General features: G+C 60.1%; 51 protein-coding genes (1 of these 51 running past the window's edge). 4 read left to right on the top strand and 47 right to left on the bottom strand.

All coding sequences use genetic code 11. The annotated features are described in order from the left end of the window. The 3 genes in view from HY26_RS17445 to HY26_RS17435 are tightly spaced (at most 60 nt apart) and all read left to right on the top strand, a layout consistent with a single transcriptional unit that may run on beyond the window. Positions 1 to 1271 carry the 3' portion of a M28 family metallopeptidase gene (locus tag HY26_RS17445; RefSeq protein WP_034765021.1) on the top strand. The gene continues 478 nt to the left of window position 1, outside the view, so only the last 1271 of its 1749 coding nucleotides appear in the window; the start codon falls outside the window, past its left edge; its stop codon occupies positions 1269 to 1271. A gap of 60 nt (positions 1272 to 1331) precedes the next feature. Continuing rightward, entirely contained in the window at positions 1332 to 2114 is a 783-nt protein-coding gene (gene rlmJ, locus HY26_RS17440) for a 23S rRNA (adenine(2030)-N(6))-methyltransferase RlmJ (RefSeq protein ID WP_051599809.1), read from the top strand. After that, positions 2099 to 3247, top strand: a complete 1149-nt coding sequence (locus HY26_RS17435; protein WP_112074224.1) for an FAD-dependent oxidoreductase — start codon at positions 2099 to 2101, stop codon at positions 3245 to 3247. Before rlmJ ends, HY26_RS17435 begins: the two co-directional genes overlap by 16 nt. Here the strand turns inward: HY26_RS17435 and lpxB are convergent. The 39 genes from lpxB to HY26_RS17240 all read right to left on the bottom strand — a co-directional run bounded on the left by lpxB (position 3209) and on the right by HY26_RS17240 (position 44543). Then, positions 3209 to 4387: a lipid-A-disaccharide synthase gene (lpxB, locus tag HY26_RS17430; protein ID WP_233348698.1), complete on the bottom strand. Its 1179-nt coding sequence runs from the start codon at positions 4385 to 4387 to the stop codon at positions 3209 to 3211. The genes HY26_RS17435 and lpxB overlap by 39 nt on opposite strands. Continuing rightward, positions 4384 to 5229: an LpxI family protein gene (locus HY26_RS17425; RefSeq protein ID WP_034765030.1), complete on the bottom strand. Its 846-nt coding sequence runs from the start codon at positions 5227 to 5229 to the stop codon at positions 4384 to 4386. The genes lpxB and HY26_RS17425 overlap by 4 nt, the downstream gene beginning before the upstream one ends. 3 nt (positions 5230 to 5232) lie before the next feature. Next, a complete protein-coding gene (gene lpxA, locus HY26_RS17420) occupies positions 5233 to 6024 on the bottom strand; it encodes an acyl-ACP--UDP-N-acetylglucosamine O-acyltransferase (protein WP_034765032.1) in 792 nt (263 codons plus the stop codon). A gap of 38 nt (positions 6025 to 6062) precedes the next feature. After that, a complete protein-coding gene (lpxD, locus tag HY26_RS17415; RefSeq protein WP_034765035.1) occupies positions 6063 to 7079 on the bottom strand; it encodes a UDP-3-O-(3-hydroxymyristoyl)glucosamine N-acyltransferase in 1017 nt (338 codons plus the stop codon). An 11-nt stretch (positions 7080 to 7090) separates the two neighbouring features. Beyond that, entirely contained in the window at positions 7091 to 7687 is a 597-nt protein-coding gene (locus HY26_RS17410) for an OmpH family outer membrane protein (protein ID WP_034765038.1), read from the bottom strand. A 27-nt stretch (positions 7688 to 7714) separates the two neighbouring features. Beyond that, on the bottom strand, positions 7715 to 10276 hold the full coding sequence (bamA, locus tag HY26_RS17405) for an outer membrane protein assembly factor BamA (protein WP_112074223.1): 2562 nt from the start codon (positions 10274 to 10276) through the stop codon (positions 7715 to 7717). Between the two features lie 40 nt (positions 10277 to 10316). Beyond that, positions 10317 to 11486, bottom strand: coding sequence for an RIP metalloprotease (locus HY26_RS17400; RefSeq protein ID WP_139068985.1), 1170 nt, complete (start codon positions 11484 to 11486; stop codon positions 10317 to 10319). Next, entirely contained in the window at positions 11479 to 12663 is a 1185-nt protein-coding gene (gene dxr / locus HY26_RS17395) for a 1-deoxy-D-xylulose-5-phosphate reductoisomerase (RefSeq protein WP_233351677.1), read from the bottom strand. Before dxr ends, HY26_RS17400 begins: the two co-directional genes overlap by 8 nt. Positions 12664 to 12686: 23 nt before the next feature. Beyond that, on the bottom strand, positions 12687 to 13511 hold the full coding sequence (locus tag HY26_RS17390; RefSeq protein WP_051599812.1) for a phosphatidate cytidylyltransferase: 825 nt from the start codon (positions 13509 to 13511) through the stop codon (positions 12687 to 12689). Then, the gene (locus HY26_RS17385; protein ID WP_034765043.1) at positions 13511 to 14272 is read right to left on the bottom strand and encodes an isoprenyl transferase; all 762 of its coding nucleotides are present in this window, start codon (positions 14270 to 14272) and stop codon (positions 13511 to 13513) included. The genes HY26_RS17390 and HY26_RS17385 overlap by 1 nt, the downstream gene beginning before the upstream one ends. Continuing rightward, positions 14272 to 14826 carry a ribosome recycling factor gene (gene frr / locus HY26_RS17380; protein ID WP_034765046.1) on the bottom strand — a complete coding sequence of 185 codons (555 nt, stop codon included), beginning with the start codon at positions 14824 to 14826 and terminating at the stop codon, positions 14272 to 14274. Before frr ends, HY26_RS17385 begins: the two co-directional genes overlap by 1 nt. Further along, positions 14823 to 15578, bottom strand: coding sequence for a UMP kinase (gene pyrH / locus HY26_RS17375; protein ID WP_034765049.1), 756 nt, complete (start codon positions 15576 to 15578; stop codon positions 14823 to 14825). The genes frr and pyrH overlap by 4 nt, the downstream gene beginning before the upstream one ends. A gap of 110 nt (positions 15579 to 15688) precedes the next feature. Next, positions 15689 to 16594, bottom strand: a complete 906-nt coding sequence (tsf, locus tag HY26_RS17370; RefSeq protein ID WP_034765052.1) for a translation elongation factor Ts — start codon at positions 16592 to 16594, stop codon at positions 15689 to 15691. Positions 16595 to 16631: 37 nt separating this feature from the next. Further along, positions 16632 to 17426, bottom strand: a complete 795-nt coding sequence (gene rpsB, locus HY26_RS17365) for a 30S ribosomal protein S2 (protein ID WP_034765054.1) — start codon at positions 17424 to 17426, stop codon at positions 16632 to 16634. Between the two features lie 217 nt (positions 17427 to 17643). Continuing rightward, positions 17644 to 21066 carry a DNA polymerase III subunit alpha gene (gene dnaE, locus HY26_RS17360; protein WP_112074222.1) on the bottom strand — a complete coding sequence of 1141 codons (3423 nt, stop codon included), beginning with the start codon at positions 21064 to 21066 and terminating at the stop codon, positions 17644 to 17646. A 78-nt stretch (positions 21067 to 21144) separates the two neighbouring features. Next, positions 21145 to 21834, bottom strand: a complete 690-nt coding sequence (locus HY26_RS17355) for an ABC transporter ATP-binding protein (protein ID WP_034765059.1) — start codon at positions 21832 to 21834, stop codon at positions 21145 to 21147. Then, the gene (locus HY26_RS17350; protein WP_034765062.1) at positions 21834 to 23120 is read right to left on the bottom strand and encodes an ABC transporter permease; all 1287 of its coding nucleotides are present in this window, start codon (positions 23118 to 23120) and stop codon (positions 21834 to 21836) included. Before HY26_RS17350 ends, HY26_RS17355 begins: the two co-directional genes overlap by 1 nt. After that, the gene (gene proS / locus HY26_RS17345; protein WP_034765065.1) at positions 23117 to 24436 is read right to left on the bottom strand and encodes a proline--tRNA ligase; all 1320 of its coding nucleotides are present in this window, start codon (positions 24434 to 24436) and stop codon (positions 23117 to 23119) included. The genes HY26_RS17350 and proS overlap by 4 nt, the downstream gene beginning before the upstream one ends. A gap of 52 nt (positions 24437 to 24488) precedes the next feature. Next, positions 24489 to 24722 (bottom strand): DUF1467 family protein, encoded by a 234-nt coding sequence (locus HY26_RS17340; RefSeq protein ID WP_034765068.1) that lies wholly within the window; start codon positions 24720 to 24722, stop codon positions 24489 to 24491. After that, a complete protein-coding gene (mce, locus tag HY26_RS17335; RefSeq protein ID WP_034765070.1) occupies positions 24722 to 25150 on the bottom strand; it encodes a methylmalonyl-CoA epimerase in 429 nt (142 codons plus the stop codon). The genes HY26_RS17340 and mce overlap by 1 nt, the downstream gene beginning before the upstream one ends. A 5-nt stretch (positions 25151 to 25155) precedes the next feature. Next, the gene (locus HY26_RS17330; RefSeq protein ID WP_034765073.1) at positions 25156 to 26844 is read right to left on the bottom strand and encodes a ribonuclease J; all 1689 of its coding nucleotides are present in this window, start codon (positions 26842 to 26844) and stop codon (positions 25156 to 25158) included. A 6-nt stretch (positions 26845 to 26850) separates the two neighbouring features. Beyond that, entirely contained in the window at positions 26851 to 27618 is a 768-nt protein-coding gene (locus tag HY26_RS17325; RefSeq protein ID WP_034765075.1) for a type III pantothenate kinase, read from the bottom strand. A gap of 5 nt (positions 27619 to 27623) precedes the next feature. Then, complete coding sequence (locus HY26_RS17320; RefSeq protein ID WP_034765078.1) at positions 27624 to 28361, bottom strand: biotin--[acetyl-CoA-carboxylase] ligase; 738 nt, start codon at positions 28359 to 28361, stop codon at positions 27624 to 27626. Continuing rightward, the gene (gene nuoN, locus HY26_RS17315; protein ID WP_034765080.1) at positions 28358 to 29782 is read right to left on the bottom strand and encodes an NADH-quinone oxidoreductase subunit NuoN; all 1425 of its coding nucleotides are present in this window, start codon (positions 29780 to 29782) and stop codon (positions 28358 to 28360) included. Before nuoN ends, HY26_RS17320 begins: the two co-directional genes overlap by 4 nt. A gap of 6 nt (positions 29783 to 29788) precedes the next feature. Beyond that, positions 29789 to 31285: an NADH-quinone oxidoreductase subunit M gene (locus HY26_RS17310; protein WP_034765083.1), complete on the bottom strand. Its 1497-nt coding sequence runs from the start codon at positions 31283 to 31285 to the stop codon at positions 29789 to 29791. Beyond that, positions 31285 to 33420: an NADH-quinone oxidoreductase subunit L gene (nuoL, locus tag HY26_RS17305; RefSeq protein WP_034765085.1), complete on the bottom strand. Its 2136-nt coding sequence runs from the start codon at positions 33418 to 33420 to the stop codon at positions 31285 to 31287. Before nuoL ends, HY26_RS17310 begins: the two co-directional genes overlap by 1 nt. A 6-nt stretch (positions 33421 to 33426) precedes the next feature. After that, positions 33427 to 33735: an NADH-quinone oxidoreductase subunit NuoK gene (gene nuoK / locus HY26_RS17300; protein WP_034765088.1), complete on the bottom strand. Its 309-nt coding sequence runs from the start codon at positions 33733 to 33735 to the stop codon at positions 33427 to 33429. Positions 33736 to 33740: 5 nt separating this feature from the next. After that, the gene (locus tag HY26_RS17295) at positions 33741 to 34334 is read right to left on the bottom strand and encodes an NADH-quinone oxidoreductase subunit J (protein ID WP_081813031.1); all 594 of its coding nucleotides are present in this window, start codon (positions 34332 to 34334) and stop codon (positions 33741 to 33743) included. A 64-nt stretch (positions 34335 to 34398) separates the two neighbouring features. Then, positions 34399 to 34884 (bottom strand): NADH-quinone oxidoreductase subunit NuoI, encoded by a 486-nt coding sequence (nuoI, locus tag HY26_RS17290; protein ID WP_034765091.1) that lies wholly within the window; start codon positions 34882 to 34884, stop codon positions 34399 to 34401. Next, a complete protein-coding gene (nuoH, locus tag HY26_RS17285; RefSeq protein WP_034765093.1) occupies positions 34881 to 35972 on the bottom strand; it encodes an NADH-quinone oxidoreductase subunit NuoH in 1092 nt (363 codons plus the stop codon). Before nuoH ends, nuoI begins: the two co-directional genes overlap by 4 nt. 10 nt (positions 35973 to 35982) lie before the next feature. Further along, entirely contained in the window at positions 35983 to 38049 is a 2067-nt protein-coding gene (gene nuoG, locus HY26_RS17280; RefSeq protein ID WP_034765226.1) for an NADH-quinone oxidoreductase subunit NuoG, read from the bottom strand. Between the two features lie 15 nt (positions 38050 to 38064). Further along, positions 38065 to 39369, bottom strand: coding sequence for an NADH-quinone oxidoreductase subunit NuoF (nuoF, locus tag HY26_RS17275; RefSeq protein WP_065383100.1), 1305 nt, complete (start codon positions 39367 to 39369; stop codon positions 38065 to 38067). A gap of 3 nt (positions 39370 to 39372) precedes the next feature. Then, positions 39373 to 40152, bottom strand: a complete 780-nt coding sequence (gene nuoE / locus HY26_RS17270; protein WP_051599813.1) for an NADH-quinone oxidoreductase subunit NuoE — start codon at positions 40150 to 40152, stop codon at positions 39373 to 39375. 99 nt (positions 40153 to 40251) lie between these two features. After that, on the bottom strand, positions 40252 to 40596 hold the full coding sequence (locus tag HY26_RS17265; RefSeq protein ID WP_065383099.1) for an SgcJ/EcaC family oxidoreductase: 345 nt from the start codon (positions 40594 to 40596) through the stop codon (positions 40252 to 40254). Further along, positions 40593 to 41798 carry an NADH-quinone oxidoreductase subunit D gene (locus HY26_RS17260; RefSeq protein ID WP_034765100.1) on the bottom strand — a complete coding sequence of 402 codons (1206 nt, stop codon included), beginning with the start codon at positions 41796 to 41798 and terminating at the stop codon, positions 40593 to 40595. Before HY26_RS17260 ends, HY26_RS17265 begins: the two co-directional genes overlap by 4 nt. Before the next feature lie 4 nt (positions 41799 to 41802). Then, positions 41803 to 42435 carry an NADH-quinone oxidoreductase subunit C gene (locus tag HY26_RS17255; RefSeq protein ID WP_034765104.1) on the bottom strand — a complete coding sequence of 211 codons (633 nt, stop codon included), beginning with the start codon at positions 42433 to 42435 and terminating at the stop codon, positions 41803 to 41805. Positions 42436 to 42444: 9 nt separating this feature from the next. Next, positions 42445 to 43044, bottom strand: a complete 600-nt coding sequence (locus HY26_RS17250; RefSeq protein ID WP_369807886.1) for an NADH-quinone oxidoreductase subunit B family protein — start codon at positions 43042 to 43044, stop codon at positions 42445 to 42447. After that, positions 43014 to 43388, bottom strand: a complete 375-nt coding sequence (locus tag HY26_RS17245) for an NADH-quinone oxidoreductase subunit A (RefSeq protein WP_034765112.1) — start codon at positions 43386 to 43388, stop codon at positions 43014 to 43016. Before HY26_RS17245 ends, HY26_RS17250 begins: the two co-directional genes overlap by 31 nt. 198 nt (positions 43389 to 43586) lie before the next feature. Next, a complete protein-coding gene (locus HY26_RS17240; protein WP_034765116.1) occupies positions 43587 to 44543 on the bottom strand; it encodes a peptidoglycan-binding domain-containing protein in 957 nt (318 codons plus the stop codon). A gap of 231 nt (positions 44544 to 44774) precedes the next feature. Here HY26_RS17240 and purB point away from each other — a divergent pair, with 231 nt between their 5' ends. Next, positions 44775 to 46073, top strand: coding sequence for an adenylosuccinate lyase (gene purB / locus HY26_RS17235; protein WP_034765119.1), 1299 nt, complete (start codon positions 44775 to 44777; stop codon positions 46071 to 46073). Between the two features lie 52 nt (positions 46074 to 46125). Here purB and eda read toward each other — a convergent pair whose 3' ends face one another. The 8 genes from eda to HY26_RS17195 all read right to left on the bottom strand — a co-directional run bounded on the left by eda (position 46126) and on the right by HY26_RS17195 (position 57458). Continuing rightward, the gene (eda, locus tag HY26_RS17230; protein ID WP_112074220.1) at positions 46126 to 46767 is read right to left on the bottom strand and encodes a bifunctional 4-hydroxy-2-oxoglutarate aldolase/2-dehydro-3-deoxy-phosphogluconate aldolase; all 642 of its coding nucleotides are present in this window, start codon (positions 46765 to 46767) and stop codon (positions 46126 to 46128) included. After that, a complete protein-coding gene (locus tag HY26_RS17225; protein WP_065383170.1) occupies positions 46764 to 47726 on the bottom strand; it encodes a glucokinase in 963 nt (320 codons plus the stop codon). The genes eda and HY26_RS17225 overlap by 4 nt, the downstream gene beginning before the upstream one ends. A 3-nt stretch (positions 47727 to 47729) precedes the next feature. After that, positions 47730 to 49562 carry a phosphogluconate dehydratase gene (gene edd, locus HY26_RS17220; protein ID WP_065383169.1) on the bottom strand — a complete coding sequence of 611 codons (1833 nt, stop codon included), beginning with the start codon at positions 49560 to 49562 and terminating at the stop codon, positions 47730 to 47732. After that, positions 49563 to 50273 (bottom strand): 6-phosphogluconolactonase, encoded by a 711-nt coding sequence (gene pgl, locus HY26_RS17215; protein WP_034765131.1) that lies wholly within the window; start codon positions 50271 to 50273, stop codon positions 49563 to 49565. Positions 50274 to 50277: 4 nt separating this feature from the next. Continuing rightward, positions 50278 to 51747, bottom strand: a complete 1470-nt coding sequence (zwf, locus tag HY26_RS17210; protein ID WP_034765136.1) for a glucose-6-phosphate dehydrogenase — start codon at positions 51745 to 51747, stop codon at positions 50278 to 50280. Positions 51748 to 51905: 158 nt separating this feature from the next. Further along, complete coding sequence (locus tag HY26_RS17205) at positions 51906 to 53510, bottom strand: alpha-amylase family glycosyl hydrolase (RefSeq protein WP_065383168.1); 1605 nt, start codon at positions 53508 to 53510, stop codon at positions 51906 to 51908. Further along, on the bottom strand, positions 53507 to 55123 hold the full coding sequence (locus HY26_RS17200; RefSeq protein ID WP_233350929.1) for a GMC family oxidoreductase: 1617 nt from the start codon (positions 55121 to 55123) through the stop codon (positions 53507 to 53509). Before HY26_RS17200 ends, HY26_RS17205 begins: the two co-directional genes overlap by 4 nt. Positions 55124 to 55178: 55 nt before the next feature. Next, positions 55179 to 57458, bottom strand: coding sequence for a Tex family protein (locus HY26_RS17195; RefSeq protein ID WP_065383167.1), 2280 nt, complete (start codon positions 57456 to 57458; stop codon positions 55179 to 55181). Positions 57459 to 57671 lie beyond the last annotated feature (213 nt).

Genomic DNA, 57671 nt, shown 5'->3' with positions numbered 1-57671 from the left:
TTTTTGTCGGTTATGGCGCGGTCGCTCCGGAATATGAGTGGAACGATTACGACGATCAGGATTTCACCGGCAAGACGGTCATCATCCTGGTCAATGATCCGGGCTTTGCAACACAGGACCCAGACCTCTTCAAAGGCAAGGCCATGACCTATTATGGCCGCTGGACCTACAAGTATGAAGAAGCGGCCCGCCAGAACGCTGCTGCTGCGATCGTCGTCCACGAAACAGCGCCTGCTGCTTATGGCTGGGACGTGGTCGCGAACTCCTGGTCAGGCGCTCAATCGGATCTCGTGCGCGCAAATGGTGGTGAGGACCGCACCACGATGGAAGCGTGGATCACCCGCGATAAAGCCGAAGAACTCTTCAAGGCTGCCGGGCTCGACTACGAGACGCTGAAGGATGCCGCCAAGGAACGCGGCTTCAAACCGGTGCCGCTCACCGGACTGAAGGCTCAGGGTGCGATCACCCAGAAGATTGAACCCCTGACCAGCCACAATGTCATCGGTGTACTCCCAGGCCAGACCACACCGGACGAGTATGTTCTGTACACGGCTCACTGGGATCACCTCGGCAAGAAGTCCGGCGAAAAGACCGGAGCTCCTGGCGAGGACTTCTACCAGGACCAGATCTTCAACGGTGCCGTAGACAACGCAACCGGCGCTGCCGCCTTGCTGGAAATTGCTGAAGCTATGGCGGCGCAATCGGTCGACCGCTCTGTCATGTTCCTGTCTGTCACACTGGAAGAGTCCGGACTGCTCGGTTCCGAGTATTTCGCGCAACATCCGACTGTGCCGCTGAACAAGATTGTTGCCGGCATCAACATGGACGGCTCCCTGCCGGTTGGGCGCACACATGACATGGTGGTGGTCGGTTATGGCGCTTCGGAACTGGAAGACATGCTGACAGAATACCTCGCCAAGCAAGACCGGGTCGTGAAGCCGGATCCCAAACCGGAAGCCGGATCGTTCTATCGCTCGGACCATATCTCGCTCGCCAAGCGCGGCGTACCGATGCTGTATGCCGATGGCGGTGAGGACAAGGTGGATGGCGGCATCGCTGCAGGCAAGGCAATCGCTCAGGCCTACAATGAGCAGCGCTACCACAAGCCCATGGACGAATACACTGACGATTGGGACCTTTCCGGCAATGTGGAAGACGTCACCGCGCTCTTCGAAGTCGGCAAGTCCATCGCCCAATCCGATGCCTGGCCGACTTGGTATCCTGGCAACGAGTTTGAAGCAGCCCGCAAGGCCAGCCTCGGCGAAAACTGATCGATCGCCCTCCGCCGGATCATACCGGCGGAGGGCAATTTACTTTGGAACCATTCAAGCATGCTTTCGTACCAGCACGGCTTTCACGCAGGCAATCGCGCGGACGTGCTGAAACATGCCGTACTTCATGCAATATTGAGCGCTACCGCCAAGCAATCGACCAACATCCTTTATGTTGAAACGCATTCCGGACGCGGACGGTATGATTTAAATAGCGCACAATCGACAAAAGGCGGAGAAGCACTCGACGGCATCCTGTCGCTCCTCGACGAAGGCTCACCCAAACCTGTCCGTCCATGGCTAGACCTCGTCAGAGAACGTGGCGTGAATGATTATCCGGGTTCTCCAGCGCTTGCGCAGCAATTGCTGCCCGCATCGACCCGCATGATCTTGTTTGAAAAACATCCAACCGAGTACAAGGAACTCGTCAAAGCCCTGGGCGAGGACGACCGGCTGCAAATCAAGCATGCCGATGGCTATTCGGGCGCACTCAAGCTTTCCCCCCGCAGCAATGAACAGATCGTCTGTTTCGTCGACCCGAGCTACGAAACCAGCCGTGACATCGACGCTCTGGCCCTGTGGACCCCGCGCGCCCTCAAGCGCTGGCCGAAGGGCATCCTTATTCTGTGGCTGCCACTCTTCAAAGACGGACGGGAAATCGAGTTCGGAGAGTACCTGACAGAGCTAGACGATTGTTTCGTGGCGGGTGCCCGCTGGCCGATGGATCCGTTGGATGAAGGCGCCCTGGAAGGCTCTGCCATTGTCGCCTATCGCTCGCCGGGGGCAGCGCGCGAAACCTCGCTTAACATAGCCAGTGCATTGCAGTCATGGTGGGCACGCTGAGCGGCGAGCCACGCCATATCCTGCTGGCGGGTGGCGGTCACGCGCACGCCGTCGCGCTGCATCAATTGGCGAACAACCCGCCGCAGCCGGAGACCCGGCTGACTCTCGTTTCACCATCTACACACAATCTGTACAGCGGCGCCCTACCTGGCGTGATCGCCGGACACTGGCAAGCTGACGACATTGGCGTTCCACTTCAGCCGCTTTGCGAAGCCATTGGCGCCCAGTTCATTCAGGACAGAATAGCTGCGATCAATCCAGAATCCCGGACAGCTATCCTGGGATCAGGCGAGTCAATTTCATTCGACGTGATGAGCCTGGATATCGGGTCCGGAATTCGCCCACTGGACGTCCCCGGCAGTGATGGCGCGATTATTCCGGTCCGGCCAATCGCACCCTTTCTGCAGAAATGGGAATCTGCACTGGAACAGATCAAGGCCAGATCCACTCCTTCCACAATCATCGTCACCGGGGCCGGACTGGCAGGCATCGAAGTCGCGCTCGCCATCCACTATCGTCTTCTGCAGGAAGGCATCACCACACCCGCGATTCACTTGATCGATCCAGGTGATGAAATTGCCGCATCCAGTGCAGCCGCACTACGTCGGAAACTTTACCGTGCGTTGGGCCGCTACGGCATAAACCTGATGCTGCAAACGAGCATTCGAGCCATTGAGAATGGTTGTGTCACGGTCTCGACAGGCGCCAAAATCGCGACCGCTTTCATCGTGAACTGCGCAGGGTCTGCCCCACACGACTGGGTGGCCCACACCGGTCTGAAAACTGCCAACGGACGTATCGAGGTGGATGCCTGCCTGCGTTCCATCAGTCACTCCCATATCTGGGCGGCTGGCGACACCTCGTATTTCCAGCCCAAATCTCTACCGCCCGCTGGCGTGTTCGCAGTTCGGGCCGGCCCTGTGATTGCGGAGAACATCCGCCGATTTTCGCAGGATAAAGATCTCGCTGAATACCATCCGCAAACCGATTATCTGAAGCTGGTAAGCTTGGGACAAAAGCGGGCCGTGGCAGAAAAGTTTGGGCTTACTCTCGAAGGCGGCTGGGTGTGGCACCTCAAGAAATCTATAGATTTCTCATTCCTGCGGGATCACAGCCCGCCGTCGAGCCACTGACAAAATAGCGTCGGCGGCAATTTCGGCAGATGAGTGACCGCCACCTTGCATTCGCGCAAGGGCTTCCTTCTGTGCCTGCCTCTGCGTGTCCAGAAGTTCCGGATACTTCAGCCATTTGATCGCGGTATCCGCGATCAGCTCAGGCTTCTGCCGAGTCTGGACGAATTCCGGCACGATTTCCTGATCGTCTGATACGATGTTCAGCAACGTGATATGCTGCTTCTTGTAGAGCAGTCCGCGCGCAAGCGCCCAGGTTAGCCAACCCGTCCGGTACGCCACGATCATCGGCGTACCCTGCATTGCCAGTTCGCTGGTCACGGTACCTGAACACGCCAAAGCCAAGTCTGCTGCAGCCATGGCATCATAACGTTCTTCTGGCGTGCGCAGCACTTCAGCCCAGCCAGACACATCCGGAAACGCCTCGTCAAACGCCTCAGCCATATTTGCAGCTGGTGAAACGATAATACGGACGCCCGGCACAGCTGCAGCAACCTGTTTCGCAGCCTCAAGCAGCGCTGGGGCGACTTTGGCCAGTTCGCTCCGCCGGCTACCCGGCAGAACGAGGCAGATTTTTTCGTCCTTTCCAAGGCCACGCGCGGCGCGGAATTTCTGCCCATCTCCCGGGGTGTTCCGCGACAAGGCAGGATTTCCGATAACGGTCGTCGGCAAGCCAAACGGCTCATAATAGGGCGCTTCCATGTCATGCATGCAAAGCAGATGGTCCACTGTCGCCGACAGCGTCTTCGCCCGGCCGGGCCGAGTTGCCCAAACCTGGGGTCCAATGAGTTTGATCAGCTTTATGTCTGGTGCTCGCGCACGAACCCGCTGTGCGACCCGCAACATGAATCCCCACGAATCCACAAGCACAACAACATCTGGTTGAAACGCAATAATGGCATCAGCCGCGGCATCCGCCAGCTTTACGACGGTACCATAGGCCCGAATGCCTTCAGCAAAACCAAGAATGGAAAGGGGTGAAATATCAAAAGGCGAGTGAATGCCAACGGATGCGAGTTCCCTGCCGCCAATTCCCGCGAGCTCCACATCGTACGTCTTCCGACGGATCTCTTCGACCACTTCGCGGGCCAGCAAATCGCCGGAGGCTTCTCCCGCGACCATGAATATGCGCAAAGGCTTCACGAAACTTCGTCCGGTTTAAAACCATAGATGAAAACGCCCAACCGGTCGGCCGCAGCTTCCATGTCGGCGCGCCGCAGCAGCAAAGCCCCGCCTGCCTCAACCGCCAATCCAGCGAGCCCGGCGGCAGCAACAAGCTCCACTGTAGAAACGCCAGTAGTCGGCAGATCTATTCGGCGCTCCTGATCTGGTTTCGGGCGCTTTGCGAGCACACCACGGCGAGCGTCCGGTTTTCCCCGAATGGCTTCCGGAAGCGCGGCGCAACGCTTCAGCATTTCGTCAGTGCCCTCCTGCGCTTCGACGGCGAGGACAAGCCCATCGCAGACCACGCACCCCTGCCCGATGTCGAGCGCACCTGTCGCAGACGCAACCTTCGCTGCGGCCCTGATATCCGCCAGATTCTCTTCATTTGGCTCAGGGCCAGCAATCAGCCCCACCGGTGCGAGCAGCGCTTTATTGGCCTCTTCGCTGCCAATCACATTGAAGCCATGCTTCTCGAATTCCCTGACGAGCACTTTGAGCAAGGCGTCGTCCCCCTTGCGGGCTTCTGAGACCACTTTGGGCAGCAGCATGGCGCCCCGCATGTCCAGCTTGAGGTCCTTGAAGTTCGGGCGTTTCACAATCCCCGCAAAGACGACATCCTTGCAGCCAGCGGACTTCAGCCGTTCGATCACGCCTCCGATTTCTCCGAGACCGACTACCGCACCCGGATATTCGGCGAGGGCTGGCTCTTCGAAGCCCTTCAGACGGAGAACATAGACTCCCTGCCCGCTTGCGACAGCGTTACTGGCAATGGCGACCGGAAGTTCGCCCAGCCCTGCAATCAGTCCCAGCGGCGCGGTCATCGATCAGGCCGGCTTGCAGATCGGCCGGTCTCCGCCTGCCTGAATAAAGGAGATAAGTTCCATGGCGAGCGGCTGGTCTGCAAAATCCAGCGCAGCCTTGGCAAGGCGGTCCTTGAACAGACCTTCGCCGAAAAAGACTGCCTTGTAAGCACCGCGGATCTGCATCAGCTGGCCTTTGTCGAAACCGCGCCGCTTGAGGCCTACCATGTTCAGGCCGGAAAGCTTGGCATGATTTCCCACGACAGACCCAAAAGGTATCACGTCTTCGACAACAATTGCGCCGCCACCGATGAATGCATTCCGTCCAATGCGGGAGAACTGGTGTACCGCCGCGAGTCCGCCAAACCAGACATGGTCACCCACCTCGATGTGTCCGGCCAGTGATACATTGTTCGCCATGACAACGTGATTGCCGATCTGGTTATCATGAGCGATGTGCGCACCAATCATGATGTAGCAATGATCACCGACTTTCGTCAGGCCACCGAACTTTGGCATGCCCGCGTGGGCAGTGGCATATTCGCGGAAGGTGCAGTTCTCGCCCACCTCAAGACGGGACTCCGGCGTGTCTTCGAACCCGATCACCTGTGGACTGCAGCCCAGCGTCGCGTGAGGGAAAAGCACGCTGTTGCGGCCAAGACGAGTATGACCTGCCACCACTGCATGAGAGTGCAGCTTGCACCCATCGCCGATCTTCGCATTTGCACTGACATGGCAAAACGGACCGATCGCGACATCCGTGCCCAGCTGGGCGCCGTCTTCAACAAACGCGGTAGGATGAATCTGTGTCGGCATGGCTGCTTCTCTGAATTTCAGCGCGAAGGAAGCGCCGATCAGCTATTTTTCTTCGGGTTTGCCTGTTTCTGCAACCATGCGACTTCACGCATCCACTGGCGAATAGGTTTCGCCGGCGTGCCGCCCCAGGTTTCACCGTCTTCAATATTGCGGAAAAGGCCCGAAGACGCAGCGAGACTGACACCTTCGCCGACCTCAACGTGGTCTGCGATACCGACACGTCCTCCCAGCATGGACTGGCTGCCGACCCGGACCGAACCCGAGATGCCGCCAAAGGCGGCCATGACGACGGACCGACCGAAAACGACATTGTGCGCGATCTGGCAAAGATTATCGATCTTGGTGCGCTCACCGAGGATCGTGTCTTCGAAGACGCCTCTGTCAATACATGTATTGGCGCCGATGGAGACATGATCCTGAAGGATGACCCGGCCAAAATGGGGAGCATCACGCTGGCCGTCAGGAGAAGCAAGCACGCCGAAACCGGTTTCTCCGATACGGGCCCCCGCCAGCAGCGTCACATGATCGCCAACCAGTGCGCAGAACACGCTGGCATTTGCTCCGATCTGACAGTGCCGGCCTATCTGAACGCCCGGACCGATCGAGACATTGGGGCCGATCCAAGTGCCTTCGCCTATGACGGCGCCGGGCCCGACAACCGCCCCTGGAGAAACACGCGCATCCTCATGCACCTGGGCATCAGGCGAGATACGGGCATCACCCGTCCAGTCCAGATGACGCGGCCGGTACATCGCCAACGCTGCGACGGCATGGGCGTAGCGGGGCAATGGCACGACCAGTTTTGCCGCGCCTTCCGGCACATATTTCAGGTTGGCTTCGTTCGTCATGAAGATCCCGGCATTTACCGAAATCTCGGGAGCAGACTTTCCATCGCCATCCAGGAAGGCAAGATCGCCCGCTTGGGCATTTGCGGCAGAGGCGATACCCGTCACACGCAGGTCGCCATCCCCATCAAGCGCCGCGCCGGTCAATTCCGCTACTTGGCCAAGCGTCAAAGCCCCCAATGGCGCATAGAACCGCGGATCGACCGTCACGATATGCTCCGTTACTGCGGATTAGCCGGCTGATCCGGAATCTTCTGACGCGTAACCGTCAGGGTCGGCGTCGCAGCGTCGAGTTTCTGGATCACCAGAGCCGTCGCATCGATGGAGTCGGCAGTGTAGACTACAGAGCTCTTGGAAACGACCATTTGAGCGTTCTTTTCCTGAATGACCTGAAGCAGAACCGGCTCAAGCGCCTTGTTGAAATTCGCCAGAGCGACGCGTTCCGTCAGGGAGAATTCCTGGGATGCGCGCTGAGCCTTGGCGGCAAATGCGTTTGCCTTCGCCTGATAGCCATTCAGTTCGGATACCAGAGCCGCATCGGCATTGACTTGCTCACGCGTCTTTCCAGACAGCTTCGCGTCCAGGGCCTTACCCTGCGTTTGAAGCGTGTTCCGTTCCGGCGTCAGTTCGCCGTTCATTTGCGTTTCGATATTGTTGAGCTTGGTCGCCATATCCTTGCCAGCTTTGCTGTCGCGAAGGATCTTCACTTCATCGATGGCGATAACATTGCTGCCTTGCGCGACAGCCGCAGGCGCCGTGAAAGCGGCGCTGCCGATAAGCAATGCGAAGGCAAACAGGAGTTTCTTGAGGTGGGACATGCTAGTCTCCATTCTGGGGGCTTGCGATTAGAAGCGTGTTGAAGTCGAGAACCGGAACGTCTCTGTCCGGTCATAATCCTCGCTGCGGAGGATCTGAGAGAAGTCGAAGCGGATCGGGCCGAACGGCGAATTCCAGAATACGCTGAGGCCCGCTGAAGCTCGCAGCGATGCCGCATCCTTGGTAAGCCGCGCAGCGGGCAAACCCGTGTTCGGGTCGATCGTGAAAATGGTCGGAGCTTTGTCCGGACCACGAAGCGTGCCCAGCGAACCGGCATCCATGAAGAGTGCGCTCTTGATGCCATACTCTTCCGGGAACACATTTGGCAGACTCAGTTCGAACGTACCCTGATAATAGGCATTCCCGCCCTGCGCGTTCAGGCGCCGGGTGGCAACGACCTCACCAGTTGCCGGATCGACCACTCGGAGAATCTCCCGCGGGCCGAGGCCAGCGACATCAAATCCGCGGAACGTCGAACCGCCCCGGAAGAAGCGATTGTTAATCCGAATGCCTTCCCCATTCTCCAGCGGGAAGACATAGCCGCCAGACAGGCGTGCACTGGCCACAACGCCCTTCCAGATACCGCGATAGAAAGATGCCCGCGTTTCTGTACGTAGATAGTGCACGTCACCACCAACACCTGCCAGATCCTGACTCAGGGAGAAATCAAATCCGCGGGTTGGTGTAATCGGATCGTTGGTGCGATCCCAATAAAGCTGATACCCGAGAATACTGGAGAGATCAGATCGCTCGGACCGGCAGATCGTTTCCCGGAAAAGATAAGACGGGTCGCACCGGTCAAGAACAACTTCCTGACCCTCTATGGCATCATCAGGACCCGCTGTCCGGTAACGGTCGTCGCTGGTATCGTCCGGAGTGTCCTGACCGGCAGTCTGGATAACACGGGTCGACGGTAGCCCCGTCGCGATATCGATCAGATATGGCACATCCGTCACGTCGATATCGTCATACTGCAGACGATAGCTGAGCCCCAGCTGCATGCGTTCGGTCAGCGGGAAACCCAGGCGAACGCCTGCACCATAAGTGTCGCTGGTGAAGTAGGAGATGTCGCCGAAGTCCTTTCGGGTCGCAAACATGTCTATGCCGGCAGACAGATTGCGGTCCAGGAAGCGTGGCTCAGTGAAGCGAAGATCCAGAACCTGCTGTCGGCTGGACGCAGAAACACGCGCAACAACCGACTGCCCGCGTCCACGCAAATTCCGCTGGCTGGCAGACAGGTCAATCAGGTAGGAGTCGACTGAAGAGAAACCCGCGGCGAACGAAAGTTCGCCGGTGGGCTGCTCCTGAACCGTCACATTGACCACGGTCCGGTCAGGCTCATCCGTTGCAACTTCCTCGATCTCGACTTCCTTGAAGTAGCCGAGCGCCCGCACACGGTTCTTGGAACGGTCCAGAAGAATCCGGTTGAAAGCGTCGCCTTCGGAAATTCTCAGTTCCCTGCGGATCACGCGGTCCAGTGTCTGCGTGTTTCCGACAATGTTGATGCGGTCGATGTAAACACGCGGGCCTTCGTCCACCACGAAGGTCACGTCGATGCGGCCCGTATCCGGGTTCACATCGAGCTGCGGACGAATGTCGACAAACGCATAACCCGCAATGCCCGCCGCATAGGTCAGGGAGTCAATCGTGCTTTCGATCAGGTCACCTTTGAACAGCGCGCCTTCCTGAATCGGCACCGCGGCGCGAAGGGCTTTGGCGTTCAGTTTTTCGAGCGCTGTCTCAACCTTGACCTCACCAAAATCGTACTGGCGCCCCTCATCCACCGTCATGGTGATGTAGAAGTCTTTCTGGTCCGGGGTCAGCTCGGCCACTGCCGAGGTCACGCGGAAATCATAATAGCCGTTGTTCTGATAGAACTGACGCAGCTGGTCGCGGTCGTATTCCAGGCGTCCCGGATCGTAGTTGTCGTTGGAGCTGAAGAAGCGCCAGAAACGGGATTGCTTGGTGACGATTTCGCTGCGCAGACGGGAGTCCGAGTAGGCTTCGTTACCGATGAAGTTGATCGAACGGACACCCGTGACCGGACCTTCCGTGATCTGGAAAATCAGATCGACGCGGTTCTGCTCCAGCGGCTTGTATTGCGGCTCGACCTTTGCAGCAAAACGGCCCGACTGGCGGTAGAGCTCGAGAATACGCTGCACATCGTTCTGCACCCGCGCTGCCGTAAAGATACCGCGCGGCTCGGCCTGGATCTCTTCCTTGAGCTTGTCTTCCTTGAGTGCCTTGTTGCCCTCGAAAATCACGCGGTTGATGATCGGGTTCTCAACAACACGGACAATGAGGTCATCGCCAAGACGATCGATGGAAACGTCTGCAAAAAGGTTGGTCGCGAACAGCGTCTTCAGCGACAGGTCGATGCGGTTGGGGTCGAATGCATCCCCGGGTTCCAGCAACAGATATGACTGGACGGTCCGTGCTTCGATACGCCTGTTTCCCTGGACCACGATCGAACGGATCGTTCCCCCATACCGGTTGTCTTCCTGCGCCTGAGCCGAGCCGGTAACGCCCGGCACGCTTTGAAGCGCGAAGACGCTGGTCGCCATGAAGGTCGCTGCAAGAAACTTACGCATCGTCGAATTAACTCTCTGATTAGTCCCTGATCCGGCCGGCTCAGCCGCCCCCGCCGCCGAAAACGCCGGTTTCGATGACATCGCCCCATGTGATGACGACGACCATCCCCAATAACAGGATGAGACCGAATGTCAGGCTCACTTCCTGCACTTTTTCCGGCAAATGGCGGCCGGTCAGGGCTTCGTATGCATTAAATACAAGGTGTCCGCCATCCAGCACCGGCAGCGGCAATAGGTTAAAAAAGCCGATCCCCACGGAGATCGATGCACACATTCCAAGGAGCATCCAGAACAGCTCGGACACACGCGTGCCAACCGAGACATCTTCCTGTGCCCACACCCGGTTCACGATTCGGCGTGACACATCGCCAATCCCGACCGGTCCGGACATTGTATGAATCGACATACGTCCGGTGATGATCCGGCTGAGCATGGTGACAGTCTGCTCAAGTGTCTTTCCGGTCTGGATAACACCCTGTCCGAGTGCTTCTGCCGGATTGTAACGGGTCGGTTCCTGAACGCTGACGCTGGCCAGTTTTACACCGATAGTGCCTTGGGGCACCTGCTGGCCGACTTCATTCTCACGCACCACTTCCTTGGGTGTAACGGTGAGGGTCTGCTCCGTGTCGCCGCGGCGAACCACGAAGTCGACTGGCGTATTGGGGTTGAGTATCGCGGCCAGCTGAATATCGCTGGCCGTTTTCACAGCCTTGCCATTGGCTGATATGACGATGTCTCCAGCTTCCATCCCTGCCACTGCGGCGGGGGTGCCTTCTTCAACAGAATAGATACCGATCTCCACATTCGGACGGCCGAAGGTACCGATCATCAGAGCAAATATGAGGCTGGCGAGCACAAAATTGGCGAAAGGCCCGGCCAGGCTGACAAGCGAGCGCTGCCCAACACTGAGTTCCGGATAAGGCCGCCCGACGAGGCCACCCTCAATCTTGCCGATATCGCCCGCAGTCTGCGCTTCGCCGGCGAACTTCACGAAGCCGCCGAGCGGGATCCAGTTGATGCGCCAGCGAGTGCCGCGCTTGTCCTTCCGTTCAAACAGAGGACTTCCAAAACCGATTGAGAAGGATTCGACAGCCGCCCCGAAAGCACGGCCGGCAAGGTAATGACCATATTCGTGGACGATCACCACGATGCCCATCATGAAGATGAGGCAAGCCAGAAACAATGGACCTTGGCTCAGCAACTCACCCAAGCGTACTACCCTCCGCCCCACCACCCGGGGCCCGCTTCAAGACGTCTCCAGCCGCAGAACGCGCGAACCGGTCCAGATAGCCGATCTCTTCTAGCGAACTACATGCCATTCCGGCCATATTGCCGGAAAGGAAGCGACTCAACACTTCCTTTACCACCCAGCTTATGTCCAGAAACCCGCATTGGCCCGCAATAAATGCAGAAACGGCGGTTTCATTAGCGCAATTTAATACCGTTGTAGCGCCCGGACCGGCGGAAAATGCCTCACGCGCCAAGTCCACCGCAGGAAATTTTGTACCGTCCACCGCCTCAAAATCGAGTTTTGCGAGGGACACAAGGTCGAGCCGGTTCACCGTGGTCGCAACACGATCCGGCCAGCCTAAAGCGTACGAGATTGGTGTCCTCATGTCCGGAGCGCCGAGTTGCGCGATCACCGATCCGTCCGTGAAGTGCGCCATGCCGTGAATAATCGACTGGGGGTGAATGATCACATCGATCTTATTGGCTGGGACATCGAACAGATAAGCCGCCTCGATCAGCTCCAGAGCCTTATTCATCAAAGTGGCACTGTCGATCGAGTTCTTGATCCCCATGGCCCAGTTCGGATGCGCCGCGGCCGCTTCCGGGCTGGCGGTGCGCATCTCATCCAGCGTCGCCGTCCGAAACGGTCCACCTGAGGCCGTGATGGTCAGCCGCTCCAGCGACTTGCCGTCACCGAGGCATTGGTGAATCGCGCTGTGCTCTGAATCCACCGGCAGGACCATTACGCCGGCCTTCCTGGCTTCTTCAAGGATCAGCCGACCGCCGCAGACGACGCTTTCCTTGTTGGCTATCGCCACATCATTGCCTGCCTGAACGGCCGCCAGCGTCGATTCCAGCCCCGCAGCACCAACAATCGCCGCAAGGACCCTGGCAGGCCGCGTTGCCGCTTCCGTCACGGCCGCGGCACCGCCAGCAGCTTCAATTCCGCTACCGGCCAACCGGTCCTTCAGGATCGGCAGCTGCGTTTCATCCGCGATCACGGCGATCTGCGGCCGGCATTCGAGCGCCTGCTCTGCCAGTTTCTCAACGTTACTACCGGCCGTCAGGGCAATGACGTCGAACCCGGCGCCGCCACTCTGATTTTCGTACTGGATGACATCGAGCGCCGAGCACCCAATGGAGCCTGTCGATCCCATAACAGAAACAGCACGCCTGGAAGTCATGCCTGCAGCCCAAGCATGTCCGGCAGGTCAGGCGCAATGTGGAAAGCCAGTACGGTTATGAAGGCAACCGCACCAAGACCATCGACGCGATCCATAACTCCGCCATGCCCAGGAAGGATCGATCCGGAATCCTTGACGCGGAAACGCCGCTTCAAGCCGCTTTCGAAAAGGTCACCCAACTGCGCCACCACGGAAATGGAGAGGCCTGCCAGGATCCAGCCCGCAAAGGGCACACGCTGGATGTCGGCCGCTGCGATGCCGCAGACAACACACGCAACGACAGCCCCAATCGCGCCGCTCCAGGTCTTGTTCGGGCTCTCTTTCGGTAGCAGCCGCGGACCGCCGAGCCCGCGGCCCGTAAAATAGGCCGCCGCATCGGAAGCCCAGACGAATGACATGAAATAGAGCGCAGCAGACCGGCCATCCCATGGCCCTTCCCGCAGCAACCACAAGGATGCTGGCATCAAGGTCACGTAGACGAGACCGAACACAGCGCTGCCCCGGTGATTCCAGCCACCCTTCGCTGTCATCGCCGCAAAGACGGCTCCAGCGAGAATTACGCCCAGCGCGATGCCTGAATTGCTGAGAGGAAGTGCCAGGCACGCCAACGCAGCGAACGCGACCAGCAGCATGGGTTTGATAAAACCGCTGATATGCCCCCATTCCCAGGCCATGACGCCCGCTGCCGCCGCGCAAGCCACAGCCAGCCCCCAACCGCCGGACCAAACTGCGGTCAGCCCGAGCGGGATCAGGATGGCTGATGATATCAGCCGCAGCCCCAGATTTGAAAATCTGAGTTCCCGGGGGGTCCAGTCTCCCATCAGTGCGGCTCCGACGTCACGGCACCGAACCTGCGTTCCCGATTCCGAAAGTCTGCGATTGCCTGTTCCAACGAAGACTTGTCGAAATCCGGCCAGAGCACGTCCGTAAAGATCAATTCGGCGTAGGCAGCCTGCCAAAGAAGGAAATTGGATAAGCGGTATTCTCCACTGGTCCGTATCAGCAAGTCGGGATCCGGAATGCCATCTGTATCCAGAAACTTGGCAAATGCGGTCTCATCGATTTCTTCGGCTTCGAGTTCACCGTTCTGGATTGCCGCTGTGAGCTTCTGCGCAGCACGGAGGATCTCTTCCCGGCCACCATAGTTGAATGCGATGTTGAGGTAGAAATCGGAATTTTCGGCTGTCTCCCGCTCCGCCTTGTCGACGAGCTCCGCGATATCTGTGGGCAGACCTTGCCGACGTCCAATGACGCGGATCCGGACCCCCTCCCGCTTCAACCGGCCGAGGTCGCGCTGTACATAGGCTTTCAAAAGGCCGAACAGCGCACTGACCTCCGCCGCGGGACGGCGCCAGTTTTCGGTGGAGAACGAGAAAACGGTCAGATACCGGATGCCAAGCTCCGGTGCGGCCTCGACCGTCCGGCGCAACGCTTCAACCCCGCGCTCATGGCCTGCCGCACGCGGCAATCCCCTGGCCTTTGCCCAGCGTCCATTGCCATCCATGATGATGGCAACATGCTGCGGCCCCGGCAGCCCCTGTGCCCCGGCGCCCTCTGAAGCGGGGGCGGGTTCACCGGACATCAGACCTGCATGATCTCCGCTTCCTTGGCCTTCAGCGCATCGTCGACTTTCGCGACATAGATATCGGTCAGCTTCTGGACTTCATCGGACAGGGCGTGGTGCCGGTCTTCGCTGATCTCGCCGTCCTTTTCCATCGCCTTTAGGCTATCCATGCCGTCGCGGCGAATATTGCGGATCGCGACGCGCGCCGCTTCGGCATACTTGCCTGCTACTTTCTGAAGTTCTTTCCGGCGTTCTTCATTCAGCGGCGGGATCGGCAGGCGAAGGTTCTGGCCATCGACCACTGGGTTCAGACCGAGGCCGGACTCCCGGATCGCGCGATCTGCAGCGCCGACGACAGCTTTATCCCAGACATTCACAGACAGCATTCGCGTATCGGTGACTGTCACGGACGCCACCTGGTTCAGCGGAACAGTCGAGCCATAGGCAGGCACCATGATGGAATCGAGCAGGTTCACGGATGCACGACCGGTGCGCAGGCCGCTGAATTCTGTTGAGAGCGATGTCAGTGCGCCTTCCATGCGGCGCTCGAGATCTTTCTTGTCATAGCTCATTTGGAAGACGCTCCCTTGTTCGTAATTGTCGTCGAGGTGCCCTGACCGTGCAGCACTTTCAGAAGCGACCCTTCCTCCTTCAGTGAGAACACCACGATCGGGATGTTGTTGTCACGCATCAGGCTGACTGCAGAAGAATCCATCACACGAAGGTCTTTCACCAGCAACTCCTGATAGGACACATCGTCATAGCGGGTGGCGGAGGCATCCAGCTTCGGGTCGGCCGTGTAGACGCCATCCACCTGCGTGCCTTTCAGCAAGGCATCGCAGTTCATCTCAATGGCGCGCAGGGCAGCGCCAGTGTCTGTGGTAAAGAACGGATTGCCGATTCCCGCAGCAAAAATGACGATCCGGCCCTTCTCCATGTGGCGCTGGGCACGGCGGCGGATGTAGGGCTCGCAGATCGCTTCCATATGAATCGCAGACAGGACGCGGGTCGGCACATCCATATTCTCCAGAACACTCTGCATGGCGAGGGCGTTCATTACCGTGGCCAACATGCCCATGGAGTCTGCCTGAGCCCGCTCCATGCCCTTCGCGGCACCGGCAACGCCTCGGAAAATGTTACCGCCGCCGATGACCAGGCAGATCTCGGCGCCAGCATCGCGCGCGCCCTTGATGGCCTTGGCAAACTTCTCGCAGGTCGGGATATCGATTCCGAACTGGCCGGGGCCCATGAGGGCCTCCCCTGACAGCTTAAGCAGTACGCGTTTGTACTTGAGTTTGCTTGTCTCGGGATCCCCGCTCGGCATCGTCATTTTCCCTTCGCTGGAAGCCTTATGGCCTCCTAAAAGATTCCCGGCCGCCTGTCATGGGCGACCGGGATGTTCAAAGCCCCTTGCGGGCGGAAAGGCAAGCCTGATCAGGCGCCTTTTGTCATGGAAGCGACTTCATCTGCGAAGTTGTCCTCTTCCTTCTCGATGCCATCACCGAGCTTGAAGTTGACGAAGCCTTTCAGTGTGGCGCCCTCGCCTTTCAGGAACTCACCAACCGTCTGGTCAGGGTTCATGACGAAAGGCTGCTCAACCAGCACGACTTCCTTGTAGAACTTCTGCATGCGGCCAACGATCATCTTCTCGATAACATTGTCCGGCTTTCCGCTTTCACGCGCCTGCTCGGTCAGGACGCGCTTTTCAGCTTCGACGATGGCCGGGTCCAGCTCGTCTGTCGTTGCAGCAGCCGGCGACGTGGCAGCGATATGCATTGCAACCTTGCGGCCGATTTCGTCCAGGTCACCCGAACCGTCGAGCGCGACCAGCACACCCACTTTGCCCATGCCAGGAGCTTCTGCGTTGTGGATGTAGGAAGCGACCTTGCCTTCAGCCGTCAGTTTGGCGGAGCGGCGCAGGGTCATGTTCTCGCCAATCGTCGCAACAAGGCGCTTGATCAGGTCGTCGACAGAGCCTTCACCATCCGGCGATGGCGCGGCAGCAAGAGCCTCGACGGAACCGTCGGTGTTCAGGGCTGCCTTGGTGATGCCGGCCAGAGCGGTCTGGAACTTTTCGTTACGGGCAACGAAGTCCGTTTCGGCATTCAGTTCGACGATTGCGCCGGACTTGCCGTCTTCGGAAACCTGCACAGCCACCAGGCCGTCAGCGGCCGTACGGCCCGACTTCTTGGCAGCTTTGGACAGGCCCTTGGCACGGAGCCACTCGGTGGCCGCCGCTTCGTCACCATTGTTTTCGACAAGCGCCTTTTTGGCGTCCATCATGCCTGCGCCCGTTTTTTCACGGAGCGCCTTCACAAGCGCAGCTGTAATCTCAGCCATAGCTTTATTCCCTCAGTCTCGATTGTACCGGTGCGGTTTATGCGCCGGCTTCGTCAGCCGTTTCGTCTGCTGCAGCAACATCAGCATCCACAACGCCTGTAACGTCTTCCAGCTCGCCCAGATCCATGCCGAGACCGGCGGAGGATTCTGCAAGGCCGTCGAGAACGGCATCGGCGAACAGGTTGCAGTAGAGCGAGATAGCGCGTGCAGCGTCGTCATTGCCCGGGAAGCCGTAATCGGCGTCTGCCGGATCACAGTTCGTATCCAGGACGGCCACAACCGGGATACCCAGCTTGCGGGCTTCCTGAACGGCGATGGCTTCCTTGTTGGTATCGATCACGATCATGGCCGACGGCAGGCCGCCCATGTCAGCGATACCGCCCAGAGATTTATGGAGTTTCTCACGGCGGCGCTCGAGGTCGAGCAGCTCTTTCTTGGTCAGGCCGGCGCCACCACCCGTTTCAAACATCGCGTTCAGTTCGCGCAGCTGCTTGATCGAGTTGGACACGGTAGACCAGTTGGTCAGCGTGCCGCCGAGCCAGCGGTGGTTCATGTAGTACTGGGCGCAGCGCTGCGCGGCTTCAGCGACCGGCTCCTGGGCCTGGCGCTTCGTGCCGACGAACAGAACGCGGCCGCCCTTGGCCACCGTATCACGCACGAACAGCAGTGCCTGGTGCAGAGCCGGCACAGTCTTGGAAAGGTCCATGATGTGAATGCCGGAGCGGTCGCCGTAGATGTACGGCTTCATACGCGGGTTCCAGCGGTGGGTTTGGTGACCGAAGTGAACGCCAGCTTCGAGCAGCTGACGCATGGTGAAGTCAGGTAGGGCCATCGATTGTCTCCATCCGGTTGGCCGTCACGGGTGGAACTTTGGACCCCAATGGCCCGCAGCACCGGATGCACCCGTGAACTGGTTTAAGATGAGGCGGCTTATACAGATATTCCCTTGCCGGGCAAGCGGTCTGAGGCCTGTTTTGGCAGGACTTCAGGTGATCATTTCATGACTATACTGGACTATGTCATGAACCCGGCATGCCCTAGATGGAGCATCAGGCGGCTTTCAGGGGCTCCACACGCTCCACGCCTGGCACGTCCTTCAATGCCCGCTGGGCTTTCAGGCTGATCGTGTAGGTCGCCGGCAGCTTCAGAATCACCAGCCGGCCATCCTCCAGCGGCACCTCGACCAGAATGTCACCGCGCTCGGTATCAGGCAGCTTGGCGAGGTGACCGACCACGCCCGCGATCTCCGCCGGATTGGCCCCCACGGCGAGACGCACCTTCAACGCCCCCATGCCCCGGCTGAGACGGGCCGATTCCAGTGGCAGGACCCTTTCGGCATTGAGGCGGATCTCTTCCCCGTTCCGCTTCACCCCAACAGTCACCGCAACAGCGTTGCCCACCTGCAGCAGGTCGTAATTCTGGGACAGGGTTTCCGGGAAGACCATCATCTCAACCTCGCCCGTCGGATCGGACAGGGTGAGGAAGGCAAACTTGCCGCCATTGCGGGCCGGCTTGTCGGAGCGCAGGCGCACGATTCCGATCATTTCGATAGGCTTGCCGTCCGAAGCCCGCTCCTCGATCTCCATTGCGAGGGTGATACGCTCCCGGTCGAGGCCCGAGAGGACATCGTCCAGCGGGTGGCCGGAGAAGTAGAACCCGATGGAGCGAAACTCCTCATCCAGCTTCTGCTGGCCATTCCACGCCTTGGCCGACGGCAGGACCGGGCGCAAAGCTGGCTCGGCATCGCCAAACAGGCCGCCCTGGCCGCCCATCCGGTCTTCCGCCGCACTTGCCGCCATCTGAGCCAGCATCGGCGCCCCGGCGAGCACGCGCGCCCGGTTCTTGTCAAAACAGTCGAACGCCCCCGCCTTGGCGAGGGATTCGAAGGCCTTCTTGTTCACATGCTTCGGATCGACCCGTTCGGCGAAGTCGTAGATGTCCTTGAACGGGCCGTCCTGCTCGCGGATCGCCACGACATGTTTCATCGCTTCGAGGCCAACGCCTTTCAGCGCACCCAGCGCGTAGACGATTGCCCCATCGCGCACATCGAAGTCAGCAGTCGAGCTGTTCACGTCCGGCGCGATGACCGGGATCTTCAGCCGCTTGGCTTCCTGGAAGAAGGCGGCAAGCTTGTCGGTGTTGCCGAGATCGAGGCTCATCGAGGCGGCCAGGAACTCCACCGTGAAGTGGCGCTTCAGGTAGCCGGTATGATAGCCGATCAGGGCATAGGCCGCGGCGTGGGACTTGTTGAAGCCGTAGCCTGCGAACTTCTCCATCGTATCGAAGATTTCGTTGGCCAGCGGGGCTTCCATGCCCTTGTTCTTTGCCGCGCCCTCGACGAAGCGCTGGCGCTGGGCAATCATCTCTTCCAGCTTTTTCTTACCCATGGCACGGCGCAGCAGGTCAGCATCGCCGAGCGAATAGCCGGCAATCTCCTGCGCCATCCGCATGACCTGTTCCTGATAGACCGGCACGCCATACGTGGCTTCCAGAACAGGCTTCAGGTCCGGGTGGGCGTACTGGACGCCCTCGGGATTTTCCTTGCCCTCGATATAGACCGGGATGTTTTCCATCGGGCCCGGACGATAGAGCGAGATGATAGCGATCACGTCTTCAAGACTGTGCGGACGCACCTTCTTCAGCGTATCGCGCATGCCCGCGCCTTCCAGCTGGAAGACGCCGAGCGTGTCACCGCCGCCCATCATGTCGTACGTGTCCTGATCGTCCAGACTTTTCCATTCCGGACCGACATCCTTGCCGTCCCGCCGGATGAATTTCAGGGCGCGGTCGATGACTGTCAGGGTCTTCAGGCCGAGGAAGTCAAACTTCACCAGTCCGGCCATCTCGGCATATTTCATGTTGAACTGGGTGGCCGGAAGGTCTGCCCTCGGATCGTTATAGAGCGGCACCAGCTCCACGAGCGGCCGGTCACCGATCACGACACCGGCGGCGTGTGTGCCTGCGTTCCGGTATTTGCCTTCCAGTTTCAGCGCGATCTTGAGGAGTTCGCCAACGCGCTCATCGGCGTCCATCTCCTCATAGAATTTCGGCTCGTCGTCGATCGCTTCCTGAAGCTTCGGCGGATTGGCCGGATTGAACGGGATCAGCTTCGCCAGACGGTCCACCTGACCGTAAGGCATCTGCATGACGCGCCCCACATCGCGCACCACAGCCTTCGCCTGCAGCGTACCGAAAGTGATGATCATGGCGACTGAGTCCGCACCATACTTGTCGCGAACATAGCGGATCACCTCGCCCCGTCGTTCCTGACAGAAGTCGACGTCGAAGTCTGGCATCGAAACACGTTCGGGGTTCAGAAAGCGTTCGAACAGAAGATCGAAGCGTAGCGGATCAAGGTCCGTAATCAGGAGAACCCAGGCAACCAGCGAGCCCGCACCGGAGCCCCGGCCCGGCCCGACCGGAATGCCCTGATCCTTGGCCCATTTGATGAAGTCCGAAACGATCAGGAAGTAGCCCGGGAACCCCATCCGCTCGATGATGCCGAGTTCATAGTCCAGCCGTTCGAAATATGTCTCACGCTCGGCATACAGCCGGTCGGCTTCCTTGAGGCGGAATTCGAGGCCCTCCAGCGCCTGCTTGCGCAGTTCTTCTGCCTCAGACCGCCCTTCGTTCGAGAAGTTCGGCAGGATCGGCTTATGCGTCTCGGCCTTCACCGAACAGCGCTGGGCGATCTCGACCGTGTTCTCGATGGCTTCCGGCAGGTCCGCGAACAGCAGACGCATTTCCGAAGGCGATTTCAAGTATTGCTGGGCGCTCACCTGCTTGCGGTCCGGCTGGCCCAGATATTCGCCATTGGAAATACACATCATGGCGTCATGCGCCTGCGCGTCGCTTTTCTTCATGAAGCGCGCATCATGCGTCGCTACCAAAGGCAGCTCCAGCTCATAGGCCAGTTGGATGAGTCCTTCTTCAACGGCGCGTTCATCCGGCGTGCCGTGGCGTGTGATCTCGACATAGCACCGCCCCGGATAGGCGCTCGCCAGCGTGGACAGTTCCGTCCGTGCATCTGCCACCCGGCCTTTGAGCAGATGTTTTGCGACCTCACCCTCGGCGCCGCCGGTCAGCACGATCAGGCCGTCGGTCTGTTCCATGACCAGTGCGCGCGAGAGTTTCGGCACGCCGTCCGCCGCGTCCAGATAGGCGCGCGACGACAGGTACATCAGGCGGCGGTAGCCTGTCTCGTTCTGGGCATAGAGCGACAGGCGCGACGGCTCGGCCCTTGGCACGTCCTCTACAACATCGAAACAGCACGCCATGATGGGCTGAATACCAGCTCCAGAAAGCGTGAGGGATATTTCAAGCGCCCCGAACAGATTGTTGCGGTCGGTGATGGCGACCGCAGGCACCAGGTGCTCCTCACACCAGGCCTTCACGTCCTTGGGCGAAATCATGCTTTCCAGCAGCGAATAGCTGGAACGGATGGCCAGATGGATGAAGGGCGACTCGGGCAAGGCAATCTCTCCTCAGGGGAGGATAAACTGCATGGCCAACCCTCGCCAGACCAGACAGCAATGCCCGGTTTTCACAGCTTATTCCGGTTCGTAGGGAACCAGTTTTCCGTCTTCCAGCGTCAGAACGCGGTCCATATGGGCCGTCAGTGCATGATTGTGAGTCGCCACAAGCACGGCGGCGCCCTCTTCCCGGGCCATCTTGATGAAGGTGGCAAACACCCGTTCGGTCGTCGCGGGGTCGAGATTGCCCGTCGGCTCGTCGGCGATGACAAGACGCGGCGTGTTGGCGAGCGCCCGGGCGATGGCGACTCGCTGCTGCTCCCCGCCGGACATCTGACCCGGCTGGTGGTCTGCCCGGTGGTCGAGGCCCATTTCGGCCAGCAGTTCCGAGGCCTTCTCGCGGGCGGCCTTGCGGCTGACGCCTGCAATCATCAGCGGCATGGCCACATTGTCCGCCGCGTTGAACTCCGGCAGCAGGTGGTGGAACTGGTAGACGAAGCCGATCTTGGAGCGGCGCAGCGCGGTGCGGGACTTGTCGTCCAGCTTCAGGCAATCGACGCCATCCAGCAGCACGGTGCCCGCCTCTGGCCGTTCCAGCAGTCCGGCAGTGTGCAACAGGGTGGACTTGCCGGAGCCTGACGGGCCGATCAGGCCGACCAGTTCACCCGCCTGCAGCTTCAGCTCCGCACCGGACAGCACGTTCAGCTCCCCCGCCGCCGTCTTGTAGGCGCGGTTGATGCCGGAGAGTTCGAGCACGGGGGCCGTCATCACTCGAACCTCAACGCGCTGACCGGATCCTGGCGGGAGGCCCACCAGGCCGGGATAAGGGACACACCGGCCGACATGGCGAGGGCATAGAGGCCCGTGCTGAACACGTCGCCCCAGTCGAGGATCGCCGGCAGGTGCGCGAGCCCGTAAGTCTCCGCGTCAAACACTTTGCCGCCGTCCATGAACAGATTGATGAAGGCTTCAATGGCGCCGATGTTCAGGATGAACAGAACGCCGATCGTCATGCCGAGCAGCGCGCCGAGCGTACCGAGCACGGTCCCGACCATCAGGAAAACGCGCAGCACCCCGCCCCGGCCGAGGCCGATGGTGCGCAGGATCGCGATATCGCGGGTCTTGTTCTTCACCAGCATGACAACGCCGACGATGATGTTCAGCGTGGCGATACCCATGATCACCATGACAAGCAGGCGAACCATGGTACGCTCCACTTTCAGGGCGTTCAGGTAGGCCGCGCGCTGGCTTTTCCAGTCATACATGCGCACAGCATTGCCGGTGGCGAGCGCTATGGCCTGCATCGCCTCCTGCGTCTTGTCCGGATCCTTCAGCCGGATATCCAGCATCTGATAGTGATCCTTGGACTGGAACAGGATCTGCGCCTGGTCCATCGGCATGAAGATATAAGCCATGTCGAGCTCGACACTTCCAGTGGAGAAGATCTCGCCCACCGTATAGGCCTTCGAGCGTGGCGTGGCGCCCATGACGCTGGCATTCGTACCGGTGGTGATGATCTCGACCTTATCACCGGGGATGACGCCCAGCCCTTCCCGGCCCGCCGCCAGGAAAGAGCCCATCATAATCGTATTGCCGCCATTCCTGCCGACTCCGAACCCCGCATCGATGGCGGCCTGCCCATGGTCCTTCAGGAATGCGAGGGTCGACAGGTCCTCGTTGCGCATCGCGCGGACGACGGCGCCGGTCTTGCGGCCATTGGCGGTGACGAGGACGTATTCTTCGATATAGGGCGATGCACTCGTGATCCCGGGGATCTCGCGGATCTTGTCGGCAAGCGCTTCGGCTTCGGCCTCTGTGTACTGATTGACGACCGCATAGACATGCGGCTGGCCGCCCAGCAGCGCGTCCAGCAGCGTCGCGCGAAAACCGCTCATGATCGACATGGTGATGATCAGCGCCGCAACAGCAAAGAAGATTCCGACAAAGGAGATGATCGAGATCAGGCTCGCGCCGCCATGCTCACGCTTGGCGCGCAGGTACCGCCAGGCCAGGGTTCGTTCGAGACGTCCGAATGGCGCAGCGGCCTGACTCATGCGGGCGTAACCTTTGCAACGACTTCAGCGAAAGGCAACTCCACCTTCTCGCCGGTCTTGCGGTTCTTGACTTCAACTATGCCCTTTTCAAGGCCTTTGGGGCCGATCACCAGCTGCCATGGCAGGCCGATGAGATCCATCCGCGCGAACTTGGCGCCGGCACGGTCATCCGTGTCGTCATACAGCGTGTCGATGCCAGCGGCTTCGAGTTGTTCGTAGAGATCACCACAAGCCTTGTCACAGCCTTCGTCACCGACGCGCATGTTGATCAGGCCGACATGGAACGGCGCAACCGATTCCGGCCACACGATGCCGTTGTCGTCATGACAGGCTTCGATGATGCCTCCGACAAGGCGAGAGACGCCGATGCCATAGCTGCCCATCTGGACCGGCACCATCTGGCCATCCGGCCCCTGAACCACGGCGTTCATCGGCTTCGAATACTTGGTGCCGAAATTGAAGATGTGGCCGACTTCAATGCCGCGCGCGGAGACCTGACGGTCTTGCGGAATGGCGGCGAACGCCGCTTCGTCGTGCATCTCTTCGGTAGCCGCATAGTATTGCGTGCGTTTTTCCACTTCGCCGGTGAGATCGCCCTCAAAGTCGAGATCCAGCCCCGGCGGCTCCATATCCAGAAGCGTCTTGTCACAGAAGACGGCGCTTTCACCTGTATCGGCCAGGATAATGAATTCGTGGCTGAGTTCCCCGCCAATCGGGCCGGTGTCGGCGCGCATCGGCACGGCGGTGAGGCCCATGCGGCTGAATGCGTTCAGGTAAGCACAGAACATCTTGTAGTAGGCGACGCGGGCACCGTCTTCCGTCAGGTCGAAGGAGTAGGCGTCCTTCATCAGGAATTCGCGGCCCCGCATGACGCCGAAACGCGGACGCACTTCGTCGCGGAACTTCCACTGCTGGTGATACAGGTTCAGCGGCAGCTGCTTGTAGCTCTTCACATAAGAGCGGAAGACATCGGTGATCAGCTCTTCATTGGTCGGGCCGTAGAGCATGTCCCGGTCGTGCCGGTCCGTGATGCGCAGCATCTCCTTGCCATAATCGTCGTAACGGCCGGATTCCCGCCAGAGGTCGGCCTGCTGCAGCGTCGGCATGAGGAGCTCGATAGCGCCAGCGCGGTCCATTTCTTCCCGCACGATCTGTTCGATCTTCTTCAGGACGCGGAAGCCCAGCGGCAGCCAGGTGTAGATGCCTGCCCCGTTCTGGCGCACCATGCCGGTGCGCAGCATCAGCTTGTGCGAGACAATGGCCGCATCTGCCGGCGCTTCCTTGGAAACGGGCAGGAAGTATCTGGAAAGCCGCATCGAATCCCCGGGGACTTGTTGTAAAACGCGGCTCACCTAGCCGCAGGGGCACCTATTGCGCAAGCAGGCGTGGCACGACGACCGCGGCGATTGCCGTGATCACAACCGCCCCCATCGTGGCCCACAGCGCTTTTTTGCCAACCATATGGTGCTTGGGCGCTGCTTCTTCGGTTCCCTCAATCGTCGATCCGTCTTCCCACTGGCCTTTGACGCCAATGGGAAGGACCGTGAAAAAGCAGACCCACCAGGCGATCGTGAAGACGACCAGCCCACTCATGAATTGCATTAGTGAGCGCCTTTCGGGCTTTCCATCAGTTCGATCAGGACGCCGTTTGAGTTCTTCGGGTGAACGAAGATGATCATCGTGCCATGGGCGCCTATGCGAGGCTTGCCGAGCACGGTGGCACCGCGTTTGCCCATCTCTTCGACAGCCTCATTGATGTCGTCCACCTCGAAGCAGACATGGTGCTGGCCGCCCTTCGGGTTCTTCTGGATGAAGTTGTGGATCGGGGACTCTTCGTTCAGCGGCTCGATCAGCTCGATCTGGCTGTTGGGCAGGTTTACGAAGCAGACTTTCACGCCCTGTTCCGGCATGTCGAAGGGGGTGGTGATGTCCGTCGCGCCGTAGAGCGTGCGATAGGTTTCGCAGGCTTCTTCCAGGTCCGGCACGGCCACGCCAACATGGTTCAACGGTCCGATCTTGAATTCACTCATGATACTCAGGTCCTCAAAACAACGACTTCGATCATCGGGCGCATGCCCCAGGCTGTCTCTGCGGCCTTTCGAAGCGCGCGGCCGATGGCCCGCTCGACCGCATCGTCATCGAAGCGGTCCTTGCGTTTCATATTGCTGACAGCAATGTCGGCCGCCTCTTCGAGAGTTTCAAGGCTTTCGTCTGCGAGCCGACCGTCAGGCTCTGAAAAGCCTTTCACGACCACGACGGGCCCATCCATAATGTTGCCGTGTCCGTCGAGCGAGACGCTCGCGAAAACCACACCATTCCACGACAGTTTCCGGCGCTCCTGAATCCCCTGCGCGCCTTCCGGCACGAGTTGATTGCCATCCAGGAAAAGTCGGCCATTCGGCACTTCGTCGAGAATCTCAGCCGGCCCGGGCGCAAGGCGGACAAGGCTGCCATTGCGCGGCGTGATCGCCTCGGACACCTGAAGGGAGCGCGCATAGGCTGCATGCTCCATGATGTGCCGGCGTTCGCCGTGTACGGGCACGGAAATGCGCGGCCGCACCCACTGGTACATACGGCGCAGTTCGTCGCGGCACGGATGACCCGATACATGGATCTTCTGCGGAACCATGCGCGGCGTGATCACACGGATGCCTTTTTCGGCCAGACCGTTCTGAAGCTCGAAGATGCCTTTCTCGTTCCCAGGGATTTGTCTGGAAGAGAAAATGACCGTGTCGCCTTCCCGAAGGATCACGTGACGGTGGTCACCGCGCGCGATACGGGACAGGGCTGCCCTCGGCTCACCCTGGCTGCCGGTGCATAGATAGAGGATGTGCTCCGGCGGGAAATGACCTGCTTCGCTCTCGTCCACGAACTCCAGTTTCGGCGGCAGGATACCGACAGCTTTCGCGGCATTTGTGATCTTGTGCATGCTGCGCCCGACGAGGCACACGTGCCGGTCTGCCTGCGTCGCAGCATCAATGATGGACTTCACGCGTGCCACATTGGACGCGAACGTCGTAACGGCGACCGCACCCGTCTTCTGCTGCGCGATCAGTTCCACAAGTCCCTGACGGACCGTTTCTTCAGATCCGGACTCGCCTTCCTCGAACACGTTCGTGGAATCGCAGACCATGGCGAGCACGCCTTCATCGCCAAGTGCGGTCAAACCGGAAATATCCGTTGTCGAACCGATTTGCGGATCCGGGTCGATCTTCCAGTCGCCTGTATGGAGGACCAGGCCCGCAGGTGTGCGGATGGCCAGCGCGTTGGGCTCAGGAATGGAATGCGTCAGCGTAACGTAGGTCACTTCGAACGGCCCAGCCTGAACCTTGCCGCCCATCGAGATCACTTTCAGAGCGCCCGTATCGACACCGCGCTCTTCCATCTTGGAACGGACGAGTTCTGCTGTGAACGGTGTCGCATAGATCGGCGCCCTGATGCCAAGGCGCGGATAGATCAGACCGACGGCACCGATATGATCTTCATGCGCGTGGGTCAGGAAAACGGCGTCGATATGCTCGCCAATCAGATAGTCCGGATCCGCACAGATCAGGTCAACACCCGGCGTATCGTCGCTGCCGAACGTCACGCCCAGATCCGCCAGGATCCAGCGGCGCGCTTCCGGCGGGCCGAACCCGTAGGCATTGAGGTTCATGCCGATTTCGCCGCAACCGCCAAGTGGCAGGAAGACGAGTTCGTCCCGGGAGGAAGCTTTATCGGGCATGAGGTCCTATTTGTTCAGACGATAGATTTCCAGGAGGCCCCGAATGAGGAGGTCCTGGTCGTAATGATCGATTGTCTCGCTGGCGCCTTCGAACAGGGAAGCCACACCGCCGGTGGCAACAACGCTCATCGGTTTGCCGTACTCTTCCTTGATCCGGTTCACGAGCCCGTCGATCAGGTCGATATAACCCCAGAACACGCCGGACTGCATGGCCGAGATGGTATCCTGTCCGATCACCTGCGGGGGGCGCTGGATCGCGATGCGCGGCAGCTGCGCAGCGGCATCGTGCAGTGCCTTCACGGACAAGTTGATCCCCGGAGAAATGATGCCGCCTTCAAACGCGCCATCCTCCGCGACGACATCGAACGTTGTGGCGGTGCCACTGTCGATCACGATCAGATTGCCCGGATATTGCTTATGTGCGCCAAGCGCGCTGACGATCCGGTCGGCCCCCACCTGCTCCGGCCGTTTGATGCGGATTTCCATACCCGTCTTCAGGCTCGGGTCGCCGATAAACATCGGCTCCACATGCAGGTAGCGGCGGGCAAGGTTGCGGAAGTTGAATACGGCTTGAGGCACAACGGTCGAGATCACGCAGCCATTGATCAGGCTGAGATCGGCCCCGTGCATGTCCGCCAGCCGCCACAGCCAGGCGGCGTGGTCGTCTGCAGTCTTTGTCGGGTCGGTAGCACTACGCCACTGGTTCACCCATGCATTTCCGTCATGGATACCGAAGACCGTATTCGTGTTGCCAACGTCGATAGCGAGCAGCATCCGCGTCAGACCTCTCCAATAAGATGTACATCGCCGGCCCTTATGGTCTGTCGCGATCCATCCGGCAATCTGAGGATCAGCCCCCCATCTGCAGCCATGTCCTCGAACACGCCTTCGACCGGCACACCGCCAGGCGAGACCCGCACCATACTGCCCAGCCCCTCGGCGCGCTTCAGCCAGTCGGTCCGTACTGGTCCGAAGCCCTCTCGCGCCTGCGCCAGCCGGGTCATGAAATGGCGGGTCAGGGAACCAAATACTTCAATATGATCAAGGTCTTTCTGGCCTGACAGCTCCGCAAGACAAGTCGCTGCCTGCCCGGCCTCAGGCGGCACCTGAGCCACGTTCACGCCCATGCCCGCGATGACCCAGAGCCCCTGCTCGTCCTGCCCGGTTTCGATCAGGATGCCAGATAGTTTGGCTTTGTTCACACGTACGTCATTGGGCCATTTGACGCGCACATCCGCGCCCGGCGCATATTCCAGCGCGGTGTCGCTGACCGCGAGCGCCGCCGCAAATGGAATACGAGACGCGACCTGGATGCCACCCGGTTCGCGGAACAGCGCCGAAGTGAAGATGTTGCCTTTGGGCGAGGCCCAGTTGCGCTGCAGCCTGCCCCGACCCGCCGTTTGTTCGTCTGCCAGGATCCAGCAATTCTCAAACGCGCCGGTCTGGGCCCGCCGCCGGGCCTCAGTGTTGGTGCTGTCTATCGTATCGAAGCGATGGACGGGCCAGGCTTGGTTCAAGCCGTGATCCCCAGCGCGGCCTGATCTGTCCACCCGCTCAGCAGGAAGAAGAAGATCATGAACACGATCACGAACAGGGACGAAGCCAGCACGACCAGCGAGACGGAGCCATCGATGGCTTCAAAGCGTTCTGTCGGCTCATCGAACCACATGATCTTGATCAGGCGCAGATAGTAGCCAAGCGACACGACCGAAGCGAGCACGAGGATGATCGCCAGCGGGTAGAGCCCTGCACTGACACCTGCTTCCAGAACGACCCATTTGCCGAGGAACCCGCCGAACGGCGGCAGGCCGGCTACGGACCAGATCAGGACCGACAGCGCGATGGCAAGCAATGGGCGCTTGCTCATAAGGCCGCCCAGCTCGGAAATGCCTTCAACCATGCCGCCCTGACGGCGCATCGAAAGCACAGCCGCAAACAGGCCAAGCGAAGAAACCACATAGAGCGTCATGAAGGTCAGCAACGGACCGGCGCCAAGCTCCTTGCCCGCGGCCACGGCGACCAGCGCATAGCCAACATTGGCGATCGAGGAATAGCCCAGCAGGCGTTTGATATTGGTCTGCGTCAGGCCACCGAAGGCGCCGATCAGCATGGACAGGCCGGCGATGATCGCAATGATCAGCTGCCACTGGTCCATCGCATCGCCGAAGACCTGAAACATCACATTGGCGAACACAACCATGGCAGCCATCTTCGGCGCGGCACCGAAGAATGCACCGACCGGTGTCGGGGCACCTTCATAGACATCCGGTGTCCAGACGTGCATCGGGGCTGCCGAGACCTTGAAGGCCAGGCCGACGATCATCAGAACCATGCCGAACATCAGACCAACAGAGAGATCCGCCGCGGCGATGCCTGCATAGAAGGTCGTGCCGGAGAAGCCGTAGACCAGCGATGCGCCGTAGAGCAGCATACCGGAGGCCAGCGAGCCGAGGATGACATATTTCAGGCCCGCTTCCGAAGAGCGCGCGGAATCGCGATGGAACGCGGCGAGCACATAGGACGAAAGGCTGAGCGTCTCGATACCCATATAGAGCGTCATCAGGTTCGACGCAGACAGGATGATGCCCATGCCGAGCGAGGCAAAGATCGTCAGCAACGCATATTCATAGCGGGCCGTCTCGTGACGCTTCAGGAAGCCTTCTGACATCACAAGCGCAAGTCCGCCCACAATGAACGAAACGATCTTGGCGAAGTTCACGAACGTGTTGGTTTCTACAAGGCCGTTGAAGGCTTCGCCGCCCTGATAGGTCAAAGCCGCGATACCAGCGGCAACGAACAGGACGAGCGCCCCGAACTTGAACGACAATCCGTTAAAGCTGTCCTTGAGCAGCGCACCGAGCAGCACGCCCAGCAGGCCTGTGGCGGCGAGCCAGAGTTCCGGCCCGATCGCCAGGGTCATGGCAGTGAAGTCGAGCATGGGCGATCAGCCTCCGGCCATCAGCGAGAGGATGCTCTGGGTAGCGCCCTCGGTCAGGTTAAAGATCAGGTTGGGCGCGACGCCGAACAGCAGCGTCAGCAGCGCCAACGGAACGATAGTAACGAGTTCGATCCGGTTCATGTCCTTGAGTTCATTCAGCTCCGGATTGGTGATCTGGCCGAACACGGTGCGCCGGTAGAGCGTCAGCATGTAGACAGCCGAGAAAATGACGCCCAGCGCAGCGCCAGCTGCCGCCCAGGTCGAAGCCTGGAAGCCGCCGACCATGGTGAGGATCTCACCGATGAAGCCCGACGTGCCCGGCAGGCCGACATTCGCCATCGTGAACAGCATGAACAGGGTCGCATAGACCGGCATCCGGTGAACGAGGCCGCCATAGGCCGCGATCTCGCGGGTGTGCATGCGGTCGTAGACGACGCCGACGATCAGGAAGAGCGCGCCGGAGATGAAGCCGTGGCTGATCATCTGGAAGATCGCGCCCTGCACACCGATTTCGGTGAAAGAGAAAACGCCAAGCGTCACGAAGCCCATATGCGCGACAGACGAGTAAGCGATCAGCTTCTTCATGTCTGTCTGGCGCCACGCGACCAGCGATGTGTAGACGATGGCAACAACAGCCAGTGCGAACATGGCCGGCTGGAACAGCTGGCTCGCATCCGGGAACATCGGCAGCGAGAAGCGCAGGAAGCCGTAGCCGCCCATCTTCAGCAGGACACCTGCCAGGATGACCGAACCCGCCGTCGGCGCCTGAACGTGCGCATCTGGAAGCCATGTGTGGACCGGCCACATCGGCAGCTTCACCGCGAAGGACGCCATGAAGGCCAGCCATAGCCAGGTCTGGACATGCGGATCAAAGGCGAACTTCTCAAGCACTTCAAAGTCGGAGCTGCCGGCCGTGATGTACATGTATACAACCGCGACCAGCATCAGGAGCGAGCCAAGCAGCGTGTAGAGGAAGAACTTGAACGCGGCGTAGATCTTGTCCTTGCCACCCCAGATACCAATGATCAGGAACATCGGGATCAGGCCGGCTTCGAAGAAGATGTAGAACAGGACCAGGTCGAGTGCGGTGAACACGCCGATCATGAAGGTCTCGAGCACCAGGAAGGCAACGACATATTCCGTCACCCGCGTGTGGATCGAATTCCAGCTGGCCAGAAGGCAAATCGGCGTAAGGAACGTCGTCAGCAGGATCAGCGGCAGTGACAGGCCATCAATGCCCAGCTTGTAGCTGATCGACTGATACCAGACATGCTGTTCAACCAGCTGATAGCCCGGCGTCGACGGATCGTAATAGAAGAACGCCGCCAGCGAAACGAGGAAGGTCGCGCCGGAAATGACGAGGCCAGCCAGAAGCGCGGTGCGCCCCTCATTGGCGGACTCGGACGAGCTGCTGCCAGCCGTCGCTGCGCGCACGGCCATGATGATCAGTGCGCCAACCAGCGGCAGGAAGGTCAGCGCCGATAGAATGGGAAAACCGCCCATTAGTTTGCCCCTCCGGCGTTCAGCCACATAAGCGCCCCGAAGACGAGAGCTGCGCCAATGATTACAAATGCATAGTGATACAGGCGGCCGGTATGCATGGCCGACAGGCGACGGGCACTGAACAGGGTCAGCGCAGTCATGCCGTCAGCGCCAACACCGTCGATGACCTTCTTGTCAGCTTTCCAGAAGATGTTGCCGAGGAAGGCCGCGCCACGCACCAGCGTCGCGTTGTAGATCTCGTCGAAGTACCACTTGTTGTAGAACAGCGAGTAAAGCGGGCCACCAGTGTCGGCGATGCGCTTGCCCACGCCGCGATTGAAGAAATAGGTCATCGTGGCCAGCAAGAAGCCGCCCAGCGTCACGATCAGCGGCGCGTAGATCACCCATTCCGGCACTTCGTGGCGGGCATGGAGGACATGGTTCTCCGAGGCGCGATAGATCGCACCGGCCCAGAAGGCTTCGTTCGAATGGTCGACGAAGTAATCATAGAAGAAGAAGCCCGCGAAAATCGCACCCAGGCTGAGCAGGCCGAGCGGGATGAGCATGACCATAGGGCTCTCATGCGGCGTGTGATCGTGGTCGTGTCCATGATCGTCGTGCGCATGGTCATCATGAGCGTCCTGTGCCGCATGAGCGTGATCATCATGAGCACTTTCCGAAGCCCTCGGTCCGTGGAACGTCATGTAGATGAGGCGCCAGGAATAGAAGCTGGTCAGGAAGGCCGCGACGATACCGAACCAGAAAGCCATCTGGCCGAAGGCAACGTGTTCGACACCGCCCGCAAAGGCGCTCTCCAGGATCGCATCCTTCGAGAAGAACCCGGCGAAACCAAGCTTCGTGTGCGGAACACCGAGACCGATGATAGCAATCGTACCGACCATCATGGCTGCGTAGGTCAGCGGCATGAACTTGGCGAGGCCACCCATTTTCCGCATGTCCTGCTCATGGTGCATGCCATGGATCACCGAACCTGCGCCGAGGAACAGGAGGGCCTTGAAGAAGGCGTGCGTGAAGAGGTGGAACATCGCCGCCTCATAGGCGCCGACACCTGCCGCGAAGAACATGTAACCGAGCTGCGAACAGGTCGAATATGCGATGACGCGCTTGATGTCGTTCTGCGCCATGCCGACGGTTGCGGCGTAGAGAGCGGTGACGGCGCCGACCACCGTGATCATGCCGGCCGCCACGAGCGTGTATTCGTACAACGGCGAGAGGAGGCAGACGAGGTAGACGCCCGCGGTCACCATGGTTGCGGCGTGGATCAGGGCGGAAACCGGCGTCGGGCCTTCCATGGCGTCCGGCAGCCAGACGTGCAGGAAGAACTGGGCCGACTTGCCCATCGCGCCGATGAACAGCAGCACGCCGATCACTTCGACCGCCCAGACACGGTAGCCGAGGAAGTTCATGATGACTTCGCGCGCTGGCGCCGGATCTGCAAAGGCAATCGGGGTCACCATGGCGTTCTCGCGCAGCGCTTCCATGAAGGGCGCGAACTCAACCGTGCCGTAGATGCAGAACACAGCCATGATGCCAAGCGCGAGGCCAAAGTCGCCGACACGGTTGGTGACGAAGGCCTTGATTGAGGCGTCGTTCGGCGCCTTGTTCTGGTACCAGAAGCCGATCAGCAGATAGGATGCGAGGCCCACACCTTCCCAGCCGAAGAAAAGCTGGATGAAGTTGTCAGCGGTCACCAGCATCAGCATAGCGAAGGTGAAGAGCGACAGGTAAGCGAAGAAGCGCGCCTTGTGCGGCTCCTCGCTCATATATCCCCAGGAATAGAGGTGCACGAGGCCGGACACGCCGGTGATCACCGCCATCATGACGATGGACAGCGTGTCGACACGGATGGCCCAGTCAGCCTGGAAGTCGCCAACATGGATCCACGGCATCAGCGTGATGATGTGCTGCGTCACGGCATGGCCATGTTCGGCGGCACCATGGGCATCGCCGCCATGACCACCCACTCCGGCGGCATAGGCGAACAGCTGGAAAAGCGACAGGGCACCCGCCGTCAGCACAACGCCGGTGGTGGCGTACATGACGATCTTGTCGCCGATAATCTTGTGGAACAGACCCGTCAGCGCCACGAGGCCGGGCGCAAGGACGATGAAAAGGAGAAGCGCGTCAGAAAGCATACCGTCCTAGCCCTTCATCAGGTCTACGTTCTCGACCGAGATATCTCTGCGGTTCCGGAAGTAGACGACCAGGATGGCAAGACCGACGGCAGCCTCAGCGGCAGCAACCGTCAACACAAGCATGGCGAAGATCTGTCCGGCGATTGTACCGGAGAAGACCGAGAAGGCGACCAGGTTAAGGTTCACCGAAAGCAGGATCAGCTCGATCGCCATCAGGATGACGATGATATTTTTCCGGTTCACGAAGATACCCACCACCCCGATCGTAAACAGGGCGGCCGACACCGCGAGATAATGGGAAAGCCCGAGTTCCATAGGTATCAGATCCCCTGCCCCGGCTTGGGGTCCTTCAGTTCATAGGCATCGCCGCGGCGGCGCGACGTCTGCTTGGCAATGTTCTGGCGTTTCACATGTGGGCGGTGGCGCAGCGTCAGGACGATGGCACCAATCATCGCAACCAGCAGCACGATCCCGGCCAGCTGGAACAACAGCATGTATTCTGTGTACATTACCTGTCCGATGGCTTCCGCGTTGGTATCAGCCCCCGGTGCAGCGTCGAAGGAGTCCGGCAGCGATTGCACGCCGAAGACCGAAGCCATGACGATTTCAGCCGCGAACACGATGCCAACCAGCATCGCAAACGGCCAGTATTTCAGTGTGCCGTCTTTCAGCTCGACGAAGTCCACGTCGAGCATCATGACGACGAACAGGAACAACACCGCGACGGCGCCGACATAGACGACGACCAGCAGCATGGCGATGAATTCCGCCCCAATCAGGACGAACAGACCCGCAGCCGAGAAAAAGGCGAGGATCAGCCACAGCACGGAGTGGACGGGGTTCCGCGCCATGATGACCATTAGCGCTGACACGAGCGTCACCGCAGCCATCAGGTAGAATGCGATCAGTGCCACAGCCCTCTGACCCCTCTTGTGTTTGGGACGATCAGGCGTCCCGGTTACTCATTAGCGGCGCGCCCTAGCGATAGGGTGCGTCCAGTTCCAAATTCTTCGCGATGAGACGTTCCCAGCGGTCGCCGTTCGCGAGCAGGCGGTCCTTGTCGTAGAACAGCTCCTCGCGGGTTTCGGTCGCGAATTCGAAGTTCGGCCCTTCGACGATGGCATCCACCGGGCAGGCTTCCTGACAGAAGCCGCAATAGATGCATTTCACCATGTCGATGTCATAGCGCGTCGTGCGGCGGGCGCCGTCTTCGCGCGGTTCGGCCTCGATGGTGATGGCCTGTGCGGGGCAGATTGCTTCGCACAGCTTGCAGGCGATGCAGCGTTCTTCACCCGATGCGTAACGGCGCAGCGCATGTTCCCCACGGAAACGCGGCGACAGCGGGTTCTTCTCGAACGGATAGTTCACGGTGGCCTTGCGGCGGAACATTTCCAGCGTGGCCAGCCAGAGGGCCCCGAGGAAATCGGTCAGCAGCGCGCCGCGGATGGTCTGCGCGAGGCTCATGACTGCACTCCCATGTAAGCGACATAACCGCCAACCACGAGAACGGCGACAAGCGAGGTCGGCAGGAAGATCTTCCAGCCAAGACGCATCAGCTGGTCATAGCGGTAGCGCGGCACGATGGCCTTCACCATCGCGAAGAGGAAGAAGAAGAAGAAGGTCTTGAACATGAACCAGAACAGCCCGGAGAAGCTGGTCAGGAACGGGTGGTCGCGGACAAAATCATCCCCCAGGGCAACCGGGCCATGCCAGCCGCCGAGGAACAGGATCGTCATCATCGCGCACATCAGGACGATGTTCAGGTATTCGCCGAGCATGAAGAGCAGGTACGGCGTGGAGCCATACTCGACCTGGTATCCGGCAACGAGTTCGGATTCCGCTTCCGGCAGGTCGAAAGGCGGACGGTTCGTTTCAGCAAGGGCCGAGACGAAGAAAATGACGAACATCGGCACCATCACCACGATCAGCGGGAAGTTCTGGAAGCTGAAGACGTGCCAGTACCAAAAACCACCATCCTGGTTGTTGACGATGTCGGTCAGATTCATGGAGCCGACCATCAGGATCACCGTGATGATCACGAAACCAATGGAGACTTCATACGAGACCATCTGGGCCGCGGAACGGAGCGCGCCGAGGAACGGGTATTTCGAGTTCGAGGCCCAGCCGCCCATTATGATGCCGTAGACACCGAGGGAGCTGATGGCGAAGAGGTAGAGGATCCCGACATTGAGGTTCGAGATCACCCAGCTGGTGCCGCTGACCGTGCCGGGCGCGACCGGGATGGCCGACCAAGCCGCGAAGGCCAGCGTACAGGTCAGGATCGGCGCAAACAGGAAGACGAACTTGTTCGCGCCCGCCGGGATGACGATCTCTTTCAGGAGGAACTTCCCGAAGTCCGCAAAAGACTGGAGCAGGCCGAACGGACCGACCACGTTCGGGCCTTTCCGCATCATCACGCCGGCCCAGACCTTGCGGTCCAACAGAAGCAGGAATGCGATCGAGAGAAGCAGGACCAGCGTGAACAGGCCGATCTGGCCGAGGACCATCAAGGGGCCCCAAAACTGTCCCATAGACTCGATGTAGTTACTCATGGCGCCCGCCCTACTCCGCTGCTACCGGAGTGTCCAGCGCTGTCGCCAGCGCAGAGCATTCCGCCATGGTTTTCGATGCCCGGGCGATCGGATTGGTCAGATAAAAGTCCCCGATCACCGGCTTGAACGGTGCGCTGGAGAGGCTGCCAGCCGCTTCCGGAACAGCCTTCAGTGCCTCAGCCCCTGCCGCGCCTGGCGCGTAGCCGATCCCCGCAAACACTTCATTTTCCCGCAGGCCTTCGCGCAGCGCGTCGACCGTGTCGTAAGGCAAGGTCTTCCCCATCACGTCAGACAGCGCACGGAAGATCGCCCAGCCTTCGCGTGCCTCACCTTTCGGCTGGACCGCTTTGGAGGTGACCTGCACGCGGCCTTCGGTGTTCACGAAGGTCGCGGCCATCTCGGTGTAGGTTGCCGCCGGCAGGATGATGTCGGCGCGGCTGGCCCCCGCATCGCCATGCGAGCCGACATAGATGACCGTTGCGGCCGATGTCTTGGAAAGGTCGACTTCGTCTGCGCCGAGCAGGACAATCGTTTCCATGCCGCCGCCAAGAATGTCAGCCGTTGCTCGACCGCCTTCGACCGGCACGAAGCCGACATCCAGCGCGCCAACGCGGCCAGCTGCATTGTGGAGCACGCCAAAGCCTGCCCAATCATCGGCAATCGCGCCGGTCTCATTGGCCAGCTTGATCGCCGCGGCCAGGACAGCGTCGCCCTCCTCATGCAGCAGCGCGCCTTCGCCGAGCACGATCATCGGGCGCTTGGCGCCTTTGAGGAACTCAGCGGTCTCGGCCTTGGCCAGCGCGTCAGCACTGTTGCCGAGATGTGTGTAATCATAGGTCAGGTCTGCGGCTTCGCCGACCAGGGCGACCTTCAGGTCGGCCCAGAGCCAGGTCTTGCGGATGCGGGCGTTCCAGACAGCTGCTTCGACGCGTGGATTGACGCCGACGAGCAGCAACGCGTCCGCCTCTTCCACACCGGCCAGCGTCGGGTTCAGGATGTAATGCTCGCGCACGCCATCCGTGCCGTACTTGGCGCCTGCCGGACGGCAGTCTGTGTTCTGCACGCCGAGCGAGCGGAACAGGTCGAGCGCGGCTTTCGCCTGCTCAACCTCGATCAGGTCACCAGCCACGACGCCGATCCGCTCTGCCGGCTTCGACAGCGCCGTATTCACGGCCGCAAAAGCTTCAGCCCAGGTTGCCGGCTTCAGGCGGCCATCGACGCGGACATAAGGCTTGTCGAGGCGCTGGCGGGCGAGACCGTCCCACACGAAGCGGGATTTGTCTGAGAGCCACTCCTCGTTAATGTCTTCGTGCACTTCCGGCATGATGCGCATCACGCCGTCGCCCTTGGCGTCAACGCGGATCGAGGCGCCCATGGCGTCCATCACGTCGATGGAGGACGTCTTGCGCAGCTCCCACGGGCGCGCATTGAACGCGTAAGGCTTTGAGGTCAGCGCGCCGACCGGGCAAAGGTCGATCACGTTGCCGGAAAGTTCAGATGTCAGATTTTTCTCAAGATAGGTGGTGATCTCGGCGCTCTCGCCGCGCGAAATCATGCCGATCTCTTCCACGCCGCCGACTTCGGCGACGAAGCGGACGCAGCGCGTGCACTGAATGCAGCGGGTCATGATCGTCTTGACCAGCGGACCCATATTCTTGTCTTCAACGGCGCGCTTGTTCTCTTCGTAGCGGCTGCCGGCACGGCCATAGGCCACCGCCTGGTCCTGCAGGTCGCACTCGCCGCCCTGGTCGCAGATCGGGCAATCCAGCGGGTGGTTGATGAGCAGGAACTCCATCACACCATTGCGGGCCTTTTCGACATACGGACCCTTGGTGCGGATGTTCGGCGCAGAGCCATCGCGGTTGGGGCGCATGTCGCCGACATTTTGCGCACAGGACGCAATCGGCTTCGGCGCGCCTTCCCATTCCACGAGGCACATGCGGCAGTTGCCCGCCACGGACAGGCGCTCGTGATAGCAGAAGCGCGGGATCTCGGCGCCGGCTTCCTCACACGCCTGCATCAGCGTGTAGGACTTTGGAACCTCGATTTCCTTGCCGTCGATATTGATTTTGAACAGATCGGACATGGCCCCCTACTCCGCCGCGACGACTGCGCCCTGCACCATGGCGCGCGGCAGTCTGTACTGGTTGATGCGGTCTTCAATTTCTGGACGGAAGTGACGGATCAGGCCCTGGATCGGCCAGGCCGCTGCGTCACCTAGGGCGCAGATCGTGTGGCCTTCCACCTGCTTGGTCACGTCCAGCAGCGTGTCGATCTCGTCATGCTCGGCTTCGCCCTTCGCCATGCGCTCCATCACGCGCCACATCCAGCCGGTGCCTTCACGGCACGGCGTGCACTGGCCGCAGGATTCATGCTTGTAGAAGTAAGCGAGGCGGGCAATCGCCTTGATGAGATCGGTGTCCTTGTCCATCACGATCACGGCCGCCGTGCCGAGACCGGACTTCAGGTCACGCAGCGTATCGAAGTCCATATAGGCGTCCATGATCTGCTCGGCAGGCACCATCGGCACCGACGACCCGCCCGGAATCACAGCCTTCAGATTGTCCCAGCCGCCACGGATGCCGCCGCAATGGGTATCGATCAGCTCACGGAAGGTGATCGACATTTCTTCTTCGACATTGCACGGCTTGTTGACGTGGCCGGAGATGCAGAACAGCTTGGTGCCCGTATTGTTCGGGCGGCCGAAACCAGCGAACCACTCGGCGCCGCGGCGCAGGATCGTGCCGGCGACAGCAATCGACTCGACGTTGTTCACAGTGGTCGGGCAGCCATAGAGACCGGCATTGGCCGGGAATGGCGGCTTCAGGCGCGGTTGGCCCTTCTTGCCTTCCAGGCTCTCCAGCAGCGCGGTTTCCTCACCGCAGATATAGGCACCGGCGCCATGGTGGACGTAGAGATCGAAATCCCAGCCGTTCACATTGTTCTGGCCGATCAGCTTCGCCTCATAAGCTTCCTTGACGGCTTTCTCGAGCGCGTGACGCTCGTTGATGTATTCGCCGCGCAGGTAGACGTAGCATTTGTGCGCGCGCATCGCGCGGCTGGCGATCATGCAGCCTTCGATCAGCAGGTGCGGATCGTGGCGCATGATTTCGCGGTCTTTACAGGTGCCGGGCTCTGACTCGTCAGCGTTCACGACGAGGTAGTGCGGACGGTCGCGCACTTCCTTCGGCATGAAGGTCCACTTCAGGCCGGTCGGGAAGCCGGCGCCGCCACGGCCACGCAGACCGGACGCCTTGATCTGGTCGCAGATCCAGTCTGGACCCTGGTCCAGGATTTCCTTGGTGAGATGCCACGCACCCCGCTTCTTCGCCGCGTCGAGTTCGGGCGAATGAAGACCGTACAGGTTCGTGAAGATGCGATCTTTGTCCTGCAACATCGCTTATTCCTCGCCGTCTTTTTTCTTGCCGTCGATCAGCGTCGTCTTGCCAGCCGTCGGCTCTTCGCGCTTGGTGTTGGTCGGCGGCGCAGCGTCGGGCTTGCCTGCGGCTTCCGCCTCTGCGGGCGTTGCGGATGGCAGGTTCGGCAGTGTCGAGATCGAGTTCTTGCTGCCATCGAACAGGGACGGATCGGTCAGCGTCGTAGCACCGCCTTCCGGCGCGCTGTTCACGCGGTCGATCTGCGGGCCCGGCTGGACCTCGACACCGTTCTTCAGCTTTCCGAGGATCTGCGACAGGGATTCTGGCGTCAGGTCTTCGTAATAGTCGTCATTGATCTGCACCATCGGTGCATTCACGCAGGCGCCGAGGCACTCGACCTCTTCCCAGGACAGGCGGCCATCGTCGGTGACGTACATGATGTCGCCGATTTCCTTCTGGCAAACTTCCTTCAGCTTCTCTGCTCCGCGCAGCTGGCACGGGGTCGTTCCGCAGAGCTGGACGTGGAATTTGCCGACCGGTTGGAGGCGGAACATCGTGTAGAAGGTCGCGACCTCGTAGACGCGGATATAGGGCATTTCCAGCCGGTCCGCGACTTCGCGCATGGCAGGCTCGGACAGCCAGCCATTATTGTCCTTCTGGGCAAGCCACAGCATGGGGATGACGGCCGAGCGCTGCTTGTCCGCCGGGTACTTGCCCCGCCAGAACGCAATCTTCTCTTCCGTTTCCGGCTTGAAGGCGAACGTGTCGCCACCAGCCTCAAGATCAAAACGGCGCAGTGCCACTACTCGATCCTTCCTGCAAAATACATTTCGGTTTCATCCTGAGACGGATGAATAAATTGTGCGCTGGGCACGAAATCTCTGGCGGCGTTCACAAACATCTCAAGCCGTCCCCCGCGCGAAGTCGACGCGCGCGATTTTGTCATCGCGGATCGTGTAGATCGCAGCGACCTGGAACTGGTCCCCGCCCGGAGCGCGCGTCACGTCTTCATGAAGGATCACGGTGGAGCCCAGATCCATCTCGTTGACGATTGTCGCCTTGTTTTCCGGGAACTGCGCAAACAGCTCCAGATGACGTGCGCGGATTTCCTCGACGCCGGCCTGCGTGATGTCACCGTTCAGGCCGCCAAGCACGGCGTCCTCGGTGTAACATTCGAGGAAAGCCTCGATGTCCTGCCGGTTATAGGCATCCAGCTGGCGCTGAACGAGTTCTGACGACGTGCTCACCGGTCGATCTCCCCGAACACGATGTCGAGAGACCCGAGGATCGCGGACACGTCAGCCAGCATGTAACCCCGGCACAGGTGGTCCATCGCCTGGAGATGCGGATAGCCCGGCGCGCGGATCTTCGCGCGATACGGCCGGTTCGTGCCGTCGGACACGAGATACACGCCGAATTCGCCCTTCGGTGCCTCGATGGCGGCGTAGCACTCGCCTTCCGGAACGTGAAAACCTTCCGTGTACAGCTTGAAGTGATGGATCAGTGCTTCCATCGAGTTCTTCATCTCGGCGCGGCGTGGCGGCGAGACTTTCGAACCTTTCAGGAGGACCGGTCCCGGCCCTTCGCGGTTCATGATGTCGATGCATTGCTGCATGATCTTGGTCGACTCACGCATCTCTTCCATGCGGCAGACATAGCGATCGTAATTGTCGCCGTTCTTGCCGACCGGAATCTTGAAGTCGAGTTCGGAGTAGCACTCATAGGGCTGCGCGCGGCGCAGGTCCCAGGCATAGCCCGAGCCGCGGACCATCACGCCGGAGAAGCCCCAGTCCATGATCGTTTTCTCATCGACGATGCCGATGTCGACATTGCGCTGCTTGAAAATGCGGTTCTCGGTTACGAGGCCTTCCAGCTGGTCCAGCTTGCCGGGGAACTGCTCGCACCATTCCGAAATGTCGTCGAGCAGCGCCTGCGGCAGGTCCTGGTGGACACCGCCCGGGCGGAAGAAGGCAGCGTGCATCCGGCTGCCGGAAGCGCGTTCGTAGAACACGCAGAGTTTTTCGCGCTCTTCGAAGGCCCAGGTGATCGGCGTCAGCGCGCCGACGTCCAGCACCTGCGAACCGATGTTCAGCAGGTGGGACATGATACGGCCAAGCTCGGAATAGAGCACGCGGATAAGGCTGCCGCGGCGGGGCGGCTCGATGCCCAGGAGTTTCTCGATGGCCAGACACCAGGCATGCTCCTGGTTCATCGGCGCGCAGTAATCGAGCCGGTCGAAATACGGCATTCCCTGCAGGTAGGTTTTATATTCGATCAGCTTTTCGGTACCGCGATGCAGGAGGCCGATGTGCGGGTCGACGCGCGTGACGATCTCGCCATCAAGGTCGAGGATCATGCGCAGCACGCCGTGAGCTGCAGGGTGCTGGGGCCCGAAGTTCAGCGTGAACTTGCGGTCTTCCATTTCGGAGATGTGAGCGGTGTCAGCCATTGTCTTAAGACTCCGTCGCTTTCTCGTCGCCCGGGATCTGGCCCGGAATCTGGGACGTCATGCCCTCCCAGGGGGAGAGGAAGTCAAAGTTGCGGAATTCCTGAACCAGCTGCACCGGCTCGTAGACCACCTTCTTCTCGAGGTCGTCGTAACGGACTTCGTAATTGCCGGTCAGCGGGAAGTCCTTGCGCAGCGGATAACCCTCGAAACCATAGTCGGTGAGGATGCGGCGCAGGTCCGGGTGATCGGCGAACTGGATGCCATACATGTCGAAGGCTTCGCGCTCGAACCAGTTGGCGGCCGGCCACACGGCGCAGGCGCTCGGCACAGCGGTATCCTCATCGGTCGACACGCGCACCCGCACGCGGTGGTTCAGGTGCATGGACAACAGGTGATAGACCACTTCGAAACGCTCTGCGCGCTCCGGATAATCGACGCCGCAAATGTCGACCAGCGTTTCGAAATCGCATTGCGGGTCTTCGCGCAGGAAGCGCAGCAGGCCCACAATGTGGTCGCGCTCGGCCATCACGACCAGCTCGTCCATATTGATGTGGAAGCTCTTCACCGCATCCGCGCGCGAAGCGGAGATATGCTCGCCGAGATCCTTGAGGGCGTCGATGGCGTCCTGGTCCAACATGTCTTTCCCCTAGCGCTCCAGCGAGCCTTCCCGGCGGATCTTCTTCTGCAGCTGCAGGAAGCCGTACACGAGAGCCTCAGCGGTGGGCGGACAGCCCGGAATATAGATGTCGACCGGGACGATCCGGTCACAGCCGCGAACGACGCTGTAGCTGTAATGATAATAGCCGCCGCCATTGGCGCAGCTGCCCATCGAGATCACGTAGCGCGGCTCTGGCATCTGGTCGTAGACCTTGCGCAGGGCCGGAGCCATCTTGTTGGTCAGCGTGCCGGCGACGATCATGACGTCCGACTGGCGGGGTGAACCGCGCGGCGCCATGCCGAAGCGCTCAAGGTCGTAGCGCGGGTTACCGGCGTGCATCATTTCAACTGCGCAGCAGGCGAGACCGAAGGTCATCCACATCAGCGAACCGGTGCGCGCCCAGGCGATCAGGTCGTCTGCGGCGGCAGTGAAATAGCCTTTGTCGGCCAGCTGGTCGGACAGGCCGGAATAGAACGGATCGTCCTGTCCGGGCTTGAAACCGCCCTCGACGCCCGAACGGGCGCCGCCCAGCGCATATGTCTTGAACTCTTCGGCCATTATTCCCACTCCAGCGCGCCACGGCGCCATTCGTAGATGAAGCCAACGGTCAGAACGCCCAGGAAGACGACCATCGACCAGAAGCCAACCAGACCGATCGTGCCGAGGCTGATCGCCCACGGGAACAGGAAGGCCACTTCAAGGTCGAAGATGATGAAAAGAATGGCGACCAGGTAGAACCGGACGTCGAACTTCATGCGGGCATCGTCGAAAGCGGGGAAACCGCACTCATAGGCGGAATTTTTCTCAGGGTCGGGTTCGGATGGTGCCAACAGCAGTGAACCGACAATGAAAAGGCCCGAAATCGCTGCACCGAGCACCAGAAAGATGATCACCGGTAGATAGTCGAGCGCCAGCCGTTCGATGTCCGACATGAGAGAGGGCCTCCTAGCCTGTGCTGGCGCCGGATTAGGACGGTTTTGCCATCCACGCAACACATCCACGCCACATAACGGTGAGACTTATCTTAAAGTCTGCATTCGGCCACCTCACGAGGCCCGATGTGCGGCTGTGCGTCACGGCTAATGGCCCTGTTTGCCCGTCCGGAAGGCAGCCCTGCCCCCAAATTCCCGCTAGTCGGGCGAAACACCCAGCGACTCAACAGTGCTGATGGTCAGGTACCCCACCGGCAGGCCGTTCTTTTCCTGCCAGTCTTCCATTGCATCCAGCGTTGCGGGGCCGAATACGCCGTCAGCCTGTACCTTGTAGCCTTTTGACGCCAGGGCGCGCTGGACTTCGGCAATCTTCGCCTTGGTTGCATTGGAATCGCAGAGCACTTCCCGCCATTCCACGGTCCCGCCACCTGTTACGGTCTTTATTTCGATTGTCTTGTAAGTCGCCGGAACGACGATCGTTTCCTGTTGTTCCGGCGTCACAAGGCGCTGGACTTCGACCTCTTCATATTCGGCCGGAACGATTTCCTCGATCACTCGGGCGGGCTCACGCAGCGCCTGGCGCTCAACAGTGCGGAAACGGGCCGGAATCACCCCGGTCTCGACACGCTCGGGCGATTTCAGGCGTGTTCGCGTGACGGTTTCATACTGGGCGGGCACCTCGACGCGGCACAGAACTTCACCCGTGGCAGGGGTGATATTGTCCTCGCCGGATTGCTGCCGGCCGAAAAGCCCGGTGCCCGGTTTCCAGGTAATATAAGACGGGCGGATCAGAACCTGCTCGGTAAATGTCTCGTATTCTGCAGGAATCACGACAGTTTCGGTCTGTTCCGGCACGATGAGCAACTGTTCGGTCTCGATCTCGTAGACCGGCGGCACCACCCGGTAAGTCAGCGCCTGTTCCTTCACCAGCACCCGCTCCACGACAGTTTCGAACGTCGCGGGGATGACGCGGGCTTCGGTATGTTCAGGCTGGTCCAGCACCTGTTCGGTCTGGATCTCATAGGTTTCAGGGATCAGCACCCGCGCATAACAGGATCCAGGCTCCGCGTCGGCCGGATAGTCTCCGGTTCCCTGCGCTGTCGCCACTCCCGCAAGCACCAGCGATGCTGCCGACAGGGTGAGAATTCTGCTCATTCCATGTCCCCTTCCTGAAAACTGCTTCCTTCTGGAAACAGCAGGCCACTTTCTACCTAACCTACCCGGAAACACTCGGCCACACCGTTCACCAATACGATGCGCATCCAGCGCATTCCATTGAACCGGGGCCTCCTGTCACAGGGGGTGGCAAACCAGCCGGTTCGGCGTATTAGGGGCGCGAACAAACAGGCCCTCATCATACGGCCCGAACCACTCAGGAATGCGCGCATGATCCCTCGTTATACCCGTCCCGAAATGGCCGCCATCTGGTCTCCTGAAGCCCGCTTCGGCATCTGGCTTGAAATCGAGACGCTCGCTGCGGAAGCGATGGAAAATCTCGGCATCATTCCGGAAGGCACCACGGCCGCGGTTCGCGAGAAAGCCGCCTTCGAAGTGGACCGGATCGACGAAATCGAACGGGAAGTGAAGCATGACGTCATCGCCTTCCTGACAAATGTCGCGGAGCATGTTGGCGAGCCTGCCCGTTTCCTGCACCTAGGCATGACCTCTTCCGACGTGCTCGATACCTGCCTGAACGTGCAGATGGTGCGCGCCGCAGACCTGCTGCTGACCGGAATCGACCGTGTGCTGGCCGCTCTTGAGAAGCGCGCCTTCGAACACAAGTTGACCCCGACCATCGGGCGCAGCCACGGCATCCATGCAGAGCCAACCACGTTTGGCGTGAAGCTCGCCACCTTCCATGCCGAGTTCCAGCGCGCCCGCACACGCCTGCTGATCGCCCGGGAAGAAGTCGCCACCTGCGCCATCTCCGGCGCTGTCGGCACCTTCGCTAACATTGACCCGAAAATCGAAGCGCACGTTGCCGAAAAGCTGGGTCTCGCCATCGAGCCCGTCTCGACACAGGTCATCCCGCGCGACCGTCACGCCATGTATTTCGCTGTGCTGGGCGTGATCGCCTCCTCGGTCGAACGCCTTGCCACCGAAGTGCGCCACCTTCAGCGCACGGAAGTGCTGGAAGCTGAGGAATTTTTCTCGGCCGGCCAGAAAGGCTCGTCCGCCATGCCGCACAAGCGTAACCCGGTGCTGACCGAAAACCTGACCGGCCTTGCCCGCCTCGTGCGTTCCGCCGTGACCCCGGCTCTCGAAAACGTCGCCCTCTGGCATGAGCGCGATATCTCGCACTCCTCCGTCGAGCGCGGCATCGGCCCGGACGCCACCGTCCATCTCGACTTCGCTTTGCATCGCCTCGCCGGTGTGGTCGAAAACCTCGTCGTCTATCCGGAGCGGATGCTCAAGACGCTGAACTCCATGGGCGGCCTGCACAATTCGCAGCGCGTCCTGCTCGCCCTCGTCGAAGCCGGAAACAGCCGCGAGGATTCCTACCGCATGGTTCAGCGCAACGCGATGAAGACCTGGGGCGGAGAAGGCCCGCTTCTGGAACTGCTCCAGAAGGACGAAGACGTCATGGCGAAACTGACGAAGGAACAGATCGAGGACCTCTTCGACCTCGACTATCACTTCAAGCAGGTCGACACGATTTTTGAGCGCGTTTTCGGTCGCTCATAGTCGTCTGAAAGTCCGGACTGATCCGGCTTAGTCCGGTATGATCATGGCCTGATCATGAACTGATCGCGCTTAGCGCCTCTCTGGCTTTGCGCGAAATGCCTGCCCAGTCGCCGGATTCGACGTCAGCCTTGGTGGCAATCCAGGAACCGCCAACCGCCACGACATTTGGCAAGGCGAGGTAGTCACCCGCATTGTCGGCGCTGACGCCGCCCGTCGGCATGAACTGAAGATGCGGCAGCGGCCCGGCCAGCGCCTTGAGGGCTGGAACGCCGCCAGCAATGTTCGCCGGGAAAAGCTTCAGCAATTCAAAGCCTTCCTCATGACGGCTCATCGCCTCGCTCGCCGTCGCGACCCCGGGGATCAGCAATGGTTTGTGCTTGCCCAGCGCAGCCAGCAGCCCATGGCTCATCCCCGGCGAGACAAGGAAGTCCGCCCCCGCCTCCAGCGAATTGCGGACATCGTCGCCGTTCAGAACCGTCCCGGCCCCCACCAACAGCTCCGGCGCTGCCGCCTTCATCGCCGCAATCGCCCCAATCCCCGCTGGTGTGCGAAGTGTGACTTCTGCAATGGTCAAACCACCATCCAGCAATGCCTTCGCGAGCGGCGCGGCCTGCTCGACCGAACCAACCACCAACACCGGCACAACCGGCGCCTTGGCGGCTGCGAGCTTCAGCTCATTGAGAGAAGGCGTCATTTGCGTTGCTCCTGCTCGTAAAAGGCGGCCGCACCAATCAGCGGCGCTTGCGGATCTTTCATCAGCATGACGGGGCAATGCTCGAGAAAGCTGCTCATCGGACCACGCTCATGGAAACGCTCTATGGCTTCAGGCATGCGCAGGAAATCCGCGATCCGCTCAGTCACGCCGCCAGCCAGTACAACACCGCCAAGCGCACCATTTGCCAAAACCAGGTCACCCACTGCACCCATCACAGTGCAGGCACGCACGAGGATCAGCTGGTAGAACATCTCATCGCCTGCATCGGCGCGCTGGCGCATCTCGGCAGGCGATAAATCCTCGACTGGGCGGTCATAGATTTCGCAGAACGCCTCATGCACTGGCTGCAGACCGGTGCCGGATGAAACAAGCTCATTGGAAACATAGCCGAACTTCCGAAGCAGGATTTGAGTCAGCTGGAATTCAATATCGGTGCGGGGCGCAAAAGCGATATGGCCACCCTCGCCTGTCAACACATGCCAGTTACCGGCTTCAGGTATAAGCGTGGCGACGCCGAACCCGGTGCCCGGCCCGGCAACGATAATCGGCGCGTCCGGTTCTGGCTTGCCGGGCAGGATATTCTCGAAATGTGCGCGATCGAACTCCGGCACAGCGCGCGCCATTGCAGTGAAATCATTGATCAGGCGAACATCTTCAAAACCGAAACGGTTTTGCAGTTTCTGTTCGGACACATGCCAGCCGCGATTGGTGAGGGTGACCTCACCATGCTGCACAGGGCCTGCCAAGGCGAAACATGCCCGGTTTACACGCGTATTCGAGCGATCGAGATATGACTTCAGCACCTCTTCGAACTGGTGGAAATCATCGCCGGCGAACTTTTCGAATTTATCGGCAACGATCTTTCCGTCCTGTCGGTGAGCAATGGAGAAGCGGACATTAGTCCCCCCGACGTCACCGACCAGAATTCTTTCTGCCAAGGATCAGTCCTCCTCAGATACGAAAGCGAACTGGCTGGCACCACTGTCAGCCGTTCCGCTCATCTGACGGAAATAGGAGAACATCTCACGGCCGAGGCCAACAGACGAGGCGTTCGGCCGGAACTCTGCCGGTTGGCGCGCTGCAAATTCGGATGGGTCTACCTTGATATCCAACGTTCCTCTCTCTGCGTCGAAAACGATGATGTCGCCGTCGCGGACACGCGCGAGCGGGCCACCGCGCGCAGCTTCCGGACTAACATGGATGGCGGATGGCACTTTGCCGCTCGCACCGGACATACGGCCATCCGTAACCAAGGCGACTTTGAAGCCTCTGTCCTGCAGCACGCCGAGCGGAGGTGTCAGACTATGAAGTTCCGGCATTCCATTCGCCGCAGGTCCCTGGAAACGGACAACGGCGACAATATCACGGTCCAGCCGACCGGCTTCAAACGCTTCTTTCAAGGCTTCCTGGGATTCGAACACGACCGCTGGCGCTTCCAGGACACGCTTCTCCGGTTTCACGGCAGAGACCTTGGATACGCCACGGCCGAGAGGTCCGGTCATCAGGCGAAGACCGCCATCGGCAGAGAACGGATCGCTCGCAGGCCGGATAATCTCCAGATCACCGCTTTCTTCTGGAGCGGGGCGCCAGGAAACCTTGTCCCCATCCAGGAACGGCTCATGCGAATAGCCGGAGATTGGCCCTGCCACACCTTGCGCGTCACCATCCAGCAGGCCGGCACTCAGAAGTTCGCGGACGAGGAAGCCCATGCCACCCGCCGCATGGAAATGGTTCACATCGGCAGGCCCGTTCGGATAGATCCGTGTCAGGAGCGGTGTGACATGGCTGATTTCCGCAAAATCCTCCAGTGTGACAATGAGGCCCGCTGCCGCTGCCATGGCTGGAATATGCAGGGCATGATTGGTTGAACCGCCAGTCGCCATCAGGCCGACGATGCCGTTGACGATGGAGCGCTCGTCGATGATTTCGCCGGCTGGCAAGTAGCTGTCTCCTTGCGCCGTAATCTCTGCCGCCCGATGGGCCGCGGCTTTTGTGAGCGCCGTGCGAAGCGGCGTACCGGGATTGGTGAAAGCCGCCCCCGGCAAATGGAAGCCCATGACCTCCATCAACATCTGATTGGAGTTAGCCGTACCGTAGAAGGTGCAGGTGCCCTGCGCGTGGTAACTTTCTGCCTCAGCTTTCAACAGAGCGCTGCGGTCGACCTTGCCTTCTGCAAATAACTGACGGATACGGATTTTTTCTGGATTCGGGAGCCCGGACGGCATCGGTCCGGCAGGCACGAAAATAGATGGGATCCAGCCGAAGCGGAGTGCCGCGATCACGAGCCCTGGAACGATCTTGTCACAAACGCCAAGATGAAGGGCGGCATCAAACACGTCATGACTGAGCCCCACCGCAGATGCCATCGCGATGACGTCCCGTGAAAATAGCGACAGTTCCATGCCCTGCTGGCCTTGCGTAACTCCGTCGCACATGGCCGGAACACCGCCTGCCACCTGTGCCACGGCATTCACTTCGCGGGCGGCTTCACGGATGAGTTCCGGATAGTGCTCGAACGGTGCGTGGGCCGAGAGCATGTCGTTGTACGCGGTGATGATGCCAATGTTCGGCCAGCCTGCGCCAAGGAGATGGGTTTTCTCGATCACGGCGCACCCGGCCGAGGCGTGTGCCAGATTGCCTTCCGTCAGACGCTGCCGGGCAAACCCTTTCGGGCGCCGTGAACGGATCATTTCAAGATAGGCAGCGCGCGGCTCAGCTGATCTCTGGCGAATGCGCTCTGTGACTTCGGTGATCTTCGGATGCAATTTGGTCATCTAGGGGGCCCATATGATTGTGAGACGCGGACCGAGCTTGTCGATGGCATGGCGGACAGGCATTTCCATCGGATCTGCCTTCAATGCGCGCTCGAGAACATCCAGCTTCTCATTGCCGAACAACAACATCAACGCCATGCGCGCCGAGGTGACCGCTGGTCCGGTCAATGTCAGCCTCTGTGTATGGGAACCCGCAATCAGGCATCCGGTTGCATCAATAGCTGCAATCAATTCCCCATTCGAAGGCAACAACGCACTCTCAAGACCTTTGGACCCTGGGAACCAACTGGCTGTATGGCCGTCACTGCCCATGCCGAGAAGTATGACATCAATGGGTGAACAATGCGGCGTGTAAGCCGCGTTGCGATCCGCCACTGCGTCGTGCGGATTGGCGGCACGGGTCTTCATCGGCACCAGCCCCGCCGCGCCCGCCTTTCCTGTCAGCAGACGGGTCCGAACGAGCGACTCATTCGAAGCATCACTCTCCGTCGACACCCAACGCTCATCGACGAGACCGACGCTCACACTTTCCCACGGCAGCGCCCAGCCAGACAGGCGATCGAACAGCGGGCCCGGCGTCGAACCGCCGGACGTCATGAAATCCGCTCGCCCCCGATCTGCGATGGCGCGCTCCACTCCTCCCGCAACAAATTTCGCGGCAAAATCCAATGCGGCGTCGCGTGTTTCGAAGCGAGAGAGTTCATGCTTCATGGGGTCAGAGGCCTTCCCACCATGCGCGGTCGTCGCGGTCCATCAGCATAGCTGCGGCCAGTGGGCCATCGCTTCCGGCAGGATAAGGCTCCGGCGCATCGCCCGCCTGTTCCCAGGCTTCGATCAGGGAGTCGACCCACGCCCAGGCGGCTTCGACTTCTTCTTTGCGCATGAACAGGGACAGGTTCCCCCGCACCACATCCATAAGCAAACGCTCATAAGCATCCGGATAGCGGACCGTGAAACTCTCCGCATAAGACAGGTTGAGCGGCATGGATTTTACGCGCAGACCGCCGGGGCCGGGCTCCTTGATCTGCACAAACAGGCGTACGCCTTCATCAGGTTGCAGGCGGATGACCAGCCTGTTGGCCATGTCATTGCCTTCACCGAACAGAGAGTGCGGCGTTTTCTTGAACTGGATCACGATATCCGAATGCCGGTGTGACATGCGCTTGCCGGTGCGCAGGTAAAACGGCACGCCCGCCCAACGCCAATTGTCGATCCCGGCCTTGATCGCCACGAAGGTTTCGGTGGTGCTTTTCTCATCCCCTGAAAGCTCTTCGGCGTACCCCTTTACGGCTTCGCCTCCCTTCATGCCGGCCTTGTACTGACCCCGCACAGTCTGCTTCTTTGCGGCTTCGCCGTGAATGGGCATCAACGCATTGAGCACCTTGATCTTCTCGGTACGAACGTCGTCGTCTTCGAGCTGGTTTGGCGGTTCCATTGCCGTGAGGCAAAGGAGCTGCAACATGTGGTTTTGCACCATGTCCCGCAATGCGCCAGAGCGGTCGTAGTAGTCGGCCCGGCCTTCCAGGCCGAGATCTTCGGCAACAGTGATCTGGACATGGTCGATATAGTTCCGGGACCAGAGCGGTTCGAAGAGGATATTCCCGAACCGCAACACCATCAGATTTTGTACCGTCTCCTTGCCGAGATAATGGTCGATCCGGAATACCTGCCGCTCCGAGAAAACCGCGCCCACCCCATCATTGATCGTCCGGGCAGATTCAAGATCCGTTCCGATCGGCTTCTCCAGCACCACGCGCGTGTTGCTTGTCGCGAGGCCCTCCCGGCCAAGGGCGTTACAGATGTCGACATAAAGGCTGGGCGCCGTGGCCAGGTAAAAGACGCAGGCCCGGTCACCATCCATCGTCAGCTTGGATTTCAATTGCGGCCAGTCTGCCTTGGCGCTGGTGGCGTCAATCGAGACATAATGGATCAGTTTCTCGAACTTTTTCCATTCCTTGTCGTCCCAATTTTCACCGGTCGCTTTCTCGCAGGCTTCCCGCGCCATTGACCGATAGGCCTTGTCATCAAGATCAGAGCGGGCCGTTCCTACGATCGCGCTGTTTTCGGGAATCTGGCCATCCAGCCATCTATGAAAGAGTGCAGGCAGGAGCTTCCGGCGGGAAAGATCCCCCGTTCCCCCGAATATGACGATGTCGAAGGGGTCGACCGGTATGAATTTGGCCATGTCGAGCTCCTTTGGAGAGGCTGGCAAACGGATTTCCTGTATTCTTGTTAGAGCAATCTGGACGCGCTGAAAAACTCTGGAACGAGGGAATCATGCATCATCCCCAAAACGCCCAACAATTCAGATGAATTACACGTGATCTTCTTCCCAGGCAGCACTTAGCGCCTCAGGATCACGAATGTGTAAGGTGGCATGGTCCTCGCCTGCAAATCTATCGTGCTGCCGGTCTGCGACAGCACCGTGCCGCAAAGATCCGCCGACTCCGGTATCTCAACGGGCTCTGCACCGAGATTGAACAGGCAGGTCACCGTTTCCTCTTCGCATGTGCGGATCATGGTGAGCAAGGATACTGGGCCGTCCACAAATTCTACGTCTCCCCATCTCAGAGCCGGACTGCCTCTTCGCACTTCCAGGAGTTTTCGGGTGAAGTTCAGGACCGAGTCCGGGTCTTCGTCCTGCACGCCAACCGATAGATCAGGATGATCCGGCCCAACCGGCAGCCAGGGCTCAACCGAGGAAAATCCCGCATGCGGAGCCGCTCGCTTCCAAGGCATTGGCGTCCGCGCGCCATCACGGCCAAGCGTTCTTGGCCAGTTTGCGATGGCTTCCGGATCCTGCAGGGCTTCAAAGGGTACATCCACCTGAGTCAGGCCCAGTTCTTCGCCCTGATACAGGATCGGATTACCTCGCAAGCACAGGAGAAGCGCGTTGGTCAACCTTGCAAACCGGGGACGCTCCGCCCCGTCATACCAACGGCTGACACAGCGCGGAGCGTCGTGGTTCGAGAAAGCCCATGACGGCCAGCCTTCTTCTATCGATCCTACCCAGTTTCCCTGCGACCGTCGCACACGCTTGGCTGTGAGCGTTGGAGCATAAAGGAAATCGAAGCTGTAGGCGGCCGTCAGCCGTTTATCGCCCCTTGTATAGGTGCGCATGGTGGGAAGAGGATCATCGCTTGCCACTTCGGCCACGGTGTAACGATCGCCGTATTCGTCCGTCAGCTTTCGAACCCGCTCCAGAAATCCCGGCACCTCTGGCCGGGACTGATTGTAGACGCGGCGCTGCAGATCAAACGGTCTGGTGATCGTCCGGCCAGTTGGATCCCAGGGCGGATTGTCCTGGAAGGCCTGATCATGCATGGCAAAATTGATCGCATCCAGCCGGAAGCCATCTACACCCTTGTCCAGCCAGAAACGCGCGGTGCCCAGCAAGGCATCCTGCACATCCGGATTGTGCACGTTCAACTGAGGTTGCTCCGGCAGGAAATTATGCATGAAGTATTGCTGACGCCGCGCATCCCATGTCCACGCGGCCCCGCCGAACACTGCTTGCCAGTTGTTGGGAGGCGTGCCGTCGGGCTTCGGATCCTTCCAGACATACCAGTCCGCCTTCGGATTGTCCCGGCTCTGGCGAGACTCCGTGAACCAGGCATGCTGGTCTGATGTGTGAGCGTAAACCTGGTCGATGACGACCTTCAGCCCGTACCCGTGGGCGCGGTTCAGAAGCCGATCAAAATCGTCCAGCGTCCCGAAGACGGGGTCCACGGCACAATAATCTGAGACATCGTAGCCGAAATCTTTCATGGGAGAGGCGAAGAAAGGCGAGATCCAGATCCCGTCCACACCGAGCGACGCGATATAATCCAGCTTCCGGGTGATCCCCTGCAGATCACCCACACCATCGCCATTGGTATCGAGATAAGACCGCGGATAGATCTGGTACAGCACTGCACCGCGCCACCATGGCTGTTCTGGTTGGCTCATGCCGTCATCTCCCGGGAAACCTTGTCTGCAATCATGATGGTGGGCGTATTGGTATTGCCGGATGTGATGGTTGGCATGACGGACGCATCGATCACGCGCAAGGCTTCCACGCCGATGACTCGTAAATCCTTGTCCACGACGGAATCTGCATCGTCCGGCCGTCCCATCTTCGCCGTACCGACCGGATGGAAGATGGTAGTTCCGATATCCCCGGCCGCTTTGGCCAGCGCAGCATCGTCATCGCCAACGGCAGGGCCGGGCAGAAACTCCTCCGGTGAGTATCGAGCCATTGCCGGTTGCTTCATAAGCTGCCGCGTCGCCCTTATCGCATCCGCAGCGACTTTCCGGTCTTCCTCCGTAGACAGATAGTTCGGTGCAATAATCGGCTTCGCCGCAGGATCCGGCGAAGCAATACGTATCTCGCCCCGTGACGTCGGACGCAAATTGCACGCGCTGACCGTAATGGCCGGAAACCGATGCAGCGGGTCCCCGAACTTGTCGAGCGAGAGCGGCTGAACGTGAAACTCGATGTTCGCGCGCGCCCGTCCGGCATCCGAGCGCGTAAAAATACCAAGCTGCGACGGCGCCATGGTGAGCGGTCCGCGCCGCCGTACTGCATAGTCGAGCCCCATCAGGCCACGACGGAACAGATTGTGATAGGTCTCGTTCAACGTTCGCGCGCCGCTGACCCTGTAAATGGCACGTTGTTGCAAATGGTCCTGCAGGTTCCGGCCGACGCCTTGCAGATCCACTTGAACAGCCACACCCGCTGCCTTTAACACCTCTCCCGGCCCGATACCGGAGCGCTGCAGAACCTGCACAGATCCGATGGACCCGGCGCAGAGAATAATCTCTCCGCGGCATCTGGCCCGCCGACGCTCGCCCTCCTGCACGAATTCCACCACGGTCGCACGGCCATTTTCCAAGACCAGCCTGTCAGTGAGGCAGCCTGTCTCGACGCGCAGATTGTTCCGCGACATGGCGGGCTTCAGGAACCCCCGCGCCGCCGACCAGCGCACGCCGCCCTTCTGATTCACATGAAAATATGAGGAGCCTTCATTGTCCCCGGTGTTGAAGTCGCCGACCGGCTCAACGCCCATGTCCTGTGCGGCCTGACGCACGGCATCCAGAATGTCCCAGCGAACACGTGGCGCCTCGACACGCCACTCTCCACCAGTGCCATGTACGCCGCTTTCGCCAAGGAAATGATCCTCGATCCGCCGGAAAACGGGCAATACATCATCCCATCCCCAGCCTGGAAGCCCGAGGCTTTTCCAATGATCATAGTCCGCTGCCTGCCCGCGCATCGAGATCATGGCATTGATGGCGGACGACCCGCCCAGGACCTTACCGCGCGGATAATTCAGCTTGCGGCCATTAAGGCCCGGCTCCGCCAAAGTCTCGAACATCCAGTCGGACCGCGGGTTCCCAATCGCGAAGAGGTAGCCTACCGGGATATGGAACCAGATCCAGTTATCGCGGCCGCCCGCTTCCAGCAGCAAAACCCGCCTGTTACCAGATTCAGAAAGGCGGTTGGCCACGACGCAACCAGCAGAGCCAGCCCCCACAATGATGTGGTCGTACTCACCTTCCAGATCCGCCGTGCCGTTCAACCGCGCCTCCCGCCAATTGGGCCATTAGGCCGCAAGGGCCTGGCGCCGTCCACCCCTACCGAAGGGAGGCCAATACGCCGAACGGACTATCGGATGGCTTCCGTTCAGGCGCCTTCGACGCCTTGCCCAGCTTCGCCGCCGGCTGAGCTCCCTGGCGTTTCATGCTGAGGCCGATCCGCTTGCGCGCGGCATCCACTTCCAGAACGACAACATCCACGACCTGCCCCGTCTTTATCACGCTGTGCGGGTCTTTCACGAACGTGTCGGCCAGTTCGGAGATATGAACCAGGCCATCCTGGTGAACGCCGATATCTACGAACGCCCCGAAAGCGGTCACATTGGTGACGACTCCTTCCAGTCGCATACCCGGCTTAAGGTCACTCATCGTATCAACACCGTCCTTGAAGGTCGCTGTCTTGAATTCCGGACGCGGGTCACGCCCTGGCTTTTCCAGTTCGCTGAGAATGTCTTTCACGGTCGGCACACCGAATGTATCGTCGGCAAAGTCTTCCGCCTTCAGCTTCGACAGGAAGGCCTTATCGCCGATCAGGGCGGCCACTTTCCGGCCAGTTTTCTTCGCGATGCGCTCAACAACCGGATACGCTTCCGGGTGGACCGCCGAGGCATCCAGAGGGTTCTTACCATCCATGATGCGCAGGAAGCCAGCCGCCTGCTCAAAAGCCTTCGCGCCGAGGCGCGGTACCTTCTTCAGTTCACTGCGCGATTTGAACGGACCGTTCTTATCCCGGTAAGCCACGATATTCGACGCAATCGTCGCGTTGAGGCCCGCAACACGGGAAAGCAATGAGGCCGAGGCCGTGTTCACATCCACACCCACTGCGTTCACGCAGTCTTCGACCACGCCGTCGAGCGACTTTGCAAGCTGGCCCTGATCCACATCGTGCTGGTACTGGCCAACCCCGATGGCTTTGGGTTCGATCTTTACCAGTTCTGCCAACGGATCCTGCAGGCGCCGCGCGATGGAGACTGCCCCGCGGATGCTGACATCGAGGTCCGGGAATTCTCTCGCTGCCAGTTCCGAGGCCGAATAGACAGACGCCCCCGCTTCCGAAACCATCAGGCGCGTCAGGCCGAGATCCGGCATCTTGTCCGACAGGTCCGCGACCAGCTTATCGGTCTCGCGCCCGGCGGTTCCATTCCCGACACTGACGAGTTCCACTTTGTGCTTCTTGCAGAGCTTAGCCAGCGTCGTCAGGGCGCCGGTCCTATCCTTCTTAGGCTCGTGCGGATAGATCGTCGCCGTATCGATCAACTTGCCGGTCGAATCCACGACCGCGACCTTGCAGCCCGTCCGGATACCCGGATCGATCCCCATGACAACCTTGTGGCCAGCCGGTGCAGCCATCAACAGGTCTTTCATGTTGCGGGAAAAGACCCGGATCGCTTCGCCATCGGCCGAATCCTTCAACCGGTTGATGGACTCCCGCGAGCTGGACGGCTCCAGTTTGCTCTTCCAGGCCGCTTCCGCCGTTTCAATCAGCCACTCATCAGCGGCGCGTCCTTTCTTTGCAAAGCCGAATTCGGAACAAATTTCCCGCACGGCCGGATGATGGCGCGTATCCGTGTGAGGTACGTTCACCTTGATCCGCAAAATACCTTCCTTTTGTCCGCGCAGCATGGCGAGCGCACGGTGCGACGGCATCTTCTCGAACGGCTCATCAAAATCAAAATAATCGGCAAACTTGGCGCCTTCGGCCTCCTTGCCTTTCACGAGGGACGACCCGAGCTTGCCCTGCTTCCAGACAGTCTCCCGGATCTTGCGGGTCAGGCGCGGCGTTTCCGCAATCTTCTCGACGATGATCTCGCGTGCACCACTAAGGGCTGCGTCCGGTGTCTCGACGCCCTTCTTCTTGGAAACGAAGCTTTTGGCTTCCGCTTCCAGCGCAACCGCGGGGTTGGCAAGAATGCGCTCGGCCAGCGGTTCGAGGCCCGCCTCTTTAGCGATCGTCGCCTTGGTCCGGCGCTTCTGCTTGTAGGGGGCGTAGAGGTCTTCCAATGCCACTTTCGTCGTGGCTGCCATGATCTCTCGTTCCAGGTCCGGCGTAAGCTTGTCCTGCTGGCGGATGGCATCAAGGATCGTGTCACGGCGCTTTGCCAGCTCCGTCAGGTAATCCAGCCGCTCTGCGAGCGCCCGCAGCTGGGTGTCGTCCAGCCCGCCCGTACGTTCCTTCCGGTAGCGGGCTATGAAAGGCACTGTTGCCCCTTCACCGAGGAGCTCGATCACAGTCTCGACCTGGCGCTCGGATATGCCGAGTTCCGTCGCGATCAGTTTCGCAATCGACGGGACGGCAGATGTGCGGGGTTTTGCAGGCATGGAAAGATCGCCTTTCTGGCTGGAATTGACGGGTGCGCCGGATGACACAGGAACTGATCAATTCACCAGAAATCGTTCACACCTCGTTTACGCTTGAGCGTGGCGAGGCAATATTTTTGTGGAATGCACAGACAGGCGCTTACACACCGCATACGCGGTGGGTCCGGTCCTCGATTTCAGGAAATGAGCGGCTCGAGACATGGGTGACAGATT

This window comes from Hyphomonas sp. GM-8P, from assembly GCF_003263315.1.
Lineage (GTDB): Bacteria > Pseudomonadota > Alphaproteobacteria > Caulobacterales > Hyphomonadaceae > Hyphomonas.
The sequence above is the reverse complement of the archived record's forward strand: the minus strand, read 5'-3'. Positions and strand labels throughout refer to the sequence as shown.

Coding starts and splice junctions, on each gene's coding strand:
- rlmJ (WP_051599809.1), top strand. CDS start 1,332: ATGCTTTCGTACCAGCACGGCTTTCACGCAGGCAATCGCGCGGACGTG.
- HY26_RS17435 (WP_112074224.1), top strand. CDS start 2,099: ATGGTGGGCACGCTGAGCGGCGAGCCACGCCATATCCTGCTGGCGGGT.
- HY26_RS17425 (WP_034765030.1), bottom strand. CDS start 5,229: ATGACCGCGCCGCTGGGACTGATTGCAGGGCTGGGCGAACTTCCGGTC.
- lpxA (WP_034765032.1), bottom strand. CDS start 6,024: ATGCCGACACAGATTCATCCTACCGCGTTTGTTGAAGACGGCGCCCAG.
- HY26_RS17410 (WP_034765038.1), bottom strand. CDS start 7,687: ATGTCCCACCTCAAGAAACTCCTGTTTGCCTTCGCATTGCTTATCGGC.
- bamA (WP_112074223.1), bottom strand. CDS start 10,276: ATGCGTAAGTTTCTTGCAGCGACCTTCATGGCGACCAGCGTCTTCGCG.
- dxr (WP_233351677.1), bottom strand. CDS start 12,663: ATGGGATCGACAGGCTCCATTGGGTGCTCGGCGCTCGATGTCATCCAG.
- HY26_RS17390 (WP_051599812.1), bottom strand. CDS start 13,511: ATGGGAGACTGGACCCCCCGGGAACTCAGATTTTCAAATCTGGGGCTG.
- HY26_RS17385 (WP_034765043.1), bottom strand. CDS start 14,272: ATGTCCGGTGAACCCGCCCCCGCTTCAGAGGGCGCCGGGGCACAGGGG.
- frr (WP_034765046.1), bottom strand. CDS start 14,826: ATGAGCTATGACAAGAAAGATCTCGAGCGCCGCATGGAAGGCGCACTG.
- pyrH (WP_034765049.1), bottom strand. CDS start 15,578: ATGCCGAGCGGGGATCCCGAGACAAGCAAACTCAAGTACAAACGCGTA.
- tsf (WP_034765052.1), bottom strand. CDS start 16,594: ATGGCTGAGATTACAGCTGCGCTTGTGAAGGCGCTCCGTGAAAAAACG.
- rpsB (WP_034765054.1), bottom strand. CDS start 17,426: ATGGCCCTACCTGACTTCACCATGCGTCAGCTGCTCGAAGCTGGCGTT.
- HY26_RS17355 (WP_034765059.1), bottom strand. CDS start 21,834: ATGACGGCCCCCGTGCTCGAACTCTCCGGCATCAACCGCGCCTACAAG.
- HY26_RS17350 (WP_034765062.1), bottom strand. CDS start 23,120: ATGAGTCAGGCCGCTGCGCCATTCGGACGTCTCGAACGAACCCTGGCC.
- proS (WP_034765065.1), bottom strand. CDS start 24,436: ATGCGGCTTTCCAGATACTTCCTGCCCGTTTCCAAGGAAGCGCCGGCA.
- HY26_RS17340 (WP_034765068.1), bottom strand. CDS start 24,722: ATGCAATTCATGAGTGGGCTGGTCGTCTTCACGATCGCCTGGTGGGTC.
- mce (WP_034765070.1), bottom strand. CDS start 25,150: ATGAGTGAATTCAAGATCGGACCGTTGAACCATGTTGGCGTGGCCGTG.
- HY26_RS17330 (WP_034765073.1), bottom strand. CDS start 26,844: ATGCCCGATAAAGCTTCCTCCCGGGACGAACTCGTCTTCCTGCCACTT.
- HY26_RS17325 (WP_034765075.1), bottom strand. CDS start 27,618: ATGCTGCTCGCTATCGACGTTGGCAACACGAATACGGTCTTCGGTATC.
- nuoN (WP_034765080.1), bottom strand. CDS start 29,782: ATGCTCGACTTCACTGCCATGACCCTGGCGATCGGGCCGGAACTCTGG.
- HY26_RS17310 (WP_034765083.1), bottom strand. CDS start 31,285: ATGGGCGGTTTTCCCATTCTATCGGCGCTGACCTTCCTGCCGCTGGTT.
- nuoL (WP_034765085.1), bottom strand. CDS start 33,420: ATGCTTTCTGACGCGCTTCTCCTTTTCATCGTCCTTGCGCCCGGCCTC.
- nuoK (WP_034765088.1), bottom strand. CDS start 33,735: ATGGAACTCGGGCTTTCCCATTATCTCGCGGTGTCGGCCGCCCTGTTT.
- nuoI (WP_034765091.1), bottom strand. CDS start 34,884: ATGAGCCTCGCGCAGACCATCCGCGGCGCGCTGCTGACCGATTTCCTC.
- nuoH (WP_034765093.1), bottom strand. CDS start 35,972: ATGAGTAACTACATCGAGTCTATGGGACAGTTTTGGGGCCCCTTGATG.
- nuoF (WP_065383100.1), bottom strand. CDS start 39,369: ATGTTGCAGGACAAAGATCGCATCTTCACGAACCTGTACGGTCTTCAT.
- HY26_RS17260 (WP_034765100.1), bottom strand. CDS start 41,798: ATGGCTGACACCGCTCACATCTCCGAAATGGAAGACCGCAAGTTCACG.
- HY26_RS17255 (WP_034765104.1), bottom strand. CDS start 42,435: ATGTTGGACCAGGACGCCATCGACGCCCTCAAGGATCTCGGCGAGCAT.
- HY26_RS17250 (WP_369807886.1), bottom strand. CDS start 43,044: ATGGCGCCGTGGCGCGCTGGAGTGGGAATAATGGCCGAAGAGTTCAAG.
- HY26_RS17245 (WP_034765112.1), bottom strand. CDS start 43,388: ATGTCGGACATCGAACGGCTGGCGCTCGACTATCTACCGGTGATCATC.
- HY26_RS17240 (WP_034765116.1), bottom strand. CDS start 44,543: ATGAGCAGAATTCTCACCCTGTCGGCAGCATCGCTGGTGCTTGCGGGA.
- purB (WP_034765119.1), top strand. CDS start 44,775: ATGATCCCTCGTTATACCCGTCCCGAAATGGCCGCCATCTGGTCTCCT.
- eda (WP_112074220.1), bottom strand. CDS start 46,767: ATGACGCCTTCTCTCAATGAGCTGAAGCTCGCAGCCGCCAAGGCGCCG.
- edd (WP_065383169.1), bottom strand. CDS start 49,562: ATGACCAAATTGCATCCGAAGATCACCGAAGTCACAGAGCGCATTCGC.
- pgl (WP_034765131.1), bottom strand. CDS start 50,273: ATGAAGCATGAACTCTCTCGCTTCGAAACACGCGACGCCGCATTGGAT.
- zwf (WP_034765136.1), bottom strand. CDS start 51,747: ATGGCCAAATTCATACCGGTCGACCCCTTCGACATCGTCATATTCGGG.
- HY26_RS17205 (WP_065383168.1), bottom strand. CDS start 53,510: ATGAGCCAACCAGAACAGCCATGGTGGCGCGGTGCAGTGCTGTACCAG.
- HY26_RS17195 (WP_065383167.1), bottom strand. CDS start 57,458: ATGCCTGCAAAACCCCGCACATCTGCCGTCCCGTCGATTGCGAAACTG.